Here is a 45,217-nt window from a genome sequence, read left to right as displayed (position 1 = left end):
GCATTGGCGTTGCCTTTTTCGGCTTTTTCCTGAACATCGTGGAATGCATCAAATACCAGTAAGGTTTTCTTCAATGCTTCGGCAGCCATCGTGCCCAGTTTTTCGTTGTCCAGCAGATCAACGAGCGGGCTGATGTTGTAGCCGCCCAGCATGGTGCCGAGCAGTTCGGTGGCTTTTTCATCGGAAATCAGGGAACATTTTTCTGTACCAAAGGCGACGGCAGCCAGGTAAGACGCCTTGACTTTGGCCGCATCGTCAACACCGGCCGGTACGCGGTGGGTAATCAGATCAAGCAGAAAAGCCTCTTGCCCGGCTGGCGGCGTCTTGAGCAGCTCTATGAGTTCTGCCGTTTGCTTTGCCGAAAGAGGTAGCGGAGGGATGCCCAGCGCATCGCGTTCTGCGGCGTGCTGACGATAGGATTCCAACATGGTAAGACCCTTGAAATAGAGGAGGAGGGAAATGATTTTCGTCTATCATTATAAGGGTTTAGCGCTATATTAGCAAATGTCTTATATAAGACATAAGACTGAGCGCCACACTGCAGTAGATAACGAAACCCGTTACAATCTGCTTGCGCCCACAGCGGATTTTTCAATTCTGTGTCAGGCTCACAGGTGTCAGACGCGGTTTGCCGCCGCTCAACGAATCGTAAGGAAAAAAAATGGCCGGAACAAAGAAGTTCACACTCGCCGTTGGTACTATTGCTGTGGTCGCTGCGGCTGCCTGGTTTGGCGCCAATTACTACGCCAAAACCCAGATTGAGGAAAAACTCAACGCCTATCTGGTCGAAAACGACATCCAGAATAACGTGACCTGGGGCTCGCTGGACGCGTCCATACTGGGCAATGCCTCCCTGCATGAGGTCAAAGTGGTGCGCAAGGACGATCCGGCAAAGTTCTTTACCATCAAAAACGTCACGGTGCATGATCTGCAGACCAGCAGCGACGACAAGAAGGTGGATTTTGCCTTCTCCGGCCTGGCTGACGAAACCGGCAGCAGCCCGTTTCGCGCTGCGTTAATGGAAAAGGCAGGCCAGCTGGGCTATGACAGCCTGCCCTTGCTGGACGGGCGGATCAAGGGCACGCTGAACGAAAAACAAGATACGTCCGACTACGATGTCACCCTTAATCAGCCAGAGGTGGGCAATATCAACCTGGTGCTCAAGGCCGATAAAATCGTCGAGCTGGTCAACACCGTTCGTACCCGCGAAGAAGAGCTCAAATCCAATCCGCTGCTGCTGATCAGTGCGCTCTCGCCCGTCACCATACGGCTATTGAATATCAAGTTTGACGACGCCGGCCTGATGCCGCGCGTGGTAAAGGTGCAGCAGGGCGTGGCGCCGGTAGAGGGCCAGCCGACAGCGCAACAGAAAGAGGCGTTCGACGCCCGCCTGGCCAAATCGGAAAGCGACTGCCGTCAGCAGGCGCCTACCTTGGGGATCGCGGATCCCGAAGGCGTATGCACCGCAGTCAGCCGTTTCATGAAGAACGAGGCCAAGAGCCTGAGCGTGCTGGCCAGTCCCAACCCACCCTTGCAACTCATGACATTTGTCATGCAAACGCAGATGGGCAACCCCCAGGGCATTATCAAGGCAGTGCAGCAACTGAACCTGAAGGTCACCAACTGATACTCAGTCTTCGTCTGGCAAACTCCGTCAGGCAAATTCGATCAATGCATCGACGGCAATCACACCCAGGCCTTGCGGCCGGATCAAGATGGGGTTGATGTCAATGGATCGGATGCTGGCAGAATGGGTCATGGCAAACTTGCCCAGTTTGACGACCAGTTCGGCAAAGGCCTGCATATCTGCAGGGGGATCGCCGCGTACCCCTTGCAGCAATGGTGCAATCTGCAATGTGCATAGTTTGTCCATGACATCGCCCATGGAAAACGGCGAGATCAATACGAAGACGTCCTGCAGCGCTTCAATATATTTACCGCCCGTGCCTGCCATGATGACCGGCCCGAATACCGGATCCATATGCACGCCTGCGGCAAATTCAAATAGACCGTTTTCCATCGGTGCAACAACCCAGCGTTTGTCCCTGATACCCAGGTTTTCAAGCGTTGCCGACTGCGAGTTAAAAACTTCACGAATTTTCGCTTCCGAATCGATCGCCAACGCAACCAGGCCATGCTCTGACTTATGCGGTATTTTTTCCGAACATGCCTTGATGACAACCGGGTGCTTGCAGGTTTGCCAATAGGCAACAGCCTGGTGAGCGTCGGTGCAGCGTATATAGTCCACAACGGTAATACCCACGCTGGCGAGCATATCGAGACTATCTGCTTCACTCAGGATCGATCCTTTCCTGCCGAGCGCGATGGGTTTGTCTGCAATAGCCGACCAGTCGGTGGTTTTGCGCGTCAGGCTAGCGTGAAACCGATGAGCGGCAGCAAGCGTACTCATTGCCTGTTCTTCATCGTCAAAAACCGGAATATTCCTTTGCCTGAATGCCTGTGCGACGGCAGGTTGCCATGCCACCACCACCACCGGTTTTTGCGAATCTGACACAAAATTTTCGGTATCTTCGGCAAAGGTCGCAACATCATAGCCACGACCGGCGACGGGAATGTCGATGACGAAACTGTCTGCCTTTGGGTCATTGCCTATACACGAGAGCACCTGTCCGAAAAGCCGATTGTTTGACAATAGCGCCGCTGTGATGTCGACCGGATTGCGGGTCGTCGCAAAGGAGGACAGGTGCATGGACAGCTTGTCCTGGGTGCCGGCGGTCAGAGGTAGAACGCGCAGGCCGTTGTCTTCGGCTGCGTCTGCGGCCAGAACGCAACTGGCGCCGGAATTGCTCACGATCACGGTCTGCCTGCCGGCAGGCAGCGGGCTGCGCAAGATAAATTCGGCATAGCGCACCAGCTCATGAGGATCGCGAGCCCGCAGAATACCGTGTTGCTCAAAGAAAGCATCGATGGTGTTGTCCTGATTGGCCAGTGCCCCCGTGTGAGAGGCTGCCGCTTGTGCGCCCGATGGTGAATGGCCGGCCTTGATCGCGATAAGGGCAACGCCACGCCGTTTTGCCAGGGCAGCGACGGCAGCGAGTTCTTCCGCATTCTGGAGCGACTCCAGGTACATGAGAATCAATTTGATTTGACGATCGTGCAACGACGCCATGGCCAACTGACCTACGGTTATATCCGCTTCGTTGCCGGTGGCATGCACGTGGCGCACACCGATGCCCCTGTTACGCAGCAAACCGTAGATCATGGCGCTCATGCCGCCACTCTGGCTGATCACAGAGACAGGCCCGTCACCTGGTTCGATCTCCAGGAACATGGTGGAAAAACAGGCAATCGCGCCATTGCCGAAATTTGCCAATCCTTGTGAGTTGGGGCCAACGATACGCATGCCTTGTGCGCTCGCCAGGCCGGTCATGCGATCCTGCAAAAGCTTGCCTTGCGGGCCGGTCTCTGAAAATCCGGCTGTAATGACAATGGCAGCGGGCACGCCCAGTTTGCTGCATGCCTTGACCGCGTCGACCGCTGCTTCGCCGGCAACAGCTATGATGACCAGCTCCGGGACCTCGGGCAGATCCTGCACGGATCCCCAGGATTTTTCTCCCTGAATGATGTTACGGGTTGGATTGATCGGGTATATTTTTCCCTTGTATCCATGCTTTTTCATGTAATAAACCGGCCGCCCGCCAATCTTGTCCGGATTGTCGGAGGCGCCGATGATGGCAACCGAGGATGGATTGAGCAATGCCGCCAGGGAGGGATCACTTTGATATAGAAGTGTTGTCATTACGTGCCTTGTGTCAATTAACGGTTGCCCCGGAAGTGTTGACCACGTCTTTCCATTTGCTGATTTCTTCAGACAGATAAGTGGCAAACTGCGCGGGACTCAGCCACCGCGCGTCAAAGCCCTGGGCTGAAAAAGTCTGCTGGACTTGCCGATTCGCCAGCGTCGACTTTAATGCCGCACTCAATTTGTCAGTCACTTGTACTGGCGTTCCTTTTGGCGCCAACAGACCGTTCCATGCAGTAGCCGAGTAACCGGTAAGGCCGCTTTCGGCCACCGTGGGTACATCTGGCAGTACGGCTGACCGGCTTTGACCGGTCACAGCGAGCGCCTTGAGCTTCCCGTCTTTGATATAAGGCAAAGAGGATAAAAGGGTGTTGAACATGACATCGACCTGTCCCCCAATCAGGTCCGTCATGGCTGGCGCACTGCCTTTGTAGGGCACATGCACCATATTGATCCCGCTCATGGAGTTGAACAGCGCCGCAGACAGATGTGTGGACTGTCCGTTGCCGGATGAAGCAAAAGTGAGTTTTTTATCGGCTTTTTTAGCCAGGCGGACCAGGTCCTGGACATTGTCAGCGCCCAGATCGCTGCGGGTGACAATGACCAGGGGACCTTCGGTTAGCAGGGTAATCGGCGTAAAGCTCGCGCTGACGTCGTAATTGAGGGTCTTGAACAGCGATTTGTTTATTGCATGCGCCGTGGTGGCCAGCAACAAGGTATAGCCATCGGGTTTGCTCCTTGCAACCAGCTCCGCCCCAATATTGCCACCCGCGCCGGCCCGATTGTCGACCACAATTGTCTGCTCCAACTGCTCGCCCAGATTTTTGGCAACCACACGTGCAACGATGTCTGTGGGACCGCCGGGCGGGTAGGGCACAACCAGCGTAATGGGCTTTTGCGGCCATTCACTCTGCGCCATCACAGCGGCAGGCAGACAGAGTAAGGCGGCCAGTACGGCACGAAAATGCGTTTTTGCATTGGATGTTTTCATTGTCTCTTCCTTTCTATATGAATGATCCCGCTAGTGGTCAGGATTCTGTTTGTTCGTTTTGCTGATGCCGGCAGAACCGGATGAATTCGGTCGTGGATGCAGATTGCACGCTGCCGGTCACATGATCGCCTACCGTGAGCTCGGCATCTGCCTGTCCCATGACGGTTGGCCCTTCTTCAAGCGCAACCAGTACAATGCTGTATGGGGCCAGCGCACGCCAGTGCGCATCTGGCGCACGAGTGACGACCGAACAGGCTTTGACTATTCCCACACCGTTGCTTTGCAGATCGTGCAGTTGCGTGTTGCCGCAGGTAGCACATGCAAACGGGTGCAAAGACCAATTGCTGCCGCAACGGCTGCAGTGTTTCAGCATCAAGCAGCGTCCCGTCGTCATGCTGTTCCTCCCGTGGCCCGAAGGATCAGGCTGATATGCGAGGACAGGACACCTCCGTCCGCATGGATGAATGCCTGCTTTTTGCTTGCAATCTGTCTGTCCTTGGCCTGTCCTGCCATTTGCGTCCAGGTTTCGGCAATATGCGCCATGCCGCCCGCAACGCCTGAATGGCCGAACGAGAGCAGACCGCCATGGGTGTTCAGCGGTAATGGCCCATCTCTGGAATATCTTCCCTGTCGAACAGCATTGGCCGATTGCCCGCGTTGTGCAAACCCCAGTTCTTCCAGCAATATTGCGAGCGTGATGGTGAACGAATCGTAAATGCCCAGGTAATCAATGTCCTTGCGACTTATCTTTGCGTCTGCCAGGGCCCGTGTCGCGGCTGCTGCCGCGCCGGTATCGTAGATATCGCCAATTCTTGACAGATGCTGATGCTGATGAGCCTGACCTGCGCCCATGATTGCTACCGGGCCCGGCCTGGCGCTGACCAGAATGGCGCAGGCGCCATCTGAAATCGGGCAGCAGTCCAATAACTGCAATGGCGAAGAGATGGGTTTGGATTGCAGGACATCGTCGACAGTAATGGCGTTGCGCAGATGGGCATGGGGATGAGTTGAGGCATGGAGCCGCATGAGTACGGCAAATTCGGCCAGGTCGGCTTTTGTCAGCCCGGTCCTGTGCATGTATTCGGAAGCAAGTAAGGCGTAGTAGGTGGGCACCGAGGCCCCACAAGGCACCTCCAGATCTGCTTCGCCAACCTGTGCCAGCGTTTGCATGGACGAGTCCGTGCTTTGCCCCGAAAGCCGGTTCTCGCCGGCCACGACCAGGATATGCTGACATCTTCCAGACAGAACAAGTTCCCGCGCGAGCATAACCATGGCAGCGCCTGTTGCGCCACCCAGTTGCATTCCATGAGCATAGGCAGGATTGAGGCCCAGTTTTTCAGAAAGCAGTGTTGCCAGCATCAGATGGGGAAATGTCGTGGCATATCCGCATAGCACACCATCAATTTCCTGGCGTTCCATACCAGCCATTGCAAGGCAGTCGTTTGCTGCGTCGGCAAGTAGCGCTAATGTCGTAGCGTCGTCGTGCCTGCCAAATTTTGTCGTGACGGCCGACAGGATATGGGCTTGGGCGTTCATTTTTGCTTCCTTATCTGGCAGGAAAATGCGTTTTTTCAATCAATCTGGCTTCTTGTATCAGGTCGGCGGCAATACTGTCTTGTCTGCTCAATATGCGTTCCGATAATGAAGCCAGGCTCAAAGCAGCAATCGGGGTGCCGTCTGGCGCCCGGATGGCGACGCCGATTCCGCCCATTTGGTTGACCACAACATCACACAACACGGCATATTGCTGCTGGCGGCAAAGTGCGATGTGCGTTTTCAGCATGGACTGATTGAACATGGGATAGCGTTTGTCTATCTGTTCGTGAATGCATGGCAAATACATCTGTTGTTGCGCATCGCTCAGGGCTGCCAGCAACACCAGGCTTCCGGCACCTACGCCAAGCGGGCGACGGCTGCCGATCTCAAGGTAGTTGGCGCGTATCGGATAGTCGCCCAGGCAGGTATCCACGCATACCGACTCCCAGTTGCTTGGTATCGACAGGATCAGTGAGTCGCCATATTTTCTGGCCATGCGCACCAGCGCAGGGCGCGCCAGTGCGCGGATGTCCTGGCGCGCGACCATGGCATGATGCATTGCGTAAATTTCCCGACCCAGAGTGTATTCCTTGGTTTGTGGTTCCCTTTCCACGAAATCGAGTTTTTCCAGATCTTTCAGGATGCGCAGTACCGATGAAAGGTCCAGACCGGTGAAACGCGCGATATCGGTCAGCTTGCAAATGCGGCGATCTGACAAGCAGGACAGTATTCTGCAGATTTTTTCGGATGCGGATGTCATTGCGGTTGCCGTTGAGTCATGAAATTGAAGTCATATCACAGTTGTGGCATACCTTATTCCTCCCGTTGCCTGGTGTAAATGTGCATTGCACAAAACTTTTGCCAGGCAAAAGTTTGGCAACATATCAATAAAAATAAATAGAACGTTTGTTATATTTATTGACTTCATTACATATGCAATTTATATTGGGACCAGGAGACATCTATGAAAAATATGCTAAATCTGGATGGGAAAACCGTATTGATTACCGGCGCAGCCGGTGGGCTCGGGACGCATTTTTCTGAAACTCTTGGCGCGGCAGGTGCCCGGGTAGTGCTCTCGGGACGCCGCCAGGCGCCCTTGCAGGCGCTGTCTGCAAAACTCACTGAACTTGGAATCGAAAATCTGCCGGTGGTGATGGACGCTACCGATCCTGATTCGGTCAGCGGGGCATTCGATCAAATACACCGCGTGTTTGGCGTTGTCGATGTTGTCGTATGTAATGCAGGCCTGGGAATCAATAAGAAATCCCTGACATTGTCGGTTAGTGAATTCAGCGAGGTGATTGACGTCAACCTGAAGGGAAGCTGGATCGTTGCCAATGAAACGGCCAAGCGTCTGATCGCAGCCGACAGGCAAGGCAGTGTGATCATGATTACATCTATTCTCGGGCATCGTGTGGCCGGGGCGGTGCTGCCCTATACCACGTCAAAAGCGGCGCTTGAACAAATGACCAAAGCCCTTGCGTTGGAGTGGGCTCGCTATGGCATCCGCGTTAATGCACTGGCGCCGGGTTACATCCTGACCGACCTGAACCGGGATTTCTTCGAGTCGCAGGCTGGCAAGGCACTGATCGGCAGAATTCCACAGCGACGTCTGGGACAGCCGGATGACTTAACAGGCGCCTTGCTGCTGCTGGCGTCTGACGCATCAAACTATATGACTGGCAGCTGTATCGTTGTCGATGGCGGCCATTTGCAATCATCTTTATAGGGATAAAAAATTGGATTTCACTCTATCGGAAGAAACAGAACAGCTGCGCGTGAAAATCAGGCATTTTGTCGACGAAGTATTGATTCCGCTTGAAAAACAGCCGGATTCCTATGATGAACATGAAAATATCGCCCCTGCGCTGTTAAAGTCAGTCCAGCAACAAGCCCGCGCCCAGGGCCTGTGGTCATTGCAAATGCCGCTGGCCAGAGGCGGGCAGGGCCTGAGCATGGCGCAAATGGCGCCGTGTTACGAAGAGATGAATCGGTCCCTGTTCGGGCCGGTCGTGTTCAATTCGGCAGCACCGGATGATGGCAATATGATGGTGCTTGAAAAAGTCGCAACCGAAGCGCAGAAGACGCGGTGGCTGCAGCCGATTGTCGATGGCGCGGTCAGATCATCATTTGTCATGACAGAGCCGGCGCCCGGCAGCGGGTCCGATCCGTCCATGATGCAAACCACCGCAACCCGGGAGGGGAACGACTGGGTGATTCGGGGGCGCAAGCATTTTATTACCGGCGCCGGTGTGGCATCTCATTTCATCCTTATGGCAAGAACGTCGGATGACAGCCGCAAGGGCCTGACCGCCTTTTTGTTTCACCGGGATGACCCAGGCTGGGAAATCACTCGCCGGATTCCCATCATGGGGCCGGAGGAGCATGGCGGACATTGTGAGCTGATATTTGATGGCCTGCGGATTGCCGATGAGAATCGTTTGATGAACGTTGGCGATGGCTTGAAACTGACGCAAATCCGGCTCGGACCGGCCAGACTTACTCACTGTATGCGTTGGCTGGGGCTGGCCAAGCGCTCGATGGAAATTGCCACAGACTATGTTTCCCATCGAGAGTCCTTTGGCGCAAAGCTGGCAGAACGCGAAGGCGTGCAATGGCTGCTCGGTGAGGTCGCCATGGAAATACAGATCAGTCGCCTGCTGACCATGCATGCTGCCTGGAAGTTGGACCAGGGGGATTTTGCCCGCAAAGAGGTGTCCATGGCAAAAGTGGCAGTGGCTGATACCTTGCATAAAGCGGTTGATACGGCCATTCAGTTGTGCGGGGCCCGTGGCTACTCCAAGGATACGCCTCTGGAATGGATCTACCGCTATGCCCGACAGGCGCGTCTGGTCGATGGCGCCTCTGAAGTGCATAAAATGGTGTTGTCTAGAAACCTGCTGCTTGAAGGTAATGATTTCTGGCGCTGGGGTTAGCATGGATATGCAAGCGCTTTCCGGGAAAATTGCAGATGCGATAAAAGCATGGACGGATGCACGCACAGTAGCTGTGACGGATTTCAGAAAACTCTCGGGAGGCGCGATCCAGAATAATTACAGCATTTCGCTTGAAATGACTTCGGGCACACATCCGGGATCGCATCGGTTTGTTGTGCGCAGCGACGCGCCGTCCCAGATTGATGCCTCGCTCAGCCGGGAACAGGAGTTTGCCGTTCTGCGTTGCGCCTGCGAGGCAGGCGTGACAGCGCCGGAACCATTATGGCTTTGCACCGACACGTCATTGATCGGGCATGCTTTCTACGTGATGAGTTGCGCGCCAGGAACAGCCAACGGCCGGCAATTGATAAAGACGTTGACCCAGGAACAGGCCAAATCCCTGACCTACCGGCTGGGTCAGGAACTTGGTCGCTTGCATCGTGTCAGTCCCGACCATGCGCAACTGGATTTTTTGCCGGTTCCATCTGCGCCTGCTGCTCAAACTCGAATCGCCGAGTACCGACAGGCGCTCGATCGCATCGCACAGCCACATCCGGTGCTCGAATGGGCGCTGAACTGGCTGCAAGACCATGAGCCGGCTTCGTCGCCTCTGGTGCTGTGTCATTGCGATTTCAGAACCGGCAACTATATGGTGGAGCAGGGTGAACTGACTGCGGTGCTTGACTGGGAGTTTGCCGCCTGGAGCGACCCCTATGAAGATCTTGGCTGGCTGTGTGCGAAAAGCTGGCGCTTTGGGAATGTTGCCAAGGAAGTTGGCGGCGTGGGTGACAAGCCCGACCTCTTTTCCGGGTATACCTCTGTCACGGGTGAGCGGGTTGACGCACAAAAAGTTGGCTATTGGGAGGTCATGGCCATGGTGCGCTGGTCTGTTATCGCTCTGCAGCAGGGGCAGCGCCATGTGTCCGGAAAGGAAATATCGCTGGAGCTGGCCCTGACCGGACGCATGGTTCCGCAAATGGAATTGGATATTCTATCGCAGTGCCTGAATACGGAAAACCAACCTGATGCACATAACCTGCTAGTGACAGCACGTCAATTACTGTTAGATGAACTGGTGCCGGTGCTTGGCGAACAACATCGCTATGCAGCGCTCATGATTGCAAATGCCATGGGCATTGCCGCCAGGGAAATCAGGCCGCCAGTGTCTGAAGAAAACCTCACCAAGGCACTTGACTCTTTTCTGGCGGGGTTGGGTGCAGATGGCAATTGTCCGTCGGTCAGTGCCGAGGCGGTGCTGGCGCGGCTGATCCGACATCGGAAAATGCCGACAGATGCGCAGTCTTGTCAGGCCTTAACCGATTTGCTGCTCCAGCTTACCCGCAGCGAGCTGAGGATCAGCAATCCGAAATTCCTGAATACAAACTGAGGAAGCAGCGACGATGACCGACGTCTATCACAGTGATTTGGACAAAAATCCTGCCAATTATTCCAGTCTTTCCCCTGTCGATTTTCTATTGCGCTCGGCAACCGTCTTTCCTGGCAAGACGGCAGTGATCGATCAGCAGTCATACAGCTATTTGCAGTTATATAAACGGGTCGTGCGCATGGCATCGTCATTGTCAAAAATGGGCGTGGGCAGAAACGATACGGTATCCGTGCTCTGCTTCAATACCCTGGAGTTGCTCGAGACGCATTATTCTGTGCCGATGCTGGGCGCCGTGCTCAATACACTGAATACCCGGCAGGATGCTGCCTCCTTGCGCTATATCCTGGCGCATTGCGAATCCAGTGTGTTGATCTACGATACTGAGTTCGAATCGCTAGTCGCGCAGATTATTGATGATCTTGACAAGCCGCCGGCGCTGATTGCAATAGCCCGCGATGGCGGGCCTGCCCTCATACAGGGACATCAGCGCTATGAGGATCTGGTCAGTGCCGGCGATGACAGCTTTGTCTGGCAGAAGGTTCAGGACGAATGGGACCCGATTTCACTGAACTACACCTCTGGCACAACGGGCAACCCCAAGGGCGTCGTGTACCATCATCGGGGCGCCTGGCTGTCTGCCATGAGCAATGCCATGGCGTTGAACATGACGGCCGATAGCGTTTATCTGTGGACCTTGCCCATGTTCCACTGTAACGGCTGGTGCTATACCTGGGCAGTGACCGCCGTGGGCGGCACGCATGTCTGTTTGCGCAAAATCGATCCTGAGCAAATTCATCAAAAAATTGTTGACCATAAAGTGACCCATATGTGTGGCGCGCCGGTGGTGTTAAACATGATATTGAATGATTTCAGCCATCGGGGATGGACCATTCCGCTACCTACGCGTTTTGCGTTGGGTGGGGCAGCGCCCTCGGCGACGGTTGTGCGCAAGGGGCAGGAAGTCGGTTTTGATATTTGTCATTTGTATGGGCTGACCGAATCCTATGGTCCATCTGCTGTGTGTGTCTGGCAAAACGACTGGGAGACGCTGGATGCGGATGCGCTGGCAGAAAAAATGTCGCGCCAGGGGACAGGGTTGTATGGCATTGATACGCTTGTCGTGCTGGACCGTACTTCCGGAGAGCCGGTGCCTGCAGATGGTGTAACGCTCGGAGAGCTTGCGCTCAGGGGCAATACGGTCATGAAAGGCTATCTGAAGAATCCCGCCGGGACACGGCAAGCATTTGCAGGAGGCTGGTTTCGCACAGGCGATCTGGCCGTCATGCACCCTGACAATTATGTCGAGATCAAGGATCGGGCCAAGGACATTATTATTTCCGGAGGAGAGAATATATCCAGCAAAGAGATCGAGGACGTTCTTTACCGCCATCCAGACGTTTTCGAAGTCGCGGTTGTCGCGCTGCCGGACGAAAAATGGGGAGAGGTGCCTTGCGCTTTCATTACATTGAAAGATGAAGACAGTGACCGCGATCCGGCTGCGTTCATCCGGTATTGCTCGCAGCACATGGCGTCGTTCAAGGTACCCAAAAAAATTGTATTGGGGCAGTTGCCGAAAACGGCAACGGGAAAAATCCGAAAGAATATACTTCGGGACTTGGCACGAGAGACTGGCGATGACAGACTACCGCCTGGAGCAATGCCGCAATAGCTGTTGAATCGGGTATTGTGTCGCTACCTGGAATTGTTCCTACCCAGCCCTTGGTAATCCTGTAATGAAAACTGATTTTGAAAACTTTAAAGAAGAGCTGAGCTTGACCAAGGCGGAGATATGCCGTCAGCTTTATGTCCAACACACCGACATGATCCGGATAAAGAAAGAACATGTGGCCGTCAAGAATCTGATCAGGATTATTGATTCGACCCTGCGTCTGGCGTCCACGAAGGGATTTCACGCAATGACCCTCAGAGACCTGTGTGCAGATTCCGGATTCAGTATCGGTGGCTTGTACGCTTATATTCGCAATAAAAATGATTTGCTGGTTTTGATTCAGGGGCACGGGTTTATGCTGACTCGCAGTACCCTGCGCAAGAGTATTGGTGATATAAGCGACCCGTTTGAGCGATTGCGTGCTGCCGTCTCGGCCCATCTCTTTTTAAGCGAAATTATGCTGCCCTGGTTTTACTTTTCATTTATGGAAGTAAAAAGCCTGCCCAAGGCGCAAATGAAAACGGCGATCGCGGTCGAACAGGAAATCGAAGACATTTTCTTTGACATTATCGACAATGGGGTGCGCCAGGGCGTTTTCAGAAACGATAATCCCAGGCTTCTAGCGTCTATGATAAAGGCGATGATGCAGGACTGGTATCTGAAGCGACGCAAGCATCGCAATCAGTCGATCACCGTGAGTCAATATGCAGATTTCATGATCGATATGCTGGCCTGCAGTCTGAAGGTGGCGCCGCGTTCCTGAACGGATCGCAGCGATCACTTGCCGCCCTTTGAATCAGGCTCGAAGCGGCTGCAGTTCCGGATGGCGCTGGAAATAGCCTGCCGTATAGCTGCAGACCGGATTGATTTTCCAGCCCTTATCGCGCGCCAGGTCCAGGGCAAACTCGGTCAGTCGGCCCGCAATGCCTCGCCCGCCGACAGCATCGGGCACAATCGTGTGCAGTATATGCATGACCTGGGCCTGCAGCCGATAGTCAATGTAGCACAGGCTGTTTTCAACGGTGGCTTCGATACGGCCCGCTTCGGGCCTGTGGGTGATCTGCAAGGTCATCGGCAATCCTTTTTTATGGGCGGTCGTGAGCGCTGTGGTGCTGCGACGGCGTAGCGGGTTTTACTGTTTGGCCGTAAGCATCAAGCCCCAGAATATAATCATCAACACAATACCCAACAGGCATGCGCCCCACAGGCCGAGCAACGGCCAGCGAATGCGCAGCGGAACAGTTTTGGGGTTGACATGCGCCAGCAGGATATTGGCGTGGCCGGCAAGCCATACCGTGCTGTTGGGCAGAAATAGACGCAAAAAATAATCCAGCAAAATCGCCCCCCTGATCCCCAGCGGATAGCGGTTAAACGGTTGTTGCGTCAGATAGGGGTGTTTAAGCAGGGCATTGGTCTCCTTGAGCGAGACAAATGCCAGATACAAAATAGAGGCAACGGCGATAACAAGACAGGCGACCAGCAAGCTCAGGATAAACGGCAGCGCCGTCGCGATATAAGGATGAAACATGGCAGGCAAATGGGATGACAAAAAGTGAATGACGAATCTATTAATAGTAAGCGAATTTGCCGGTAAGCAGGGTATGCAGGTGGCCCATTGGTGATATTTCCTGCTGGCGCAGCGTGTTCGCCAAATGATACCCGCCTGCCGGGGCGGCCTCAGGCGGCAGGAACAGCAGCAAAAACGGCATCCCGAAGGATGCCGTGAGCGAGGCCTGTGCTCACCGGGCGCCGCAGGGTGGGAAGGCGCCTTGCCGCAGTTTATCGTCCCGGTGCGCGAACCAGTTTAAATGACATACATGTCCACATATTCGTGGACCGGCATGGCTTCGAGGGTTTTCTGATCCAGCGAGACAGCCAGGATGTTCTCCTGTTGCTTGCCTGGAAACACCCGTGCCAGGTTGATACGGAATTTGGCTTCCAGCAGCGGGATGCCGTCTTTACGGCGGCGCTTGTGGCCTATCGGGTATTCACAGACCACTTCATCCAGCTTGCTGCCGTCGTTGAACTCAATCGTCAGGGCATTGGCGATAGAGCGTTGTTCAGGATCATGATAGTCATGCGTGAATGCAGGATCCTCGACACATTCGATTTTCTCGCGCAATGCGTCAATGCGCGGGTCGGCAGCGATGCCATCTTCGTAGTCGCCGGCAGTGAGGCGACCGAACAGCACGGGCACGGCGACCATGTACTGAATGCAGTGATCGCGATCGGCCGGATTGTTCAGCGGCCCTTTCTTGTCGATGATACGGATACACGCTTCGTGGGTACGGATCGTGATTTTCTTGATATCGTCGGCGGTCTTGCCGGCGGCTTTGAGCTGATCATGAATCTGCATGGCGCATTCAACGGCGGTCTGCGCGTGAAATTCAGCCGGGAACGAGATCTTGAACAGCACGTTTTCCATGACGTAACTGCCATAGGGGCGCTGGAATTTGAACGGCTGCCCTTTGAACAGCACATCATAAAAGCCCCAGGCTTTTGCCGTCAGGACCGATGGATAACCCATCTCGCCTGTTTTGGCGATCAATGCCAGGCGTACGGCGCGGCTGGTGGCGTCGCCGGCAGCCCAGGATTTGCGGCTGCCGGCATTGGGGGCGTGGCGATAGGTGCGAAGGCTTTGACCATCCACCCAGGCCAGCGAGACGGCGTTGATGATTTCGTCGCGAGTCAGGCCGAGCATTTGCGCAACCACGGCCGTCGACGCCACTTTGACCAGAACGACATGGTCCAGGCCCACTTTGTTGAACGAATTTTCAAGTGCAATGCACCCCTGGATTTCGTGAGCCTTGATCATGCCTGTGAGCACTTCACGCATGGTCAGCGGCGTCTTGCCAGCAGCCACTGCATTGCGTGAGAGCCAGTCAGCCGTAGCCAGAATGCCGCCCAGGTTGTCCGATGGGTGGCCCCATTCTGCGGCAAGCCAAGTGTCATTAAAGTCGAGCCAGCGTATCATGGTGCCGATATTGAATGCAGCCTGTACCGGGTCCAGCGCAAATTGCGTGCCCGGCACCTTGGCGCCATTGGGTACCGTGGTGCCGGGCACGATGGGCCCCAGCAGCTTGCGGCATGCCGGGTATTCAAGCGCTTCCAGGCCGCAGCCCAGCGTATCGATCAGGCAGTTGCGAGCAGTTTCATACGCAATATCGCTGCTGATTTCATAATTGACAACGTAGTCGACAATATCGACAAGTACCTGATCGGGCTCAGGACGAACATTTGAAATATGGCTGGACATATGGCGACCTGTAAAGCAAGATGAATAATTCGATTGTGATTATTTGCGTTTGGACAGCGGCACGAATTTCTGATCGTCCGGACCGGTGTAGTTGGCGGTTGGCCGGATGATCTTGTTGTCGATGCGTTGTTCAATAATGTGAGCTGACCAGCCTGCTGTGCGCGCGATGACGAACAGCGGGGTAAACATCGACGTGGGAATGCCCATCATGTGGTAGGATACCGCTGAGAACCAGTCCAGGTTCGGAAACATTTTTTTGATGTCCATCATCACTGTTTCCAGTCTTTCGGCAATATCGAACATTTTGGTGGTGCCCGCATTCTGGGACAGTTTTTTTGCCACCCGCTTGATCACGACATTGCGCGGGTCGGATATGGTGTACACCGGGTGACCGAATCCGATAATCACCTCCTTGTTTTCTACACGCTTGCGGATATCGGCTTCAGCCTCGTCAGGCGTGTCATAGCGTTTCTGCACTTCAAAAGCCACTTCGTTGGCGCCGCCATGTTTTGGACCGCGCAGCGCGCCGATGGCGCCGGTGATCGCAGAAAACATATCCGAACCCGTGCCGGCAACGACACGTCCCGTAAATGTAGAGGCATTGAATTCATGCTCTGCATACAGGATCAGCGACGTGTGCATGGCGCGAACCCATTCTTTGGACGGCGTCTGGCCATGCAGCAGATGCAGGAAATGTCCGCCGATGCTGTCGTCGTCCGTCTGCACATCGACGATGCGGCCGTTATGGCTGAAGTGATACCAGTAGAGCAGGGCAGAGCCCAGGCTGGCCATCAGCCGGTCGGCGATATCGCGGGCGTCAGCCAGGTTGTGATCGTCCTTCTCCGGCAGGGTGCAGCCCAGGACCGAAACGGCAGTTCGCATGACATCCATCGGATGACTATGGGCGGGCAGCGATTCAAGCACTGTTTGCAGGTTGGCCGGCAGGCCACGATAACGTTTGAGCTTCTGTTTGTAGGCGGTCAGTTCAGCCTGTGTAGGCAGTTTGCCATGGATCAGCAGGTGAGCGATCTCTTCAAATTCACTGGAGTCGGCCAGATCAAGAATGTCATAACCCCGGTAATTCAGGTCGTTACCGCTGCGGCCGACCGTGCAAATGGCCGTGTTGCCCGCTACAACGCCGGACAGGGCGACCGATTTTTTCGGTTTGAAACCGGCAGAATTGTCTGCGGTAGCCGCTGCGGCGGGTGCGCTGGCGGTTTTGCTGGCTTTTGCTGGCTTGGTAGCTTTTGTAGACATGGTGTTATCTCCTGACTAATTGAAGTGTTATTTTTTGCTGGCGAACAGGGCGTCAAGTTTCTGTTCAAAATCGTGGTAGCCGATGCGATCATAAAGTTCATCGCGCGTCTGCATCTGGTCGATGACATTTTTCTGGTGACCATCGCGGCGGATGGTGGTGTAGACGTTCTCTGCCGCCTTGTTCATGGCGCGGAAAGCCGACAGTGGATACAGTACCATACCCACGCCGACGCTGCCGAGTTCTTCTACGGTAAATAGCGGCGTCTGGCCGAACTCGGTAATGTTTGCCAGCAGCGGCACGCTGATGGCGCTGGCGAATTTTTCATAGGTGGGCAGGTCATAGACCGCTTCGGCAAAGATACCATCGGCGCCGGCCTCAACGCATTGGATGGCGCGCTCGATGGCGGCGTCAACGCCGTCAACGGCAATGGCATCGGTACGGGCAATAATGAAAAATTCGCTATCGGTTCTGGCGTCTGTGGCTGCCTTGACGCGATCGACCATTTCGCCGGTGGTAACAATTTCTTTTCCCGGACGATGGCCGCAGCGCTTGGCGCCGACCTGGTCTTCAATGTGGCAGGCGCCGGCGCCAAACTTGATCAGGCTTTTTACGGTGCGTGCAATATTGAATGCCGAAGGTCCGAAACCGGTGTCGATGTCGACCACCAGGGGGTATCGCACACATCGGTAAGGCGACGAACATCGATGAGCACGTCATCCAGTGTGTTGATGCCCAGATCCGGCAGGCCCAAGGAACCCGCGGCAACGCCGCCGCCGGACAGGTAGATGGCTTTGAAGCCGGCGCGTCTGGCCAGCAGGGCATGATTGGCGTTGATGGCGCCGATAATCTGTAGTGGTTTTTCTTCGGACAGGGCCTGGCGAAAGCGGGCGCCTGCGGACGCAATGGTTGACATACGGTCTCCGGATAGAAATGATATGCAGATCATTATCTGCGCATTTGCGGCCGAACACCGTCCTTCAGAAGATCATTGTCACCGGCTTTGGAGCGCTTTCGTGTTTGGGTCGCGGTACGATTAAAAAAATAGCCACGACACCGTGGCTATTTGTGTATCAATGGATCAACCCAGCAGATCGGCTACGCCGTCGCGCTCTTCGAGCAGCTCGTTAAGGGTAAAGTCCATGCGTTCACGGGAAAATGCGTTGATTTCCAGGTCTTTGACAACCGTGTATTCACCGTTTTCCGTAATGACTGGCACGCCGTAGATAATGCCTTCGGGAATGCCATAAGAGCCGTCGGACGCTACACCCATGGTGACCCATTTGCCGTTGCTGCCCAGGACCCAGTCACGGACGTGATCAATGGCTGCATTGGCTGCTGACGCAGCAGACGACAGGCCACGAGCTTCAATGATGGCGGCACCGCGTTTACCCACGGTAGGGATGAACGTGTCTTTGTTCCAGGCATCGTCGTTGATGAGTTTTTCCAGGCCTTCTCCACCAACGGTGGCAAAGCGGATGTCAGGGTACATGGTGGGAGAGTGATTGCCCCAGACCACCAGTTTTTCGATATCCTTGACTGCCTTGCCGGATTTTTGCGCCAATTGGGTAAGCGCACGGTTGTGGTCCAGGCGCAGCATTGCGGTGAAGTTCTTCGCGGGCAGATCCGGCGCAGATTTCATGGCAATATAGGCGTTGGTATTGGCAGGGTTGCCGACAACCAGCACTTTCACGTTACGGCTGGCCACTTCATTCAGGGCCTTGCCCTGTGCTGTGAAAATCTGGGCATTGACCTTGAGCAGATCTTTGCGCTCCATGCCGGGGCCGCGTGGACGTGCGCCAACCAGCAGGGCGATATCGGCATCTTTGAATGCGGTCTTGGGGTCGCTGTGAGCGGTAATTTCCTGCAGCAAAGGAAAGGCGCAGTCATCCAGTTCCATGATGACCCCTTTGAGGGCCTTTTGCGCTTTTTCGTCGGGGATTTCCAGCAGTTGCAGAATAACAGGTTGGTCTTTACCGAGCATCTCGCCTGATGCAATGCGGAAAAGCAAAGCGTAGCCGATCTGACCGGCGGCGCCCGTGACGGCGACGCGTACGGCGGGTTTGGACATAGGGATCTCCAATAAAATAAGGGAAAAAAACGAGTGTATTTGAAGTGATTTTAACGCTAAAGCTTAGTAGAAATCTGCGGTATCGTCAAATTGTCTTATAACTTATATCTTATATAAGAATAGACAATTCTGCTTGCAATATGAGATAATAAACAGGTTTTAATTTGTTCACAGAACATGTCTGAAATCCCAACCCCCTCGTTGAAATCGTCTGCTGCGGCATTCAGCCCTTTGTACAAACAGATCAAAGACCTGCTGGTCCACAGTTTGCATGAAGGCGAATGGAAGCCGGGTGAGAGCATCCCCAGCGAACTTGAACTGGCAGCACGCTTTCAGGTTAGCCAGGGCACAGTGCGCAAGGCAATTGACGAGCTGGCGGCCGAGAATCTGCTGATTCGTCGTCAGGGCAAGGGAACATTTGTTGCTACGCACCATGAAGCGCAGGTTCGCTATCGTTTTTTAAGGTTAAAATCCGATAGCGAAGGAAATGCGGCGCGTGCCCAAAGTGTCTATCTGCAGTGCAGTCGCCAGCGTGCGACGCAGGATGTGGCCCGTGTGCTTTTGCTACGCGGCAGCGACTCGGTGATTTATATCCGGCGAATCATGTCCTTTGGTGCGGTTCCCACGGTGCTTGATGAAATCTGGCTCCCAGGAGAGGGATTCAAGGGGCTGAGCATTGAAAGGCTTCAGGCAATGAACGGTCCGCTATACGGGTTTTTCGAGACGGAATTCGGTGTAAACATGGTTCGCGCCGATGAAAAACTCAAGGCCGTGGCCTGTGACGCCGAAACCGCCGAGCTGCTCAAAGTCGAGCAAGGTACGCCGCTGCTGCAGGTTAATCGCGTTTCCTACACCTATGGGGACAGGCCCATGGAGATTCGCCGCGGTTTATATGTTACAGAACATTATCATTATCGAAATGGTTTAAACTAATTCGATCAGAAAGTGCGGGGACCGGACAGCGGTTCTTCGCCTTTTTACGTGCGTTTTTTATTTTTAATTTGTTGTAGTTTGTTTCCTAGAGGCCGTTATGTCAGACACCCCGTCAAAACAGCGCCCGCAATATCGTAATATTGATATTGCCCAGATTACAAAATACCACCTGCCGGCTGCTGGCAAAGTGTCTATTTTGCATCGAATCAGTGGCGCTCTGCTTTTTCTCAGTCTTCCCATCATTCTGATCCCGCTTTTTGCAGCCAGCGTGGCTTCGCCGGAAAGTTTTGCATCGTTGGGCAGTGGGGCGGGTGGTTTCATTCTCAAGCTGATCCTGCTGGTTTTGCTGTGGGGCTTCATGCATCATCTGTGCGCAGGCATCCGTTATCTGGTTCTTGATCTGCATATCGGTATCGACAAGGTCTCGGCACAGAAAAGCGCCGCTGTGGTAATGGGAGTCAGCCTGGCGCTGACCCTGGTGTTCGCCGTTAAAATGTTTGGAGCGATCTGATGGCCAAGGAACTGGTAGGTACTAAGCGGCTGGTTGTGGGTGCCGGCTACGGTATCAAGGATTTCATCGTGCAGCGTATTACAGCCGTGATTCTGGCTGTGTATTCAGTCATTTTCCTGATTGCAGCGCTGTTTACCCCCATTAACTACGAATCCTGGAAGGGTTTCTTTACGTTCTCCTGTTGGGGCCTGCCCGTCGGGCAGATTGCCGCAACGCTGGCTTTTTTCTCGCTTGCCTGGCATGCGTGGATCGGCGTGCGCGATATCTGGATGGATTACGTCAAACCCGTAGGTGTCCGACTGACGTTGCAGGTGCTCACTATCCTGTGGCTGATTGCCGCCGTCCTGTATTTCGCAAAAATTGTCTGGAGTTTATAAGCCGTGGTCGCTATCAATTCATCATTACCGCGCCGCCAGTTTGATGTAGTGGTTGTAGGTGCCGGCGGGTCCGGTATGCGCTGCTCCCTTCAATTGGCTCAGGCCGGATTATCCGTCGCCGTCCTTTCCAAGGTTTTTCCAACCCGTTCCCATACGGTAGCCGCGCAGGGCGGTATCGGTGCTTCGCTGGGCAATATGAGCGAAGACAACTGGTACTGGCATATGTACGATACCGTCAAGGGATCCGACTGGCTGGGCGACCAGGATGCCATCGAGTTCATGTGCCGTCAGGCGCCCAATGCCGTTTACGAACTCGAACACTTTGGCATGCCGTTCGACCGTAATGCCAATGGCACCATCTACCAGCGTCCTTTTGGTGGTCACACCGCCAACTTCGGCGAAAAGCCCGTACAGCGCGCCTGTGCCGCAGCTGATCGTACCGGACACGCGCTACTGCATACCTTGTATCAGCGAAACGTTGCCGCGCGCACCCAGTTCTTCGTTGAATGGATGGCGCTGGATCTGCTGCGCAACGAGGCCGGCGATGTCGTGGGTGTCACCGCGCTCGAAATGGAAACCGGTGAAATCTATATTCTGGAAGCCAAGGCTGTCGTGCTGGCTACCGGTGGTGCCGGTCGCATCTGGCAGGCTTCCACCAATGCCTTCATCAATACCGGCGATGGCCTGGGCATGGCTGCCCGCGCCGGCATCTGTCTGCAGGACATGGAATTCTGGCAATTTCACCCCACCGGCGTAGCCGGCGCCGGCGTACTCATTACCGAAGGGGTGCGCGGCGAAGGCGGTATCCTGTTGAACAAGGATGGCGAGCGGTTCATGGAGCGTTATGCGCCAACCCTGAAAGATCTGGCGCCGCGCGATTTTGTGTCGCGCTCAATGGATCAGGAAATCAAGGAAGGCCGCGGTTGTGGTCCTGATGGCAGCTACGTGGTACTCAAACTGGATCACCTTGGCGCAGATGTCATTAACAAACGCCTGCCTTCCATTCGCGAGATTGCCATCAAGTTCGGCAACGTGGATCCGATCAAGGAACCTATTCCCGTGGTGCCTACCATCCATTATCAGATGGGCGGCATTCCGGCCAACTATCATGGCGAAGTGGTTACCTGGGAAAACGGCGAAGAGAAAATCGTTAACGGCCTGTATGCGATTGGCGAATGCGCTGCCGTCTCCGTGCACGGCGCCAACCGCCTGGGCACCAACTCGCTGCTGGACCTGGTGGTCTTTGGTCGTGCAGCAGGCAACCGGATTGTAGAGTCGCATCTGGAGCGCCAGATGTCGCATCAGGATCTGCCAAAGGCATCGCTGGACTTCTCACTGTCACGCGTTAATGAACTGGAATCGCGTACGAACGGTGAAAAAGTACAGGACGTGGGCAACAGCATTCGCGCGTCCATGCAGCGTCACTGCGGTGTGTTCCGTACCCTCGAATTGCTCAAAGAAGGTGTCGGCCAGATAGACGAACTGGCCGAACAGGCCAAGCACGTCAAGTTTGATGACAAATCCAAAGTCTTCAACACGGCGCGCGTCGAAGCCCTGGAACTGGCCAATATGACTGAAGTGGCGCGTGCCACGATCCAGTCGGCAGCGAATCGTACAGAAAGCCGCGGCGCACATGCCTTGAATGATCACCCTGAGCGTGACGACGTGAACTGGCTCAAGCATACATTGTGGCATTCTGCGGATAACCGCCTGGAGTACAAACCAGTGCATATGAAGCCGCTGACCGTCGAGTCGTTCCCTCCAAAAGCACGTACATTCTAAGCAGAGTATTATGAGCACAAAACGTATCATGAAATTCGAGATTTATCGCTACGATCCTGACAAGGACGAGCGTCCCTACATGCAGAAACTGGAAGTGGAACTGGAACCGACAGACAAGATGCTGCTCGACGCCATTATCCGCATCAAGAATGACGTTGATGATAGTGTGGCCATCCGCCGTTCCTGCCGCGAAGGCGTATGTGGCTCCGACGCCATGAACATCAATGGCCGAAACGGTCTGGCATGCACGACCAATCTGAACGAGCTCAAAGAGCCGATTGTTCTGCGCCCATTGCCCGGTCTGCCGGTCATTCGCGATCTGATCGTCGATATGACGCACTTCTTTAACCAGTATCACTCCGTGCGCCCGTATCTGGTCAACGATACGCCGCCGCCGGAAAAAGAACGCCTGCAATCGCCCGAAGCCCGCGAAGAACTCGACGGTCTGTATGAATGCATTCTGTGCGCATGCTGCTCCACGTCCTGTCCTTCATTCTGGTGGAATCCTGACAAATTTGTCGGCCCTGCCGGATTGCTTCAGGCTTACCGGTTTATTGCAGACAGTCGCGACGAGGATACCAATGCCCGTCTTGACAATCTGAATGACCCATACCGTTTGTTCCGTTGCCATACCATTATGAATTGCGCCGATGTATGTCCGAAAGGACTGAATCCGACCAAGGCAATTGGCAAAATCAAGGAACTGATGGTTCGTCGTGCGGTCTGATCAAAGATGACCACACTAACCGAACTGGAACGGGCGCGTCTTCGCTGGCGTGCCCGCCGGGGACTGCTTGAAAACGATCTGATCATTACCAAATTTCTGGATCGTTATGAACAGGAGTTGACTGACGAGGATGTCTCGTCACTCACCCAGCTTTTTGAACTTGATGACAACAGTCTGCTTGATATTCTTCTTGACCGCGCCAATCCGGAAGGTATCTATGATACGCCTAATATACAACGCCTTATCGACTTGATGCGGCAGGGATAGCAGGCAGACCGAAGTCTGGTTTTTTCTTAAGGATGTTAAATGAACCTCTCTGACAAGAAAGCGATTCTGAGCTTTTCAGATGATTCTACGAAGATTGAGCTGCCTATTTACAAGGGCACGGTAGGACCGGATGTAATTGACATCCGCAAGCTGTACAGCCAGACCGACATGTTTACCTATGATCCCGGCTTCATGTCCACAGCGGCCTGCGAATCGGCCATTACCTATATTGACGGTGAAAAAGGCGAATTGCTGTACCGTGGATTCCCTATAGAGCAACTGGCAGTCAAGTGCAGTTTCCTGGATATCTGCTACCTGGTCCTGAACGGCGAGTTGCCCAACTCAGCACAGAAAGAAGAGTTTGACCAGACAGTAACGCATCACACAATGGTCAACGAGCAGCTGCATTTTTTCCTGCGTGGCTTTCGCCGTGACGCCCACCCGATGGCTGTGCTGACCGGCCTGGTTGGTGCGCTGTCTGCGTTCTATCATGATTCTACAGATATTAACAACCCTGAGCATCGTCACATTTCAGCTATTCGTCTGATCGCGAAAATGCCGACGCTGGTGGCCATGGCATACAAATATTCTTTGGGCCAGCCTTATATCTATCCACAGAATAACCTGTCCTACACAGGCAACTTCCTGCGCATGATGTTCGCTACGCCTTGCGAAGAATACAAAGTCAACGATGTGGTAGAGCGTGCGCTTGACCGCATTTTCATTCTGCATGCCGATCACGAGCAGAATGCGTCTACGTCGACTGTGCGGCTTTGCGGTTCTTCAGGCACCGATCCGTTTGCGGCGATTGCTGCCGGCGTGGCTTGCCTGTGGGGCCCCGCTCATGGTGGCGCCAACGAAGCCTGCCTGAACATGCTGGAAGACCTGCAAGCTAACGGCGGTATCGACAAAGTGGGCGAGTTCATGGAAAAAGTGAAGGACAAAAACTCAGGCGTGCGTCTGATGGGTTTTGGCCATCGCGTATACAAGAACTACGATCCTCGCGCCAAACTGATGCAGGAGACCTGCAAGGAAGTGCTCGAATCACTGGGTCTGCAAGACGATCCATTGTTCAAGCTGGCGATGGAAGTCGAACGTATCGCCCTGGAAGATCCTTACTTCGTCGAGCGCAAGCTGTACCCGAACGTCGATTTCTACTCAGGTATCGTGCAGCGCGCCATCGGCATTCCCACATCGCTGTTCACCGCGATTTTTGCGCTGGCTCGTACAGTGGGCTGGATTGCGCAGTGGAACGAAATGTTGTCTGATCCTGATTACAAAATCGGCCGCCCACGCCAGTTGTATACCGGCTACTCGGCTCGTGATGTTGGCAATATCGAGACCCGCAAATAATTCTTGCGTGTTGCTTGTCGAAAAAAACCGCAGATATTCGGTCTGCGGTTTTTTTTCGTCTGTCTGTTTGTGTTCGTTCCGCTGTCGCTCATCTTATGCGTTTTGCTCTTATGTATTTTGCCAGCAGGGCGACGCCTGCCGTGAACGGCCGTTCTGGATGGGACATTGAGCGTGTGATCTTGCGTTGGCCACGTGTGCCGTGGTGCTGATTGCGCCGGCCATGCCTGACACAATCGGACCATGAAAAAAATCGGGGCGCGAAAAAAAGCCGAACCACGGTGGTGATTCGGCTGGCTGGCGGCGAGACCCTGCTATCGCTTATGCAGACAGCAGGTTTTGCGTGCCGTACTAGTTGTTGTACGGGCTATTCATGCTGAAACGGCCCGCGCCGGCAAAAAAGACGGCGACAGCGGTAAACAGGAAGAAGTATTGCGTTTCCAGTCTGAGTGCGCCGTTGCCCGTCACCATGAACAGCTGGCCGCTATGCGCCAGCATAATGGCGACGATCATGTTGATCGCAATCAGCACTGCGGCAATACGCGAATAAAGGCCCACAATCAGCAGGATCGGCGCAATCACTTCGCCAATGTAAACGGCATAACCCAGCCATCCGGGCAGGCCGGTAGAGGAAACCATGCCGATAATTCCGCCGATGCCGTGTTGCACCTTGAAGATGCCGTGCATGAGCAGGAGAATGCCAAGTGTCAGGCGCAGCACCAGTTTTGACAGATCGTCCGAGCGCATTATTTGGACTCCCCAAGCGTATCAACGACGGCCAGCGCTGTCATATTGACGATGCGCCTTGTGGTCGTGCTGGTGGTCAGGATGTGCACCGGCTTGGCAGCGCCCAGCAGGATCGGTCCCATGGCAATGCCATGGCTGCCGGTCATTTTCAGCATGTTGTAGGTAATATTGCCGGTATCAAGATTTGGCATGATCAACAGATTGGCGCGACCGGTCAGGCTGGAGTCGGGATAGGCGTCCAGGCGGATGCGTTCGGACAATGCGGCATCGGCATGCATCTCGCCATCCACCTCCAAGTCTGGACGGCGCTGTGCGATCAGGCGGCGGGCCGAGGCCATCTTGCGCGACGAATCCGAAGGACGGCTGCCGAAATTGGAGTGCGACAGCAAGGCGATTTTGGGCTGAATGCCAAAGCGGATCATTTCATCGGCAGCCTGGATCGTAATGTCTGCGACCTGTTCGTCGGTCGGATCTTCGTTTACATGAGTATCACAAATGAACAGGGTCTGGTCAGGCAGAATCAGCACGTTCATCGCCGCATAGGTGGTCACGCCTTCCTTCAGGCCAATCACTTCCGACACATATTTGAGCTGGTTGTCAAAGCGGCTGCCAACGCCGCAGATCATGGCATCGGCGTCGCCGCGCTCCATCAGCAAGACACCGATCAGGGTATTGTGCTTGCGTACCATGGCTTTTGCCACATTGGGCGTGACGCCATCACGACCTTTGATCTTGTAGTAAGCCGTCCAGGTTTCGTTGAAACGTTCGTCGTCTTCGGGGTTGACCACTTCCATGTTGGTGCCGGCCGCCAGGCGCAGCCCCAGTTTCTTGACACGCATTTCGATCACGGCAGGGCGTCCGATCAGAATCGGATAGGCCAGCTGTTCGTCGATGACCGTCTGCGCTGCGCGCAATACACGCTCGTCTTCGCCATCGGCATAGACCACGCGTTTCGGTGGGGTGGTGCGTGCCTGTTTGAATAGGGGACGCATCAACGGCCCTGAGCGATACACGAAGCCCAGCAGTTGCTGGCGATAGGCATCCATGTCTTCGATCGGACGGGTTGCGACACCCGATTCCATGGCCGCCTTGGCAATGGCCGGCGCAATCTGGACGATTAGCCTGGGGTCAAAAGGCTTCGGAATAATATATTCGGGGCCAAAGCTCAGATCCTGTCCTTCGTAGGCCAGTGCGACTTCATCGCTTGGCTCGGCCTGTGCCAGCTCGGCAATGGCCTGTACGCAGGCCATTTTCATTTCTTCGGTAATGCGGGTGGCGCCCACGTCCAGCGCGCCGCGGAAGATAAAGGGGAAGCAAAGAACGTTATTGACCTGGTTAGGGTAATCAGAGCGGCCGGTCGCGATAATGCAGTCCGGGCGTACTGCTTTGGCGTCTTCGGGACGGATTTCAGGGTCCGGGTTGGCCAGGGCCAGAATCAGAGGCGAGCGCGCCATGGTAACAACCATGTCCTGTTTCAGTACATCCTTGGCCGAGCAGCCCAGGAATACATCGGTGTCGCGCATCACATCGGCCAGGGTCCGGTCATCTGTTTTCTGTGCGTAACGCGCCTTGTTCGGTTCCATGTTCTGGTCGCGACCTTCCCAGATTACGCCGCGAGAGTCTACGACATAGATATTCTGGCGAGCAACGCCCAGATTGACCAGCAAATCAAGGCAGGCAATCGCGGCCGCGCCGGCGCCGGAACATACCAATTTGATCTTGCCGATGTCCTTGCCGACGATTTTCAGGCCATTGAGAATGGCGGCCGAGGAAATAATGGCCGTGCCATGCTGGTCATCGTGGAATACCGGGATTTTCATGCGTTCGCGCAGTTTTTTCTCGATATAGAAGCATTCCGGCGCCTTGATGTCTTCCAGATTGACACCGCCCAGCGTGGGTTCCAGCGCGGCGATAATATCTACCAGCTTGTCGGGATCGTTTTCGGCCAGTTCGATATCGAATACGTCAACGCCGGCAAATTTCTTGAACAGGCATCCTTTGCCTTCCATGACCGGCTTGGAGGCCAGCGGGCCGATATTGCCCAGTCCGAGCACTGCAGTACCGTTGGTGATGACGCCGACCAGATTGGCGCGCGAGGTGTATTTTGATGCAGCCATATCGCCATCGGCAAAAATGGCCATGCATGCCGCCGCGACGCCGGGCGAATAGGCCAGCGACAGGTCATCCTGGTTGGCCAGCGGTTTGGTCGGAGTAACGGAAATTTTGCCCGGTGTCGGATAGGCGTGGTAATCCAGGGCAAGTTTGTTACGGTCGTGACTCATGGTTTTTATCCTTAAGGTTCAACAATATTGTTATGCTCATTGCTATGCTTGAATCGCAGTTTCGATATGATAACGCCGATGCCCGCGTTCCGGCGGCAACTTGGCCCCTGCGGCTGCAGGCGGCAACTGCCCCGACCCGCGCTTGGGGCGTTGCCGATTTCTGTTGGCGTGGCTATCAACCTGGCGCTGCTCCTGGTTAGCGGGCAGGGCAGTGGCGGCTATTCACTGGATGGCCAGGGAACAGGATGCAGCGACCCGTTCATCGAAACGGTCAACCGCCGGTTTGCTCTTTACGCTTTGCCAGACAATTGTGGCAAAGCCGGGCTACCGCTTTCATGGCGTGGGTCGTTAGCAACGAATTATCAAAATATACCAAGCACAATCGATTGAAACCGGTAATTTCTTGCATAATCGAAAAAGTTCCTTGGATTAAGCCTTCCCGATGGTTATACTTTAATGCATTGGCTATCAAGGCTATGTTATGTGCCTTCTGCCCGCTATCCGCAACTCGGTCTAGCCGTAACCCGGAAGGTATACCTGCATCTCAAAGGGTGAAACACCCGCAACGGTGAAGCGATTTATGACGACGGAAACTGAAAAAAAATCTACCTCTTATTTATTTGGGAGTAATGCTCCCTACGTTGAAGAACTGTACGAAGAGTACCTGACCAATCCGGCTGCAGTGGCTGACCACTGGCGCGACTATTTTGATCAGCTTCAGCATGCACCTGCCACAGACGGGGCCCAAAGCACCCGGGACCAGAGCCACTATTCTGTTGTCACTTCCTTTGCCCAGCGCGCCAAGGCCAACGCCTTTGCTCAAGCTGCACGGGGAGGCGCGCCCACCCTGGAGGTGGCCAGCAAACAGCTTCATGTCCAGTCATTAATCGCTGCCTATCGCACCCTGGGGGTGCGCTGGGCCCAGCTTGATCCGTTGAAACGCCGTGAGCGTCCCGAAATTCCAGAACTCGATCCCGCCTTTTACGGCCTGAACGACGCCGATCTGGACCAGGTGTACTCTGCCACCAATACTTATTTCACGAAACAAGGCACCATGACCTTGCGTGAAATCCTCAACTCCCTGCGTGATACCTATTGCGGCGCTGTCGGCGTCGAGTTTATGCATATGTCCGATCCCAAGGCCAAGCGCTGGGTTCAGGAACACCTGGAGTCTACTCATGCCAACGGCTCTTTCGATGGCGACACCAAGAAACGCATTCTGCAGCAACTGACCGAAGCCGAGGGGCTGGAGCGTTTCCTGCACACGAAATATGTGGGGCAGAAGCGCTTTTCACTCGAGGGCGGTGAAAGCTTTATCGCTGCTATGGACGAGGTGGTCAACCACGCAGGCGATCTGGGCGTTCAGGAAATTATCGTGGGCATGGCTCACCGTGGCCGCCTGAACATGCTGGTCAACATCATGGGCAAAATGCCCGGCGACCTGTTTGCCGAGTTTGAAGGCAAGCATGCTGAAGGCCTGACCGATGGCGATGTGAAGTATCACAATGGTTTTTCCAGCGATCTGTCCACTCGCGGTGGCCCGGTTCACCTTTCCCTGGCATTTAACCCTTCGCATCTGGAAATTGTTAACCCGGTTGTGGAAGGAAGTGTGCGGGCTCGTCAGGAACGCCGTGCCGACCCGCTGGGGCAGCAGGTGTTGCCTGTGCTGGTGCACGGTGATGCGGCCTTTGCTGGCCAGGGCGTGGTCATGGAAACGCTCAATATGGCGCAGACACGCGGCTACGGCACCGGCGGTACCCTGCATATCGTAATTAACAACCAGATCGGCTTTACCACATCTGACCCGCGCGACTCACGTTCAACGCTTTACTGTACCGATGTAGTAAAAATGATCGAAGCACCGGTCTTTCACGTGAATGCCGATGATCCCGAAGCCGTGGTTTTCGCAACACGCCTGGCGCTGGACTACCGCATGGAGTTTAACCATGACGTGGTTGTAGACATCATCTGCTACCGTAAATTGGGTCATAACGAGCAGGATACGCCGTCGCTGACGCAGCCGCTTATGTACAAGAGCATTGGCGCGCACCCCGGCACGCGCAAAATCTATGCAGACAAACTGACCGCGCAGGGCGTATTGGCTGATGGCGAAGGCGAAGAGTTCGTCAAAAACTATCGCCGGCTAATGGAAGACGGCCAGAAAACCGTCGAGCCCGTTCTTACCGACTACAAAAACAAATATTCCATTGACTGGACGCCGTTTCTGGGCGCCAAGTGGACAGACAGTGCCGATACGGCTGTGCCGCTGGCCGAACTCAAACGTATTGGCGAGCGCATTACCACTGTGCCAGACACCTTTACGCCCCACAACCTGGTGAAAAAACTGCTCGCCGACCGCCGTGCAATGGCAATGGGCGAGCAAAACCTGGACTGGGGCATGGGCGAACATCTGGCGTTAGCGACGCTGGTGGCATCGGGCTATACCATCCGTATTACGGGCCAGGATTCGGGACGCGGCACCTTTACGCACCGCCACGCTGTATTGCATGATCAGAAACGTGAGCGCTGGAACGATGGCACCTATATTCCACTGCAGAATGTCTCCGATTCCCAGGCGCCGTTCACGGTCATCGATTCAGTGCTGTCCGAAGAGGCGGTACTGGGTTTTGAGTACGGCTATTCTTGCTCCGAGCCAAACACTCTGGTTATCTGGGAAGCGCAGTTCGGCGATTTTGTCAACGGTGCGCAGGTTGTGATTGACCAGTTCATCAGTTCAGGCGAAGCCAAATGGGGACGCCAGTCCGGTCTGACGCTGATGCTGCCGCACGGCTACGAAGGTCAGGGACCAGAGCACTCTTCGGCACGTATCGAACGCTTTTTGCAACTGTGCGCCGACCATAACATGCAGTGTGTGCAGCCAACGAATGCCGCACAGATTTTCCATCTGCTGCGTCGCCAGATGATTCGGCCATTCCGCAAGCCGCTGGTGATCTTCACGCCAAAATCACTGCTGCGTAACAAGGACGCAACCTCACCGCTGAGCGATCTGGCCTCCGGCGAATTCCATCCTATCCTGAGTGAAATCGACAGCAACCTTGACGGCAAGAAAGTCAAGCGCGTGCTGGTGTGCTCAGGCAAGGTTTACTATGATCTGATGAACGCACGCAAGGAACGGGATGCCAGTCACGTTGCGATCCTGCGGGTAGAGCAGCTGTATCCGTTTGCACACAAGTCGTTTGCCAGTGAGCTGGCCAAGTACCCGAATGCGACGGAAGTCGTTTGGGTACAAGACGAGCCTCAGAATCAGGGACCATGGTTCTATATCCAGCACCACCTGTATGAAGATATGTCGTCCGGACAGCGCCTGGGTTATGCCGGACGTATCGCTTCGTCCTCTCCTGCGGTTGGCTATATGGCCAAGCATATTGAGCAGCAAAAAGCCTTGGTGGAACAGGCTTTTGCGCCCAAGCTCAAAGGGTTCATTCTGACCAAGTAAGCGGTCTAATTACAATTTTACGAATTATCGAAAATGGCTATTATTGACGTTGTAGTTCCTCAGCTCTCCGAATCGATCTCAGAGGCGTCCCTGCTTGAGTGGAAAAAGAAAGTAGGCGAAGCTGTAACTCAGGATGAAACCCTGATCGAAGTCGAAACCGACAAGGTCGTTCTGGAAGTGCCTGCACCGGCCAGTGGCGTGCTAACTGAAATCGCCCAGGGCGATGGCAGCACGGTCACTTCAGGGCAGTTGCTGGCAAAAATTGACACCGAGGCAAAAGGCGCAGCAGCTGCGCCTGAAGCCGCCGCTGCTGCGCCTGCGGCCCAGCCGGCTGCTGCCGAGCCTGCCAAGGCCGAAGCCGCCCCAGCCAAGGCCGCCGAAGCCAGCAAAGGCAGTGCAGGCGTTGCATCTCCCGCCGCCAGCAAAATCCTGTCTGAAAAAGGTATTGCTGCTGGTGACGTAGAGGGTTCTGGTCGTGATGGTCGTGTGACCAAGGCCGACGCCGCCGCTGCCTCTGGCAAACCCGCAGCGCCTGCCGCATCTGCTGGCGCCGCGACCAGCCTGTCTCTTGATGGCCGCCCGGAACAGCGCGTGCCAATGACTCGCCTGCGTGCGCGTATAGCCGAGCGCCTGATCCAGTCGCAGCAGGAAAACGCCATTCTCACGACTTTCAACGAAGTCAACATGAAGGCAGTGATCGATCTGCGTAATGCCTACAAAGATCGCTTTGAAAAAGAACATGGTGTGAAACTGGGCTTCATGTCCTTTTTCGTCAAGGCTGCGGTTGCCGCATTGAAAAAATATCCGTTGCTCAACGCCTCTGTCGATGGCAAAGATATTATCTATCACGGGTACTTTGATATCGGTATCGCGGTCAGCAGCCCGCGCGGTCTGGTGGTGCCTATTGTGCGCAATGCAGACCAGCTGTCTTTTGCCGAAATTGAAAAAACCATTGCGGAGTACGGTGTTAAAGCCCGCGAAGGCAAAATCAGCCTGGAAGACCTGACTGGCGGCACCTTCTCCATTTCCAATGGTGGTGTCTTCGGTTCCATGCTGTCCACTCCCATCATCAATCCACCGCAGTCTGCCATCCTGGGCGTTCACGCCACCAAGGACCGCCCTGTGGTAGAGAATGGTCAGGTGGTCATTCGTCCGATCAACTTCCTGGCCATGTCATACGATCACCGTATCATTGATGGCCGCGAAGCGGTGCTGGGTCTGGTTGCCATGAAAGAGGCGCTGGAAGATCCGCAACGCCTACTGCTGGAACTGTAATCGACGCAGTCTGAATGCGCCCCTTCGCGGGGCGCGCGTTTTTCATAGGATGCGTGCAAGCGCATCTGCTCTATCGAAATCAAGAGAAAATTATGTCTTCACAATTTGACGTTGTCGTAATTGGTGCCGGTCCTGGCGGCTACATTGCAGCGATTCGCGCTGCGCAGCTGGGCAAAAAAGTTGCGTGTATTGATGCCTGGGCTGATGAGGCCGGCAATCCCAAACCAGGCGGCACTTGCACCAATGTCGGCTGCATTCCGTCCAAAGCCCTGCTGCAATCGTCCGAGCATTTTGAACAGGCCAACCACCATTTTGCCGAGCATGGCATTGAACTGGGCAGCGTCAAGCTCAAACTGGAAAACATGATCGGTCGCAAGGACACGGTTGTCAAACAGAACAACGACGGTATTCTATATTTGTTCAAAAAGAACAAAGTCACTTTCTTTTCCGGCGTAGGTGCGTTCGATGGCAAGGCCGAAGACGGCAGCTGGAAAATCAGCGTCACTGGCAAGAAAGCGGAAAGTCTGACCGCGACCCATGTGATCGTGGCTACCGGTTCGGTCGCACGCGCCTTGCCTGGCCTGCCTTTTGACGAAAAACAGATTCTGTCCAATGATGGCGCCCTGCGTATTGCTGGCGTGCCCAAGAAACTGGGCGTGATTGGCGCTGGTGTGATCGGTCTGGAAATGGGTAGCGTCTGGCGTCGCCTGGGCGCCGAAGTGACCATTCTGGAAGCCATGCCTGAATTTCTGGGTGCAGCCGACGTCCAGGTGGCCAAGGAAGCGCAGAAAGCATTTGCCAAACAGGGTCTGAAAATTGAAAACTGCGTCAAAATCGGCGAGATCAAATCCACAGCCAAGACAGTCACCGTACCCTATACCGACGCCAAGGGCGCCGAACAGTCGCTTGCAGTAGACAAACTGATTGTCTCTATTGGTCGGGTGCCTTTTACCGGCAACCTGAACGCGGACAGTGTCGACCTGCAATTGGACGAGCGCGGGTTCATCAGCGTTAACGAAGAATGCAAGACCAATCTGCCAAACGTCTGGGCAGTGGGTGATGTGGTGCGCGGCCCGATGCTGGCGCACAAAGCCGAAGAAGAGGGTGTTGCCGTTGCCGAACGCATTGCCGGTCAGCACGGCCATGTCAACTTCGATACCATCCCCTGGGTCATCTACACCTCTCCGGAAATTGCATGGGTCGGCAAGACCGAACAGCAACTGAAGGCAGAAAAACGCGAAATCCGCACAGGCAGCTTTCCATTCCTGGCCAACGGCCGCGCCCGTGCTTTGGGCGACACGACCGGCTTTGCCAAGGTGATTGCCGATGCCAAGACAGACGAGGTGCTGGGCGTGCATATTATCGGCCCCATGGCTTCGGAATTGATTGCCGAAGCAGTCACCATCATGGAATTCAAAGGCGCCTCTGAAGATATCGCGCGTATTTGCCATGCACATCCCACCTTGTCCGAAGCGCTCAAGGAAGCCGCACTGGCCGTTGATAAACGTGCCCTGAACTTCTGATCGGCACACCATGTTGAATACGGCAAGGGCACCCGTGTTGACCGGTGCCGGCCGTCAGTCTGATATATCCGTATCGGGCAATCCGGGGTGCCACTGGCACCCCGGCCTGTTCCTGCGGTACGATCCTATCGGTCTGTCTGGCCTGCCATCAATCCGAATTGATTCGAATCGACCTGCTTCATGAACGTACTGCAATATTACGAAAAGACCCTTGCTGAGCGCGGCTATCGGGCCGATGAGGCCCAGCAGCGGGCCATTGCTCGTCTGCAGGTTTTTGCCGACGAACTGGTTGCCTATCAGCAGGAGCTGGGCAAACCCTTCCGACGGTTTTTTCGCAAGCCCGAGCCACCGCGCGGCGTGTACATGTGGGGCGGGGTCGGTCGCGGCAAAAGCTTTCTGATGGACTCGTTCTTCATGACGGTTCAGATCGAGCAAAAGACGCGGATCCATTTTCATGAGTTCATGCGCAGCGTCCACCACCAGTTGCAGGCGTTGCGTGGCAAGAGCGATCCGCTGGACGAAGTGGCGCGCATCATCAGCGACAAGTACAAGCTGATCTGTTTTGATGAGTTCCATGTCTCGGATATTGCAGATGCCATGATTCTATACAAGCTGCTGCTCAATCTGTTTGACAATGGCACCAGCTTTATCATGACTTCCAATTATGAGCCATCGACACTGTATCCCGACGGCTTGCACCGTGACCGGATCCTGCCGGCCATTGCCCTGATCCAGAAACGCATGGATGTGGTTAATGTGGACACGGGCATCGATTACCGTCAACGGACGCTGGAACAGGTACGCATGTACCTGACGCCGCTCAATGATGAGATCCAGGCGCAATTGCAGCAAGCGTTTGACAGTCTGGCCGAAACGGCGCCCCAGGATACGCATCTGCATATCGAGAACCGGATGATCCGGGCCGTGGCGGTCGCCGGATCGGTGGTATGGTTCAGTTTTGCGGAACTGTGCGGCGGACCGCGGTCACAGAATGACTATCTGGAACTGGCCAATCGCTATCAGACGATCATTCTTTCCGGCGTGCCCCGCATGATGCCCCGGCACTCGTCCGAGGCCCGGCGTTTTACCTGGCTGATCGATGTCCTGTATGATCACCATGTCAAGCTGATCATGTCGGCCGAATGTCCTCCCGAGGAACTGTATACCGAAGGCGTGTTGGCCAATGAATTTCATCGGACCGTGTCCCGTATTACCGAAATGCAGTCCAAAGAGTATCTTGAGTCAGAAAGACGATTGTCGGTGAAACTTTAATACTATTGCAGTTGGAAACAGAATATGAGTGCTGAACAAACTTCCCCGACCAATGGCGCAAGCCGGAATGTGCGCGTATTGACGGGCATTACCACATCCGGAACACCGCACCTGGGCAATTATGCGGGCGCGATCCGGCCGGCCGTTGCGGCCAGCCGCCAGCTCAATGTCGATGCCTTCTTTTTTCTGGCCGACTATCATGCACTGATCAAATGTGATGACCCGCTACGCGTGGCCAGTTCACGCCTAGAAATTGCCGCGACCTGGCTTGCGGCAGGGCTGGATCCCGACAAGGTCACCTTCTATCGACAGTCGGATGTGCCGGAAATTCCGGAATTAAGCTGGATATTGACGTGCATTACGCCCAAGGGCCTGATGAATCGCGCCCATGCTTACAAGGCATCGGTGGATCAGAATGTGGCCCGCAGCGTTGAACCTGATGACGGGGTGAATATGGGGCTGTTCTCTTATCCCGTATTGATGGCCGCCGATATTCTGATGTTCAATGCCAACCGCGTGCCGGTCGGTCGTGACCAGATCCAGCATCTGGAAATGGCGCGCGATATCGCACAGCGCTTTAATCACCAGTACGGGGCAGGGCGGGATTATTTTGTGCTGCCCGATGTACAGATTGACGAAGACGTGGCGACGCTGCCCGGCCTGGACGGCCGTAAAATGTCCAAGAGCTACAACAACACCATTCCGCTTTTCGAGGGCGGCGCCAAGGCATTGTCAAACGCCATTTCGCGGATCGTGACTGACTCACGCGCGCCTGGTGAAGCCAAGGACGCCGATGCTTCCCATCTGTTTCTGATTTACAAGGCGTTTGCAACACCCCAGGACACAGAAAATTTCCGGCGCGAACTGGCTGATGGCATGGGCTGGGGCGATGCCAAGAAAAAACTGGCAGCACATCTGGAAACCATTGTGGCGCCGATGCGCGAACAGTATGTCGCGCTGATGGACAACCCCGAGCGGATTGAAGATGTTTTGCAGGCGGGCGCTGCCAAGGCGCGCAAACTGGCAGTCCCGTTCATGCAGCAAATTCGTGAGGCCGTAGGCTTGCGCAATGGGACACGCGTAAAAAGCGCGGCGCCAGTGAAAAAGAAAAGTGGCAAAACGGCCCGATTTATCAGTTTTCGTGATGAAGACGGTGCCTTCCGCAGTCGTCTGGTTTCGGCCGATGGCGATACGCTGCTATTGTCAGGCGCCTATGCTGAGCCCAAACAGGCCGGGCAGTTCGCATCGCAACTGCTGTCACTGGATCTGCGCTCGCTGATCCACCGCAATCCCGACTACAGCGTCACTGTCGTGCTGGACGAGCAGGCGGTGGGTTCGAGCCCGGCCATGCAATCGGATATGGAGCGCGAAGCGCTGATTGTGCGTTTGTTGCAGGCTGTCGAGTCGCTGGCGCCTGCCGGCGACGCTTAGTCGCTCGGCCGTATGGCCTGGCAGTAGCAGCAAACGCATGCAAGCATGGGTTTGCTGCTACTATCCTGGTTGCCGGGCGCCGCTTGCCGGATAAGGCTTGTGGCACTCGACATTACGCAATGGCAATATTACCCCCATTTTTCTAACAGAGTCAGCATATGGATACCCGGGTGACCGATCAGGATTTGCTTATCATCAATGAAGCACAGTATGGCGTTGTCATTGATCTGGTTTATGCCAGTAGCAACAACATCGCAGGGCGCATTGTGTATCAGACCGCCCTGTGCGCATTGCACAAGGATGCCGCGCCATTATTGCTCAGGGCATCGCAGCTGGCCCGTTCCGCTGGATATACTCTCAAGGTCTTCGATTGCTACCGACCGCCTGCAGCGCAGCATATCTTCTGGTCGGCGTTGCCCGATGCCCAGTATGTTGCGGATCCGTCACAGGGATCGCATCACTCGCGCGGCACGGCAGTGGACGTTACTTTGCTGGACGAGCACGGTATCGAACTGGATATGGGCACGGGCTTTGACGCCATGGAAGATGCGTCGCACCACGATTATGCAGATCTGCCCGCATCGGTGCAGAAAAACCGGCTGCTATTGCTGGGCATCATGCTGCATGCGGGATTTCGGGGCATCAAGTCCGAATGGTGGCATTACGAATTGCCAAACTCAGGTGCCTACCCGGTCATCGAAAGTACGCTGGTAACGGTATAGCGATCCTGGTATAGGGATATATGACTATTTCCTATTCCAATTACATTTGCTAAGATCTGTCCTTCATGTGCAGCTTGCGTGTCAATTCAGTGACCTGCATTCCAGTCATTGTCGCCAGTGCCTGTCGACCGCTACACTCTGGTGAAGCCCGCCTGGGTAGCGGCGATCGGGCCGGGTGCCTGTTATCAGGACAATCTACCGGAGTCTTACCATGTCAGTTCGCCGTACGTTTATAAGAAACGCATTCATGGTGGCCTGTGCCACCACCCTGGGATTGTCTGTCGGCGTTGCCGCGCAGGCGGCCACACCCAAGAACATGCTGGTCATCTCCAAGAATGCCGATCCGCAAATGCTGGATATTGCCGTTACCATGGACAATAATGACTGGTCCATTACTTATCCCAGCTATCAGCGCCTGATCAAATACAAGGGCGGCGGCGCTACCGAAGTCGAAGGGGAACTGGCAAAAAGCTGGACGACCTCTGCAGACAAGCTGACCTGGACCTTTACCCTGAATGACGGGCAAAAGTTCAGTGACGGCACGCCCGTTAATGCGCAGGCTGTCAAATACAGTTTTGATCGCCTCATGAAAATGAAGCAAGGCCCGTCCGAGCCGTTCCCTTCCGGGTTGCAGGTCACGGTCAAGGATCCCATGACGGTCGAGTTCAAACTGGATAAACCCTTTGCTCCATTTCTGAATATTCTGGCCAACAACGGCGCGGGCATTGTCAATCCTGCCGTAGAACAGCAGGCGGGCGGTGCAGACAAATACCTGGCCGGGCATACGGCCGGTTCAGGACCGTATCAACTGGCAAAATGGAACAAAGGCCAGAGTCTGATCCTGGAGCGCAACCCGCATTACGGCGGGCGCGAGCCGGCACTTGAAAAAGTCGCGTTTAAAATCGTGCCCGAAGCATCGGCGCGGCGGCTGCAATTGCAAAATGGCGATCTGGACATCGTAGGCAGCATCCAGCCTGATCAGGTCAAAGCCATGGAAAATGCCAGCGGCGTGGTATTCAAAAAAGTGCCGTCGCTACTGGTTTCGTATCTGTATCTGAACAACAAAACCGGCCCTCTGACTAATGTTTCACTGCGCAAGGGGATTGCCCAGGCCGTCGATTACAGTGGCATGATCAACGGCATTATGAATGGCGAAGCAAAGCCGCTTAATGGCCCTATCCCAGAGGGCATGTGGGCGCATGACGATGCTGCGCCTGCTTTCAAAACCGATGTGGCGGCGGCCAAGGCAAGCATAGGCAGCGAAGCGCCGGCCAAGCCGCTTACCTTGCTGTACTCCACCAAAGAGCCGTACTGGGAGCCCATTGTACTGTCGGTCCAGGCCAGTCTTCAGGCGGTCGGTGTCAAAGTGAAGCTGGAAAAACTGGCCAATGCCACCATGCGCGACCGTCTTGGCAAAGGCGACTTTGATATCTCGATCGGCAACTGGTCTCCGGATTTTGCTGACCCGTTCATGTTCATGAATTACTGGTTTGATTCGTCCAAACAAGGGCTACCCGGCAACCGTTCGTTCTATGCCAATCCTGAAGTGGACAAACTCGTGCGCCAGGCTGCCCAGGAAACCGACCAGGCCAAACGAACCGATCTGTACCAACAGGCGCAAAAGCAGGTTGTGAAAGATTACGTCTATGTCTATCTGTTCCAGCACAGTAACCAAATGGGTTTGCGCGACAATGTCAAGGGCTATGCATATAATCCTATGCTGCATGACGTCTACAATGTAGCGGATATTTCTAAAGACTGACATCAACAGGCAATGCCGGGTGTGCATGTGGCCCCAACATTGCCACTGATGCAGCCGGCAGCGCCATAAAGCGACCTGGCAACGGCCATGTGTGCCAGGCTGTGGCGTTTCGCTTTTTTCAAGCCGTAAGCAATGCTATAGACGCCGTGACTATTGCCTGCCTTTGCGCGATGTCGGTGGCGCTTTACGGCTATTTTGCAAGAAACCCAGCCTGTGCGAGAGTCTTCTGATCGTAAGCGCTTGTCGTAGGTTGATCAACTGGGTGAAGGGCTCGTCTTGCCTTTGACAAGATACCGACACCAATTTACGAAAGGGCCTGTTTTGTTTTTCCAGATATTGTGTAAGCGCCTGCCCTGGCTCATTCTGGTCATGCTGGGTGTATCAGTGATCACTTTCATCGTGTCTCATCTGATTCCCGGCGACCCGGCACGGCTGATTGCCGGTGATCGGGCGACCGAAGCAATCGTGGTCGGCATCCGGCAGAAGCTTGGACTGGATCTGCCGCTCTACGAGCAGTACTGGGTCTACCTGAAAGGGCTGTTGCACGCGGATCTGGGCACGTCCATCCGCACAGGCCGCCCGGTTGTCGACGATCTTCTCGCTTTTTTCCCCGCTACGCTCGAACTGGCCATTGTGGCGCTGATTTTTTCCATGCTGCTTGGCATTCCCCTGGGCGTTCTGTCGGCAGTATACAAAAACTCCTGGATTGACCAGCTGGCGCGCACCCTGGCCGTGACGGGTATTTCCATGCCGGCATTCTGGCTGGGGCTGGGCTTGCTGATTATTTTCTACGGCCATTTGTCCTGGTTTCCTTCCGGCGGCCGTATCGACAGCCTGCTGGGTGAGCCGCCGACTGTCACCGGTTTTTTCCTGGTTGATTCGCTTATTGCCGGGGACTGGGATTTGTTTGTCAGCACCGTTGAGCACCTGGTGCTGCCGGCCTTTACCCTGAGTTTCGTCCATCTGGGCGTTGTAGCCCGGCAGATCCGCTCCTCCATGCTGGAGCAGCTATCCGAAGATTATGTACGTACCGCCCAGGCTTATGGGTTGAGCCGCTGGAAAATCATCCTGGGTCATGCGCTTCCCAATGCCCTGATCCCGTCCGTGACCGTTTTGGGCCTGGCCATGGGTGATCTGCTTTACGGCGCGGTGCTGACCGAGACGGTCTTTGGCTGGCCCGGCATGGGTCTGTATGTAGTCGAATCCATCCAGGCATTGGATTTTCCGGCAGTGATGGGATTTGCGGTGCTGGTCTCGTTTGTCTATGTCCTGCTCAACATGCTGGTTGATCTGCTGTACAGCATACTGGACCCACGTATCAAGGATGCAGGCTGATGGCTGCCATTACCGCAACTTCGCAACTGTCCTATTCGCTCTCTTATTTCTGGTATCAGCTGCGTCGCAGTCCCATGATGCTGCTCGGGCTTGTGCTGATTGTCCTCATGTGTCTTGCCGCGTTGCTGGCGCCACTGCTTACCGGGCACAATCCGAATGCCGTTGACCTGGGCAGTCGGCTGTTGCCACCATCGGCCATGCACTTTTTCGGGACAGACGAAGTCGGGCGGGACCTGTTCAGCAGGGTATTGTACGGTGCGCGCCAATCCATTGGCGTCGGCGTTTTCGTTGCATTCGTGGCCAGCGCTATCGGTTCGGTGATAGGCTGCTTTTCCGGTGTAATCGGCCGGACCGTAGACACGATTATCATGCGTGCAATGGATATCGTGCTGTCGGTCCCATCGCTGGTATTGACGATGGCGCTGGCCGCTGCATTGGGGCCGAGCCTGTTCAATGCGATGATTGCCATTACGATCGTGCGTATTCCCTATTATGTGCGGCTGGCGCGCGGCCAGACGCTGAGCATTCGCGAGATGGCTTATGTGCAGGCTGCCAGGACATTCGGCGCCGGCAAAAGACATATCGTGCGCTGGCATGTGTTGCGCAATGCATTACCGCCGATAATTGTGCAAATGACGCTGGATATCGGCAATGCCATCCTGATGGCGGCCGCGCTCGGATTTATCGGTTTGGGCGCGCAGCAGCCAACCGCCGAATGGGGGGCAATGATTGCCTCGGGCCGTAATTTCCTGCTGGATCAGTGGTGGTATTCGACGTTTCCTGGTGTTGCGATCCTGATCACCGCCATTGGGTTCAATCTTGTGGGCGATGGTGTTCGTGATATGCTGGACCCGAAACAGAAGGTGAAATAATGACGCCGAACAGTCAGCCCAATACGCAGCGGCACGTTGTGGCGCCGGCAGCCGGGCGGGACAGCATCCCGCCTGTACTGGACATAGATAATCTGCATATTGAATTTCCAATCTACCGGGGTGCTGTGCGGGCGCTCAATGGCGTGACCATTCGGGTGCAGCCGGGTGAAATCGTTGGTATTGTCGGCGAGTCGGGCTCGGGAAAGTCTGTTACCGCAATGATGAGCATGCGCCTGATACCGCAACAAGATTATATTGTTCGCAAGGGCAGTATTCATAAATCAGGAAAGAACATACTGGAGGCTTCGGAAAAGCAAATGCGCCAGATTCGCGGCAGCGATATGGCCATGATCTTTCAGGAGCCCATGACTGCGCTGAACCCGACCATGAGGGTTGGCCGCCAGATTACAGATGTCATCAGGAAGCATACTGCGCTTTCACCGAAACAGGCGCGCGAACGTGCCATCTCGCTGCTGCGGGACATGCATATTGCCGACCCGGAGCATGTGTTCGATGCCTATCCCTTCGAACTGTCCGGCGGAATGCGCCAGCGGATCATGATTGCGTTGGCATTTTCCTGTGATCCGTCGTTGCTGATCGCCGATGAGCCGACAACGGCCCTTGATGTCACGGTGCAGAAACAAGTCCTGATGCTGCTGCGCGAACGGGCAAAAAAAACCCGAACGGCTATTTTGCTTATTACGCATGACATGGCAGTAGTGTCGCAATTCTGTGAACGGATTTACGTAATGTACGCAGGTAGCGTGGTAGAGCAGGGCGCAGCCACCGATGTGATTAATCGGCCAAGCCATCCATACACCCGAGGATTGCTTGGCGCGTTGCCAGAAAACGCCAGCCCGGGCGCGCCGCTGCTCGCTATTGCCGGGCAAGTGCCAAACCTGGCAGCTTTGCCTGAAGGATGTGCTTTTCGTAACCGCTGCAATTTGCAGGCTGCGGCCTGTAGCCAGATTCCGGCGCTCACGCCGGTGGCCGGTTCCTCCGGGCATGCTGCTGCCTGCTGGATGACGGTCCGGGAGGAGCACAATGTCTGAAGCTGTCCTGACACTTGACGACATTCATGTCCGCTTTCCCGTAAAACGCAACTGGCGCGGCAAAGCCCGAACCTGGGCACATGCGCTCAATGGCGTGGACCTGACCGTGGCGCGCGGCGAAACGCTGGGTGTGGTGGGCGAATCAGGTTGCGGCAAAACGACCCTGGCTCAGGTGCTGATCGGCCTGCAACAGCCGTCGCAAGGTCAATTGCGCTGGAATAATGACCGTGGCCAGCCCAATGTACAAATTGTCTTCCAGGATCCACAATCCTCGCTTGATCCGCGTTTGCCCGTCTGGAAAATCATCACCGAACCTTCTTACGTCAAAGGCGAAGCCCAGGAGTCGGCCATGCGGGCGCGCGCTGCCCGGCTGGCTGTACAGGTCGGTCTGTCGCCAGATTATCTGAACCGGTATCCGCATGAATTTTCGGGGGGCCAGCGCCAGCGCATTGCCATTGCCCGGGCACTGGCGTCCGATCCGGATGTGATCGTGCTCGACGAGCCGACCTCGGCGCTTGATATTTCAGTCCAGGCGCAGATTATCAATCTGCTGTTCACTTTGCAGCGGGAACACCAGCTCACGTATATCCTGATTTCACACAATGTTTCGGTCATCCGGCATATGAGCAACCGTATTGCGGTCATGTATCTGGGGCAGATCGTGGAACTGGGAGATACCGCCCAGGTGCTCGCCCGGCAGCGCCATCCCTACACCCGGCTATTGCTGGATGCGGTACCGGAGCTGGGCGCTCCATTGCCAGAGAGAGGGGTGCAGGCCATTCCTGAATTGCCGGGCAATCGCGTGTTGCCAACGGGCTGCTTTTTCCTGGATCGTTGCGCTTTTCGCAAGCAGGGATGTGAACAGCAGCAACAGCTCAAACCCATATCCACAGAAACGCCGATGCATAGTGTCCGGTGCCACCGTTACGATCATGATGAACCCGATGGAAAATAACAAAACGCAGGCAGACGCCGCACGTGCAGCAAGAAAAAAAGGATTTGGCGTCATTGTTTCATTGCTGCCTTATATCTGGATGTTCAAATGGCGGGTCATGGCCGCGCTTGCCTGTCTGGTGATCGCCAAAGTGGCCAGCGTCATGCTGCCCGTGTATCTCAAGGATATTGTCGACCAGCTCAGCCTGCCCGGAACGGCGCTGATGTTGCCGGTTGCCGCGCTGCTGGCCTACGGTTTTGCTCGTATCTCCAGCAGTGTCTTTTCTGAGTTGCGTGACGCCCTGTTTGCCAAAGTCACGCAGGGCTCGATACAACGTATTGCCACCACAATCTTTACGCATCTTTTCGGTCTGTCCATTCGCTATCACCTGGACAGGCAGACCGGTGGCCTCAGTCGCGACATGGATCGGGGCACCAAGGGAATCGGTTTTCTGCTCAACTTCACCCTGTTCAACATTCTGCCGACCCTGCTTGAGCTGACCATGGTCATGGTGATTCTGCTGGTTCGCTATGACATCTGGTTTGCGGTTGTCATCCTGGCCACCATCGCCGCCTATATCGTGTTCACCCTTGTGGTAACGGAGCGGCGCATGGTCATGCGCCGGCGTATGAACAGCCTGGACAGTATGGCCAACACGCAGGCGATCGATGCCCTGATCAATTACGAGACGGTAAAGTATTTCAATAACGAATCGTACGAGATCAATCGCTACGATACCAATCTGGGCGGCTGGGTAGACTCGGCGGTCAAAAACCAGATCTCGCTGAACTTGCTGAATGCCGGTCAGGGCGTCATTATCACGTTTGGCATGGTGGTATTGTTGTGGATGGCAGCCAGCCGGGTAACTACCGGTCAGATGACGGTGGGAGATATTGTTCTGATCTCGGCCTACCTGACGCAGCTGTATGCGCCGCTCAATTTTCTCGGATTCATCTATCGAGAAATCAAGAACTCCCTGTCGGACATGGAGCGCATGTTCGGTATTCTTGATCAGCACCAGGAAATTGAAGACACGTCACAAAGCGTGCCGATGGATACGCGCAATGCAGAAATCCGCTTTGAACATGTGGGTTTTGCATATGAGCCGGAAAGACAGATACTGCACGACGTGAGCTTTGCCATTGGTGCGGGCGAGACGGTCGCCGTTGTTGGGACCTCGGGCGCCGGCAAATCCACGCTGTCGCGGCTGCTGTTTCGCTTCTACGATGTCACATCAGGACGAATCACGATCAATGGTCGTGATATCCGGGAGTACACGCAACTGAGTCTGCGCCAGCATATCGGGATCGTGCCACAGGACACGGTCCTGTTCAATAACAGTATTTATTACAACATTGCCTATGGGCGTCCTGATGCGACACGGGACGAAGTGCTGGAAGCTGCCAGGGCTGCCAGCATTCACGAATTCGTGATGTCGCTGCCGGAGGGCTATGATACGCAGGTGGGCGAGCGCGGTCTGAAATTGTCTGGCGGCGAGAAGCAGCGCGTGGCCATTGCCCGCACCATCCTGAAAAATCCGCCCATACTGGTGCTGGATGAAGCGACCAGTGCACTGGATACGCGCACCGAAAGAGCGATCCAGGATGAACTGTACAAAATCACCAAAGGCCGCACCACCATGATTATCGCCCACCGCTTGTCCACGATTGTGGACGCCGACCGGGTTCTGGTCATGGACCAGGGTAGGGTGGTCGAACAGGGATCTCATGTCCGACTGT

At 55.0% G+C, this 45,217-nt stretch carries 37 protein-coding genes and 2 pseudogenes; 25 read left to right on the top strand and 14 right to left on the bottom strand.

Annotation, left to right across the window (positions count from 1 at the left end; translation table 11 throughout):
• Positions 1 to 428 (bottom strand): annotated as a pseudogene (locus ACTIKR_RS03835) (aconitate hydratase); the annotation flags it as partial.
• Between the two features lie 233 nt (positions 429 to 661).
• Between ACTIKR_RS03835 and ACTIKR_RS03830 the strand changes: the two are divergent.
• Entirely contained in the window at positions 662 to 1,627 is a 966-nt protein-coding gene (locus ACTIKR_RS03830) for a DUF3139 domain-containing protein (protein WP_193088662.1), read from the top strand.
• A 27-nt stretch (positions 1,628 to 1,654) separates the two neighbouring features.
• On the opposite strand, the gene ACTIKR_RS03825 is transcribed toward ACTIKR_RS03830, so the two are convergent.
• The 5 genes from ACTIKR_RS03825 to ACTIKR_RS03805 form a co-directional block, all read right to left on the bottom strand.
• Positions 1,655 to 3,760: an acetate--CoA ligase family protein gene (locus tag ACTIKR_RS03825; RefSeq protein WP_442327190.1), complete on the bottom strand. Its 2,106-nt coding sequence runs from the start codon at positions 3,758 to 3,760 to the stop codon at positions 1,655 to 1,657.
• A gap of 13 nt (positions 3,761 to 3,773) precedes the next feature.
• The gene (locus ACTIKR_RS03820) at positions 3,774 to 4,754 is read right to left on the bottom strand and encodes a tripartite tricarboxylate transporter substrate binding protein (RefSeq protein WP_442327189.1); all 981 of its coding nucleotides are present in this window, start codon (positions 4,752 to 4,754) and stop codon (positions 3,774 to 3,776) included.
• Positions 4,755 to 4,791: 37 nt separating this feature from the next.
• Positions 4,792 to 5,025 carry an OB-fold domain-containing protein gene (locus ACTIKR_RS03815; RefSeq protein ID WP_442327188.1) on the bottom strand — a complete coding sequence of 78 codons (234 nt, stop codon included), beginning with the start codon at positions 5,023 to 5,025 and terminating at the stop codon, positions 4,792 to 4,794.
• Positions 5,026 to 5,144: 119 nt separating this feature from the next.
• Entirely contained in the window at positions 5,145 to 6,290 is a 1,146-nt protein-coding gene (locus ACTIKR_RS03810) for a thiolase family protein (protein WP_193088658.1), read from the bottom strand.
• A 10-nt stretch (positions 6,291 to 6,300) separates the two neighbouring features.
• On the bottom strand, positions 6,301 to 7,050 hold the full coding sequence (locus ACTIKR_RS03805) for an IclR family transcriptional regulator (RefSeq protein WP_442327187.1): 750 nt from the start codon (positions 7,048 to 7,050) through the stop codon (positions 6,301 to 6,303).
• Between the two features lie 204 nt (positions 7,051 to 7,254).
• Here ACTIKR_RS03805 and ACTIKR_RS03800 point away from each other — a divergent pair, with 204 nt between their 5' ends.
• From ACTIKR_RS03800 to ACTIKR_RS03780, 5 genes are all read left to right on the top strand, one after another.
• Positions 7,255 to 8,022: an SDR family NAD(P)-dependent oxidoreductase gene (locus ACTIKR_RS03800; RefSeq protein ID WP_442327186.1), complete on the top strand. Its 768-nt coding sequence runs from the start codon at positions 7,255 to 7,257 to the stop codon at positions 8,020 to 8,022.
• A gap of 10 nt (positions 8,023 to 8,032) precedes the next feature.
• Positions 8,033 to 9,229, top strand: coding sequence for an acyl-CoA dehydrogenase family protein (locus ACTIKR_RS03795; protein WP_442327185.1), 1,197 nt, complete (start codon positions 8,033 to 8,035; stop codon positions 9,227 to 9,229).
• 1 nt (position 9,230) lies between these two features.
• A complete protein-coding gene (locus ACTIKR_RS03790) occupies positions 9,231 to 10,616 on the top strand; it encodes a phosphotransferase family protein (protein ID WP_442327184.1) in 1,386 nt (461 codons plus the stop codon).
• A 13-nt stretch (positions 10,617 to 10,629) separates the two neighbouring features.
• Complete coding sequence (locus tag ACTIKR_RS03785; RefSeq protein ID WP_442327183.1) at positions 10,630 to 12,285, top strand: AMP-binding protein; 1,656 nt, start codon at positions 10,630 to 10,632, stop codon at positions 12,283 to 12,285.
• A 64-nt stretch (positions 12,286 to 12,349) separates the two neighbouring features.
• On the top strand, positions 12,350 to 13,048 hold the full coding sequence (locus ACTIKR_RS03780; RefSeq protein WP_193088651.1) for a TetR/AcrR family transcriptional regulator: 699 nt from the start codon (positions 12,350 to 12,352) through the stop codon (positions 13,046 to 13,048).
• Positions 13,049 to 13,081: 33 nt separating this feature from the next.
• Here the strand turns inward: ACTIKR_RS03780 and ACTIKR_RS03775 are convergent, their stop codons facing one another.
• The 6 genes and pseudogenes from ACTIKR_RS03775 to ACTIKR_RS03750 form a co-directional block, all read right to left on the bottom strand.
• A complete protein-coding gene (locus ACTIKR_RS03775) occupies positions 13,082 to 13,357 on the bottom strand; it encodes a GNAT family N-acetyltransferase (protein WP_442327182.1) in 276 nt (91 codons plus the stop codon).
• A 60-nt stretch (positions 13,358 to 13,417) separates the two neighbouring features.
• On the bottom strand, positions 13,418 to 13,813 hold the full coding sequence (locus tag ACTIKR_RS03770; RefSeq protein ID WP_226816869.1) for a hypothetical protein: 396 nt from the start codon (positions 13,811 to 13,813) through the stop codon (positions 13,418 to 13,420).
• A gap of 276 nt (positions 13,814 to 14,089) precedes the next feature.
• Positions 14,090 to 15,541, bottom strand: a complete 1,452-nt coding sequence (locus ACTIKR_RS03765; RefSeq protein WP_442327181.1) for a bifunctional 2-methylcitrate dehydratase/aconitate hydratase — start codon at positions 15,539 to 15,541, stop codon at positions 14,090 to 14,092.
• Between the two features lie 39 nt (positions 15,542 to 15,580).
• Positions 15,581 to 16,798, bottom strand: a complete 1,218-nt coding sequence (prpC, locus tag ACTIKR_RS03760; protein WP_193088648.1) for a bifunctional 2-methylcitrate synthase/citrate synthase — start codon at positions 16,796 to 16,798, stop codon at positions 15,581 to 15,583.
• A gap of 27 nt (positions 16,799 to 16,825) precedes the next feature.
• Positions 16,826 to 17,712 (bottom strand): annotated as a pseudogene (prpB, locus tag ACTIKR_RS03755) (methylisocitrate lyase).
• Between the two features lie 165 nt (positions 17,713 to 17,877).
• Positions 17,878 to 18,867 (bottom strand): malate dehydrogenase, encoded by a 990-nt coding sequence (locus ACTIKR_RS03750; protein WP_193088646.1) that lies wholly within the window; start codon positions 18,865 to 18,867, stop codon positions 17,878 to 17,880.
• Positions 18,868 to 19,044: 177 nt separating this feature from the next.
• Here ACTIKR_RS03750 and ACTIKR_RS03745 point away from each other — a divergent pair, with 177 nt between their 5' ends.
• From ACTIKR_RS03745 to ACTIKR_RS03715, 7 genes are all read left to right on the top strand, one after another.
• On the top strand, positions 19,045 to 19,800 hold the full coding sequence (locus ACTIKR_RS03745; RefSeq protein ID WP_193088645.1) for a GntR family transcriptional regulator: 756 nt from the start codon (positions 19,045 to 19,047) through the stop codon (positions 19,798 to 19,800).
• Positions 19,801 to 19,897: 97 nt separating this feature from the next.
• Positions 19,898 to 20,311 carry a succinate dehydrogenase, cytochrome b556 subunit gene (gene sdhC, locus ACTIKR_RS03740; RefSeq protein ID WP_193088644.1) on the top strand — a complete coding sequence of 138 codons (414 nt, stop codon included), beginning with the start codon at positions 19,898 to 19,900 and terminating at the stop codon, positions 20,309 to 20,311.
• Positions 20,311 to 20,688: a succinate dehydrogenase, hydrophobic membrane anchor protein gene (gene sdhD, locus ACTIKR_RS03735; protein ID WP_042070070.1), complete on the top strand. Its 378-nt coding sequence runs from the start codon at positions 20,311 to 20,313 to the stop codon at positions 20,686 to 20,688. The genes sdhC and sdhD overlap by 1 nt, the downstream gene beginning before the upstream one ends.
• Before the next feature lie 3 nt (positions 20,689 to 20,691).
• On the top strand, positions 20,692 to 22,470 hold the full coding sequence (gene sdhA / locus ACTIKR_RS03730) for a succinate dehydrogenase flavoprotein subunit (protein WP_193088643.1): 1,779 nt from the start codon (positions 20,692 to 20,694) through the stop codon (positions 22,468 to 22,470).
• Positions 22,471 to 22,480: 10 nt separating this feature from the next.
• Positions 22,481 to 23,197 (top strand): succinate dehydrogenase iron-sulfur subunit, encoded by a 717-nt coding sequence (locus ACTIKR_RS03725; protein ID WP_193088642.1) that lies wholly within the window; start codon positions 22,481 to 22,483, stop codon positions 23,195 to 23,197.
• A gap of 6 nt (positions 23,198 to 23,203) precedes the next feature.
• On the top strand, positions 23,204 to 23,464 hold the full coding sequence (locus tag ACTIKR_RS03720; RefSeq protein WP_193088641.1) for an FAD assembly factor SdhE: 261 nt from the start codon (positions 23,204 to 23,206) through the stop codon (positions 23,462 to 23,464).
• A 39-nt stretch (positions 23,465 to 23,503) separates the two neighbouring features.
• Positions 23,504 to 24,817 carry a citrate synthase gene (locus tag ACTIKR_RS03715; protein ID WP_193088640.1) on the top strand — a complete coding sequence of 438 codons (1,314 nt, stop codon included), beginning with the start codon at positions 23,504 to 23,506 and terminating at the stop codon, positions 24,815 to 24,817.
• A gap of 348 nt (positions 24,818 to 25,165) precedes the next feature.
• On the opposite strand, the gene ACTIKR_RS03710 is transcribed toward ACTIKR_RS03715, so the two are convergent.
• Both ACTIKR_RS03710 and ACTIKR_RS03705 read right to left on the bottom strand, forming a co-directional pair.
• On the bottom strand, positions 25,166 to 25,564 hold the full coding sequence (locus ACTIKR_RS03710) for a DoxX family protein (RefSeq protein ID WP_193088705.1): 399 nt from the start codon (positions 25,562 to 25,564) through the stop codon (positions 25,166 to 25,168).
• Positions 25,561 to 27,843: an NADP-dependent malic enzyme gene (locus ACTIKR_RS03705; RefSeq protein ID WP_442327180.1), complete on the bottom strand. Its 2,283-nt coding sequence runs from the start codon at positions 27,841 to 27,843 to the stop codon at positions 25,561 to 25,563. The genes ACTIKR_RS03710 and ACTIKR_RS03705 overlap by 4 nt, the downstream gene beginning before the upstream one ends.
• Positions 27,844 to 28,423: 580 nt before the next feature.
• Here ACTIKR_RS03705 and ACTIKR_RS03700 point away from each other — a divergent pair.
• The 12 genes from ACTIKR_RS03700 to ACTIKR_RS03645 all read left to right on the top strand — a co-directional run.
• Positions 28,424 to 31,300: a 2-oxoglutarate dehydrogenase E1 component gene (locus tag ACTIKR_RS03700; RefSeq protein ID WP_193088638.1), complete on the top strand. Its 2,877-nt coding sequence runs from the start codon at positions 28,424 to 28,426 to the stop codon at positions 31,298 to 31,300.
• A 33-nt stretch (positions 31,301 to 31,333) separates the two neighbouring features.
• Entirely contained in the window at positions 31,334 to 32,575 is a 1,242-nt protein-coding gene (gene odhB / locus ACTIKR_RS03695; protein WP_193088637.1) for a 2-oxoglutarate dehydrogenase complex dihydrolipoyllysine-residue succinyltransferase, read from the top strand.
• Between the two features lie 92 nt (positions 32,576 to 32,667).
• Positions 32,668 to 34,098: a dihydrolipoyl dehydrogenase gene (lpdA, locus tag ACTIKR_RS03690; RefSeq protein ID WP_442327179.1), complete on the top strand. Its 1,431-nt coding sequence runs from the start codon at positions 32,668 to 32,670 to the stop codon at positions 34,096 to 34,098.
• A 180-nt stretch (positions 34,099 to 34,278) separates the two neighbouring features.
• Complete coding sequence (zapE, locus tag ACTIKR_RS03685) at positions 34,279 to 35,370, top strand: cell division protein ZapE (protein ID WP_193088635.1); 1,092 nt, start codon at positions 34,279 to 34,281, stop codon at positions 35,368 to 35,370.
• A 24-nt stretch (positions 35,371 to 35,394) separates the two neighbouring features.
• On the top strand, positions 35,395 to 36,801 hold the full coding sequence (locus tag ACTIKR_RS03680) for a tryptophan--tRNA ligase (protein ID WP_442327178.1): 1,407 nt from the start codon (positions 35,395 to 35,397) through the stop codon (positions 36,799 to 36,801).
• A 158-nt stretch (positions 36,802 to 36,959) separates the two neighbouring features.
• The gene (gene ddpX / locus ACTIKR_RS03675) at positions 36,960 to 37,523 is read left to right on the top strand and encodes a D-alanyl-D-alanine dipeptidase (protein ID WP_193088633.1); all 564 of its coding nucleotides are present in this window, start codon (positions 36,960 to 36,962) and stop codon (positions 37,521 to 37,523) included.
• Between the two features lie 211 nt (positions 37,524 to 37,734).
• Positions 37,735 to 39,285 carry an ABC transporter substrate-binding protein gene (locus ACTIKR_RS03670; protein ID WP_226816865.1) on the top strand — a complete coding sequence of 517 codons (1,551 nt, stop codon included), beginning with the start codon at positions 37,735 to 37,737 and terminating at the stop codon, positions 39,283 to 39,285.
• Positions 39,286 to 39,606: 321 nt separating this feature from the next.
• Positions 39,607 to 40,620 (top strand): ABC transporter permease, encoded by a 1,014-nt coding sequence (locus tag ACTIKR_RS03665; RefSeq protein ID WP_442327177.1) that lies wholly within the window; start codon positions 39,607 to 39,609, stop codon positions 40,618 to 40,620.
• Positions 40,620 to 41,492, top strand: a complete 873-nt coding sequence (ddpC, locus tag ACTIKR_RS03660) for a D,D-dipeptide ABC transporter permease (RefSeq protein ID WP_193088632.1) — start codon at positions 40,620 to 40,622, stop codon at positions 41,490 to 41,492. Before ACTIKR_RS03665 ends, ddpC begins: the two co-directional genes overlap by 1 nt.
• Positions 41,492 to 42,544, top strand: coding sequence for an ABC transporter ATP-binding protein (locus ACTIKR_RS03655; protein ID WP_226816863.1), 1,053 nt, complete (start codon positions 41,492 to 41,494; stop codon positions 42,542 to 42,544). Before ddpC ends, ACTIKR_RS03655 begins: the two co-directional genes overlap by 1 nt.
• The gene (locus ACTIKR_RS03650; RefSeq protein WP_193088631.1) at positions 42,537 to 43,499 is read left to right on the top strand and encodes an oligopeptide/dipeptide ABC transporter ATP-binding protein; all 963 of its coding nucleotides are present in this window, start codon (positions 42,537 to 42,539) and stop codon (positions 43,497 to 43,499) included. Before ACTIKR_RS03655 ends, ACTIKR_RS03650 begins: the two co-directional genes overlap by 8 nt.
• Positions 43,489 to 45,217: ABCB family ABC transporter ATP-binding protein/permease (locus ACTIKR_RS03645; protein ID WP_442327176.1), on the top strand; the 1,729-nt coding region annotated here is incomplete at its 3' end. The genes ACTIKR_RS03650 and ACTIKR_RS03645, both read left to right, overlap by 11 nt.

This window comes from Advenella sp. (assembly GCF_052108595.1).
Lineage (GTDB): Bacteria > Pseudomonadota > Gammaproteobacteria > Burkholderiales > Burkholderiaceae_B > Advenella.
This window is presented reverse-complemented; position numbering and strand designations above follow the sequence as displayed.

Coding starts and splice junctions, on each gene's coding strand:
- prpC (WP_193088648.1), bottom strand. CDS start 16,798: ATGTCTACAAAAGCTACCAAGCCAGCAAAAGCCAGCAAAACCGCCAGC.
- ACTIKR_RS03680 (WP_442327178.1), top strand. CDS start 35,395: ATGAGTGCTGAACAAACTTCCCCGACCAATGGCGCAAGCCGGAATGTG.
- ACTIKR_RS03720 (WP_193088641.1), top strand. CDS start 23,204: ATGACCACACTAACCGAACTGGAACGGGCGCGTCTTCGCTGGCGTGCC.
- sdhD (WP_042070070.1), top strand. CDS start 20,311: ATGGCCAAGGAACTGGTAGGTACTAAGCGGCTGGTTGTGGGTGCCGGC.
- ACTIKR_RS03655 (WP_226816863.1), top strand. CDS start 41,492: ATGACGCCGAACAGTCAGCCCAATACGCAGCGGCACGTTGTGGCGCCG.
- ACTIKR_RS03810 (WP_193088658.1), bottom strand. CDS start 6,290: ATGAACGCCCAAGCCCATATCCTGTCGGCCGTCACGACAAAATTTGGC.
- ACTIKR_RS03725 (WP_193088642.1), top strand. CDS start 22,481: ATGAGCACAAAACGTATCATGAAATTCGAGATTTATCGCTACGATCCT.
- ACTIKR_RS03805 (WP_442327187.1), bottom strand. CDS start 7,050: ATGACATCCGCATCCGAAAAAATCTGCAGAATACTGTCCTGCTTGTCA.
- ACTIKR_RS03750 (WP_193088646.1), bottom strand. CDS start 18,867: ATGTCCAAACCCGCCGTACGCGTCGCCGTCACGGGCGCCGCCGGTCAG.
- ddpX (WP_193088633.1), top strand. CDS start 36,960: ATGGATACCCGGGTGACCGATCAGGATTTGCTTATCATCAATGAAGCA.
- odhB (WP_193088637.1), top strand. CDS start 31,334: ATGGCTATTATTGACGTTGTAGTTCCTCAGCTCTCCGAATCGATCTCA.
- ACTIKR_RS03800 (WP_442327186.1), top strand. CDS start 7,255: ATGAAAAATATGCTAAATCTGGATGGGAAAACCGTATTGATTACCGGC.
- ACTIKR_RS03715 (WP_193088640.1), top strand. CDS start 23,504: ATGAACCTCTCTGACAAGAAAGCGATTCTGAGCTTTTCAGATGATTCT.
- ACTIKR_RS03650 (WP_193088631.1), top strand. CDS start 42,537: ATGTCTGAAGCTGTCCTGACACTTGACGACATTCATGTCCGCTTTCCC.
- ACTIKR_RS03670 (WP_226816865.1), top strand. CDS start 37,735: ATGTCAGTTCGCCGTACGTTTATAAGAAACGCATTCATGGTGGCCTGT.
- lpdA (WP_442327179.1), top strand. CDS start 32,668: ATGTCTTCACAATTTGACGTTGTCGTAATTGGTGCCGGTCCTGGCGGC.
- ACTIKR_RS03745 (WP_193088645.1), top strand. CDS start 19,045: ATGTCTGAAATCCCAACCCCCTCGTTGAAATCGTCTGCTGCGGCATTC.
- zapE (WP_193088635.1), top strand. CDS start 34,279: ATGAACGTACTGCAATATTACGAAAAGACCCTTGCTGAGCGCGGCTAT.
- ACTIKR_RS03785 (WP_442327183.1), top strand. CDS start 10,630: ATGACCGACGTCTATCACAGTGATTTGGACAAAAATCCTGCCAATTAT.
- ACTIKR_RS03775 (WP_442327182.1), bottom strand. CDS start 13,357: ATGACCTTGCAGATCACCCACAGGCCCGAAGCGGGCCGTATCGAAGCC.
- ACTIKR_RS03770 (WP_226816869.1), bottom strand. CDS start 13,813: ATGTTTCATCCTTATATCGCGACGGCGCTGCCGTTTATCCTGAGCTTG.
- ACTIKR_RS03825 (WP_442327190.1), bottom strand. CDS start 3,760: ATGACAACACTTCTATATCAAAGTGATCCCTCCCTGGCGGCATTGCTC.
- ACTIKR_RS03790 (WP_442327184.1), top strand. CDS start 9,231: ATGGATATGCAAGCGCTTTCCGGGAAAATTGCAGATGCGATAAAAGCA.
- ACTIKR_RS03765 (WP_442327181.1), bottom strand. CDS start 15,541: ATGTCCAGCCATATTTCAAATGTTCGTCCTGAGCCCGATCAGGTACTT.
- ACTIKR_RS03830 (WP_193088662.1), top strand. CDS start 662: ATGGCCGGAACAAAGAAGTTCACACTCGCCGTTGGTACTATTGCTGTG.
- ACTIKR_RS03820 (WP_442327189.1), bottom strand. CDS start 4,754: ATGAAAACATCCAATGCAAAAACGCATTTTCGTGCCGTACTGGCCGCC.
- ACTIKR_RS03705 (WP_442327180.1), bottom strand. CDS start 27,843: ATGAGTCACGACCGTAACAAACTTGCCCTGGATTACCACGCCTATCCG.
- ACTIKR_RS03700 (WP_193088638.1), top strand. CDS start 28,424: ATGACGACGGAAACTGAAAAAAAATCTACCTCTTATTTATTTGGGAGT.
- ddpC (WP_193088632.1), top strand. CDS start 40,620: ATGGCTGCCATTACCGCAACTTCGCAACTGTCCTATTCGCTCTCTTAT.
- ACTIKR_RS03780 (WP_193088651.1), top strand. CDS start 12,350: ATGAAAACTGATTTTGAAAACTTTAAAGAAGAGCTGAGCTTGACCAAG.
- sdhC (WP_193088644.1), top strand. CDS start 19,898: ATGTCAGACACCCCGTCAAAACAGCGCCCGCAATATCGTAATATTGAT.